56 protein-coding genes (2 of these 56 only partly in view) are annotated in these 56394 nt (G+C 63.6%); 23 read left to right on the top strand and 33 right to left on the bottom strand.

The genetic code is table 11. The annotated features are described in order from the left end of the window. The 7 genes from SLT36_RS11640 to SLT36_RS11610 form a co-directional block, all read right to left on the bottom strand. On the bottom strand, positions 1-873 hold the 5' portion of the coding sequence (locus tag SLT36_RS11640) for an aldo/keto reductase (protein WP_432287578.1). Its footprint begins 45 nt before the window's first position; only the first 873 of its 918 coding nucleotides appear in the window; the start codon lies at positions 871-873; its stop codon lies beyond the left edge, outside the window. 14 nt (positions 874-887) lie between these two features. Beyond that, positions 888-1799 carry a KPN_02809 family neutral zinc metallopeptidase gene (gene ypfJ / locus SLT36_RS11635; protein WP_263006485.1) on the bottom strand — a complete coding sequence of 304 codons (912 nt, stop codon included), beginning with the start codon at positions 1797-1799 and terminating at the stop codon, positions 888-890. A 117-nt stretch (positions 1800-1916) separates the two neighbouring features. Continuing rightward, the gene (locus SLT36_RS11630; RefSeq protein ID WP_432287576.1) at positions 1917-2105 is read right to left on the bottom strand and encodes a hypothetical protein; all 189 of its coding nucleotides are present in this window, start codon (positions 2103-2105) and stop codon (positions 1917-1919) included. Between the two features lie 110 nt (positions 2106-2215). Further along, complete coding sequence (locus SLT36_RS11625) at positions 2216-4483, bottom strand: AMP-binding protein (RefSeq protein WP_432287574.1); 2268 nt, start codon at positions 4481-4483, stop codon at positions 2216-2218. Positions 4484-4507: 24 nt separating this feature from the next. Then, positions 4508-4765 carry a hypothetical protein gene (locus SLT36_RS11620; RefSeq protein WP_432287572.1) on the bottom strand — a complete coding sequence of 86 codons (258 nt, stop codon included), beginning with the start codon at positions 4763-4765 and terminating at the stop codon, positions 4508-4510. Positions 4766-4908: 143 nt separating this feature from the next. Beyond that, positions 4909-5625, bottom strand: a complete 717-nt coding sequence (locus SLT36_RS11615) for a methyltransferase domain-containing protein (protein WP_432287570.1) — start codon at positions 5623-5625, stop codon at positions 4909-4911. Between the two features lie 79 nt (positions 5626-5704). After that, on the bottom strand, positions 5705-6877 hold the full coding sequence (locus SLT36_RS11610; RefSeq protein ID WP_432287568.1) for an MFS transporter: 1173 nt from the start codon (positions 6875-6877) through the stop codon (positions 5705-5707). A gap of 147 nt (positions 6878-7024) precedes the next feature. Between SLT36_RS11610 and SLT36_RS11605 the strand changes: the two genes are divergently transcribed. Then, positions 7025-7366, top strand: a complete 342-nt coding sequence (locus SLT36_RS11605) for an ArsR/SmtB family transcription factor (protein WP_432287566.1) — start codon at positions 7025-7027, stop codon at positions 7364-7366. Positions 7367-7368: 2 nt separating this feature from the next. Beyond that, positions 7369-8124, top strand: a complete 756-nt coding sequence (locus tag SLT36_RS11600; protein WP_432287564.1) for a metallophosphoesterase family protein — start codon at positions 7369-7371, stop codon at positions 8122-8124. Between the two features lie 47 nt (positions 8125-8171). Here the strand turns inward: SLT36_RS11600 and SLT36_RS11595 are convergent, their stop codons facing one another. Further along, a complete protein-coding gene (locus SLT36_RS11595) occupies positions 8172-10586 on the bottom strand; it encodes a DNA/RNA non-specific endonuclease (protein WP_432287563.1) in 2415 nt (804 codons plus the stop codon). A 96-nt stretch (positions 10587-10682) separates the two neighbouring features. Continuing rightward, complete coding sequence (locus SLT36_RS11590; protein WP_067959746.1) at positions 10683-11279, bottom strand: TetR/AcrR family transcriptional regulator; 597 nt, start codon at positions 11277-11279, stop codon at positions 10683-10685. 130 nt (positions 11280-11409) lie between these two features. Here SLT36_RS11590 and SLT36_RS11585 point away from each other — a divergent pair, with 130 nt between their 5' ends. From SLT36_RS11585 to SLT36_RS11565, 5 genes are all read left to right on the top strand, one after another. Next, positions 11410-12414 (top strand): NADP-dependent oxidoreductase, encoded by a 1005-nt coding sequence (locus SLT36_RS11585; protein ID WP_432287561.1) that lies wholly within the window; start codon positions 11410-11412, stop codon positions 12412-12414. 93 nt (positions 12415-12507) lie between these two features. Beyond that, the gene (locus tag SLT36_RS11580; protein WP_432287560.1) at positions 12508-13509 is read left to right on the top strand and encodes an NAD(P)-dependent oxidoreductase; all 1002 of its coding nucleotides are present in this window, start codon (positions 12508-12510) and stop codon (positions 13507-13509) included. 250 nt (positions 13510-13759) lie between these two features. Continuing rightward, complete coding sequence (carB, locus tag SLT36_RS11575; RefSeq protein WP_432287559.1) at positions 13760-17254, top strand: carbamoyl-phosphate synthase large subunit; 3495 nt, start codon at positions 13760-13762, stop codon at positions 17252-17254. Between the two features lie 360 nt (positions 17255-17614). Then, a complete protein-coding gene (locus SLT36_RS11570; RefSeq protein ID WP_432287557.1) occupies positions 17615-17989 on the top strand; it encodes a hypothetical protein in 375 nt (124 codons plus the stop codon). A gap of 227 nt (positions 17990-18216) precedes the next feature. Beyond that, the gene (locus SLT36_RS11565; RefSeq protein ID WP_432287556.1) at positions 18217-18582 is read left to right on the top strand and encodes a hypothetical protein; all 366 of its coding nucleotides are present in this window, start codon (positions 18217-18219) and stop codon (positions 18580-18582) included. Between the two features lie 70 nt (positions 18583-18652). Here the strand turns inward: SLT36_RS11565 and SLT36_RS11560 are convergent, their stop codons facing one another. Together SLT36_RS11560 and SLT36_RS11555 are read right to left on the bottom strand one after the other, a co-directional pair. After that, the gene (locus SLT36_RS11560) at positions 18653-19135 is read right to left on the bottom strand and encodes a GNAT family N-acetyltransferase (protein ID WP_432287555.1); all 483 of its coding nucleotides are present in this window, start codon (positions 19133-19135) and stop codon (positions 18653-18655) included. Positions 19136-19143: 8 nt separating this feature from the next. After that, entirely contained in the window at positions 19144-20235 is a 1092-nt protein-coding gene (locus SLT36_RS11555; protein WP_432287554.1) for a transglycosylase SLT domain-containing protein, read from the bottom strand. A 235-nt stretch (positions 20236-20470) separates the two neighbouring features. Between SLT36_RS11555 and SLT36_RS11550 the strand changes: the two genes are divergently transcribed. Further along, positions 20471-20989, top strand: coding sequence for a methylated-DNA--[protein]-cysteine S-methyltransferase (locus tag SLT36_RS11550; RefSeq protein WP_432288307.1), 519 nt, complete (start codon positions 20471-20473; stop codon positions 20987-20989). Between the two features lie 78 nt (positions 20990-21067). On the opposite strand, the gene SLT36_RS11545 is transcribed toward SLT36_RS11550, so the two are convergent. Continuing rightward, on the bottom strand, positions 21068-21394 hold the full coding sequence (locus tag SLT36_RS11545) for a hypothetical protein (protein WP_432287552.1): 327 nt from the start codon (positions 21392-21394) through the stop codon (positions 21068-21070). A 333-nt stretch (positions 21395-21727) separates the two neighbouring features. Here SLT36_RS11545 and SLT36_RS11540 point away from each other — a divergent pair, with 333 nt between their 5' ends. Then, positions 21728-21937, top strand: coding sequence for a cold-shock protein (locus SLT36_RS11540; RefSeq protein WP_067959730.1), 210 nt, complete (start codon positions 21728-21730; stop codon positions 21935-21937). A gap of 287 nt (positions 21938-22224) precedes the next feature. Here the strand turns inward: SLT36_RS11540 and SLT36_RS11535 are convergent, their stop codons facing one another. The 3 genes from SLT36_RS11535 to SLT36_RS11525 all read right to left on the bottom strand — a co-directional run bounded on the left by SLT36_RS11535 (position 22225) and on the right by SLT36_RS11525 (position 24679). Then, the gene (locus SLT36_RS11535) at positions 22225-22836 is read right to left on the bottom strand and encodes a glutathione S-transferase family protein (RefSeq protein ID WP_067959727.1); all 612 of its coding nucleotides are present in this window, start codon (positions 22834-22836) and stop codon (positions 22225-22227) included. Positions 22837-22938: 102 nt separating this feature from the next. Continuing rightward, positions 22939-23775, bottom strand: a complete 837-nt coding sequence (locus SLT36_RS11530; RefSeq protein WP_432287551.1) for an EAL domain-containing protein — start codon at positions 23773-23775, stop codon at positions 22939-22941. After that, a complete protein-coding gene (locus tag SLT36_RS11525) occupies positions 23768-24679 on the bottom strand; it encodes an EAL domain-containing protein (protein ID WP_432287549.1) in 912 nt (303 codons plus the stop codon). The genes SLT36_RS11530 and SLT36_RS11525 overlap by 8 nt, the downstream gene beginning before the upstream one ends. Positions 24680-24959: 280 nt before the next feature. On the opposite strand from SLT36_RS11525, the gene SLT36_RS11520 reads away from it, so the two are divergent. The 4 genes from SLT36_RS11520 (at position 24960) to SLT36_RS11505 (ending at position 29283) form a co-directional block, all read left to right on the top strand. Further along, entirely contained in the window at positions 24960-26162 is a 1203-nt protein-coding gene (locus SLT36_RS11520; protein ID WP_432287547.1) for a pyridoxal phosphate-dependent aminotransferase, read from the top strand. A 215-nt stretch (positions 26163-26377) separates the two neighbouring features. Next, positions 26378-26770 carry a hypothetical protein gene (locus SLT36_RS11515; RefSeq protein WP_432287546.1) on the top strand — a complete coding sequence of 131 codons (393 nt, stop codon included), beginning with the start codon at positions 26378-26380 and terminating at the stop codon, positions 26768-26770. Between the two features lie 125 nt (positions 26771-26895). Continuing rightward, positions 26896-27066 (top strand): hypothetical protein, encoded by a 171-nt coding sequence (locus SLT36_RS11510; RefSeq protein ID WP_018428911.1) that lies wholly within the window; start codon positions 26896-26898, stop codon positions 27064-27066. 330 nt (positions 27067-27396) lie between these two features. Next, positions 27397-29283 (top strand): MFS transporter, encoded by a 1887-nt coding sequence (locus tag SLT36_RS11505; protein ID WP_432287544.1) that lies wholly within the window; start codon positions 27397-27399, stop codon positions 29281-29283. A 71-nt stretch (positions 29284-29354) separates the two neighbouring features. On the opposite strand, the gene SLT36_RS11500 is transcribed toward SLT36_RS11505, so the two are convergent. Beyond that, the gene (locus tag SLT36_RS11500) at positions 29355-30248 is read right to left on the bottom strand and encodes an NAD(P)/FAD-dependent oxidoreductase (RefSeq protein WP_432287543.1); all 894 of its coding nucleotides are present in this window, start codon (positions 30246-30248) and stop codon (positions 29355-29357) included. A gap of 212 nt (positions 30249-30460) precedes the next feature. Between SLT36_RS11500 and SLT36_RS11495 the strand changes: the two genes are divergently transcribed. Beyond that, a complete protein-coding gene (locus SLT36_RS11495) occupies positions 30461-30907 on the top strand; it encodes an Rrf2 family transcriptional regulator (protein ID WP_192315163.1) in 447 nt (148 codons plus the stop codon). A gap of 149 nt (positions 30908-31056) precedes the next feature. Further along, on the top strand, positions 31057-31374 hold the full coding sequence (locus SLT36_RS11490) for a DUF3291 domain-containing protein (protein WP_432287542.1): 318 nt from the start codon (positions 31057-31059) through the stop codon (positions 31372-31374). A 158-nt stretch (positions 31375-31532) separates the two neighbouring features. Here the strand turns inward: SLT36_RS11490 and SLT36_RS11485 are convergent, their stop codons facing one another. Then, a complete protein-coding gene (locus SLT36_RS11485; protein WP_432287541.1) occupies positions 31533-33026 on the bottom strand; it encodes an MFS transporter in 1494 nt (497 codons plus the stop codon). 97 nt (positions 33027-33123) lie between these two features. On the opposite strand from SLT36_RS11485, the gene SLT36_RS11480 reads away from it, so the two are divergent. After that, a complete protein-coding gene (locus tag SLT36_RS11480; RefSeq protein WP_432287539.1) occupies positions 33124-33801 on the top strand; it encodes a winged helix-turn-helix transcriptional regulator in 678 nt (225 codons plus the stop codon). Here the strand turns inward: SLT36_RS11480 and SLT36_RS11475 are convergent. Continuing rightward, complete coding sequence (locus SLT36_RS11475; protein ID WP_432287538.1) at positions 33798-34736, bottom strand: IS481 family transposase; 939 nt, start codon at positions 34734-34736, stop codon at positions 33798-33800. The genes SLT36_RS11480 and SLT36_RS11475 overlap by 4 nt on opposite strands. 206 nt (positions 34737-34942) lie before the next feature. On the opposite strand from SLT36_RS11475, the gene SLT36_RS11470 reads away from it, so the two are divergent. Continuing rightward, a complete protein-coding gene (locus tag SLT36_RS11470) occupies positions 34943-35857 on the top strand; it encodes a pyridoxal-phosphate dependent enzyme (protein ID WP_432287537.1) in 915 nt (304 codons plus the stop codon). 34 nt (positions 35858-35891) lie between these two features. On the opposite strand, the gene arsK is transcribed toward SLT36_RS11470, so the two are convergent. Continuing rightward, positions 35892-37082: an arsenite efflux MFS transporter ArsK gene (gene arsK, locus SLT36_RS11465; RefSeq protein ID WP_432287535.1), complete on the bottom strand. Its 1191-nt coding sequence runs from the start codon at positions 37080-37082 to the stop codon at positions 35892-35894. A 255-nt stretch (positions 37083-37337) separates the two neighbouring features. After that, the gene (locus tag SLT36_RS11460; RefSeq protein ID WP_432287534.1) at positions 37338-38927 is read right to left on the bottom strand and encodes an ABC transporter substrate-binding protein; all 1590 of its coding nucleotides are present in this window, start codon (positions 38925-38927) and stop codon (positions 37338-37340) included. A gap of 298 nt (positions 38928-39225) precedes the next feature. On the opposite strand from SLT36_RS11460, the gene SLT36_RS11455 reads away from it, so the two are divergent. Together SLT36_RS11455 and msrP are read left to right on the top strand one after the other, a co-directional pair. Further along, the gene (locus SLT36_RS11455; protein ID WP_432287533.1) at positions 39226-41277 is read left to right on the top strand and encodes an elongation factor G; all 2052 of its coding nucleotides are present in this window, start codon (positions 39226-39228) and stop codon (positions 41275-41277) included. Positions 41278-41452: 175 nt separating this feature from the next. Beyond that, on the top strand, positions 41453-42412 hold the full coding sequence (gene msrP, locus SLT36_RS11450; RefSeq protein WP_067959687.1) for a protein-methionine-sulfoxide reductase catalytic subunit MsrP: 960 nt from the start codon (positions 41453-41455) through the stop codon (positions 42410-42412). A 106-nt stretch (positions 42413-42518) separates the two neighbouring features. Here msrP and SLT36_RS11445 read toward each other — a convergent pair whose 3' ends face one another. After that, the gene (locus tag SLT36_RS11445) at positions 42519-42953 is read right to left on the bottom strand and encodes a GFA family protein (protein WP_432287532.1); all 435 of its coding nucleotides are present in this window, start codon (positions 42951-42953) and stop codon (positions 42519-42521) included. Positions 42954-43750: 797 nt separating this feature from the next. Here SLT36_RS11445 and SLT36_RS11440 point away from each other — a divergent pair. Continuing rightward, entirely contained in the window at positions 43751-44248 is a 498-nt protein-coding gene (locus tag SLT36_RS11440) for a methyltransferase family protein (protein ID WP_432287531.1), read from the top strand. Between the two features lie 47 nt (positions 44249-44295). Here the strand turns inward: SLT36_RS11440 and SLT36_RS11435 are convergent, their stop codons facing one another. The 5 genes from SLT36_RS11435 to trxB all read right to left on the bottom strand — a co-directional run bounded on the left by SLT36_RS11435 (position 44296) and on the right by trxB (position 47724). Next, positions 44296-44715 carry a GFA family protein gene (locus SLT36_RS11435; protein WP_432287529.1) on the bottom strand — a complete coding sequence of 140 codons (420 nt, stop codon included), beginning with the start codon at positions 44713-44715 and terminating at the stop codon, positions 44296-44298. A 28-nt stretch (positions 44716-44743) separates the two neighbouring features. Next, complete coding sequence (locus SLT36_RS11430; protein ID WP_432287528.1) at positions 44744-45211, bottom strand: SRPBCC family protein; 468 nt, start codon at positions 45209-45211, stop codon at positions 44744-44746. 2 nt (positions 45212-45213) lie between these two features. Beyond that, positions 45214-45528: an ArsR/SmtB family transcription factor gene (locus SLT36_RS11425; RefSeq protein ID WP_432287527.1), complete on the bottom strand. Its 315-nt coding sequence runs from the start codon at positions 45526-45528 to the stop codon at positions 45214-45216. 292 nt (positions 45529-45820) lie between these two features. Beyond that, positions 45821-46717: a LysR family transcriptional regulator gene (locus SLT36_RS11420; protein ID WP_432287525.1), complete on the bottom strand. Its 897-nt coding sequence runs from the start codon at positions 46715-46717 to the stop codon at positions 45821-45823. A 32-nt stretch (positions 46718-46749) separates the two neighbouring features. Beyond that, positions 46750-47724 carry a thioredoxin-disulfide reductase gene (gene trxB / locus SLT36_RS11415; RefSeq protein ID WP_432287523.1) on the bottom strand — a complete coding sequence of 325 codons (975 nt, stop codon included), beginning with the start codon at positions 47722-47724 and terminating at the stop codon, positions 46750-46752. Between the two features lie 241 nt (positions 47725-47965). Here trxB and SLT36_RS11410 point away from each other — a divergent pair, with 241 nt between their 5' ends. After that, positions 47966-48436, top strand: coding sequence for an Lrp/AsnC family transcriptional regulator (locus SLT36_RS11410; protein WP_067959664.1), 471 nt, complete (start codon positions 47966-47968; stop codon positions 48434-48436). A 32-nt stretch (positions 48437-48468) separates the two neighbouring features. Here SLT36_RS11410 and SLT36_RS11405 read toward each other — a convergent pair whose 3' ends face one another. The 6 genes from SLT36_RS11405 to greA form a co-directional block, all read right to left on the bottom strand. Beyond that, complete coding sequence (locus SLT36_RS11405) at positions 48469-49341, bottom strand: FkbM family methyltransferase (RefSeq protein ID WP_432287522.1); 873 nt, start codon at positions 49339-49341, stop codon at positions 48469-48471. A gap of 103 nt (positions 49342-49444) precedes the next feature. Further along, on the bottom strand, positions 49445-50236 hold the full coding sequence (locus SLT36_RS11400; protein WP_432287520.1) for a glycosyltransferase family 25 protein: 792 nt from the start codon (positions 50234-50236) through the stop codon (positions 49445-49447). A gap of 44 nt (positions 50237-50280) precedes the next feature. Then, positions 50281-51054: a glycosyltransferase family 25 protein gene (locus SLT36_RS11395; protein WP_432287518.1), complete on the bottom strand. Its 774-nt coding sequence runs from the start codon at positions 51052-51054 to the stop codon at positions 50281-50283. 12 nt (positions 51055-51066) lie between these two features. Further along, complete coding sequence (locus SLT36_RS11390; protein WP_432287517.1) at positions 51067-51921, bottom strand: glycosyltransferase family 25 protein; 855 nt, start codon at positions 51919-51921, stop codon at positions 51067-51069. A 295-nt stretch (positions 51922-52216) separates the two neighbouring features. Then, positions 52217-53302: a glycosyltransferase family 4 protein gene (locus tag SLT36_RS11385; protein ID WP_432287515.1), complete on the bottom strand. Its 1086-nt coding sequence runs from the start codon at positions 53300-53302 to the stop codon at positions 52217-52219. Between the two features lie 43 nt (positions 53303-53345). Beyond that, entirely contained in the window at positions 53346-53819 is a 474-nt protein-coding gene (gene greA / locus SLT36_RS11380) for a transcription elongation factor GreA (RefSeq protein ID WP_115731214.1), read from the bottom strand. A gap of 281 nt (positions 53820-54100) precedes the next feature. On the opposite strand from greA, the gene SLT36_RS11375 reads away from it, so the two are divergent. Together SLT36_RS11375 and SLT36_RS11370 are read left to right on the top strand one after the other, a co-directional pair. Next, positions 54101-55234, top strand: coding sequence for a PQQ-dependent sugar dehydrogenase (locus tag SLT36_RS11375; RefSeq protein WP_432287514.1), 1134 nt, complete (start codon positions 54101-54103; stop codon positions 55232-55234). Between the two features lie 87 nt (positions 55235-55321). Beyond that, positions 55322-56270, top strand: a protein-coding gene (locus tag SLT36_RS11370; protein WP_432287513.1) for an IS630 family transposase whose coding sequence is annotated in 2 segments (ribosomal slippage) — positions 55322-55657 and positions 55659-56270 — 948 coding nt in all. Because the reading frame shifts where the segments join, the coding sequence is not laid out codon by codon here. A 73-nt stretch (positions 56271-56343) separates the two neighbouring features. Here the strand turns inward: SLT36_RS11370 and msrA are convergent. Beyond that, a protein-coding gene (msrA, locus tag SLT36_RS11365) for a peptide-methionine (S)-S-oxide reductase MsrA (protein ID WP_432287511.1) crosses the window boundary here: on the bottom strand, positions 56344-56394 show its final stretch. 456 nt of this gene lie beyond the right edge of the window; only the last 51 of its 507 coding nucleotides appear in the window; the start codon falls outside the window, past its right edge; its stop codon occupies positions 56344-56346.

The raw sequence follows: 56394 nt of genomic DNA, 5'->3' as shown, positions 1-56394 counted from the left end.
GTGCTGGCGGTCGAGCCTAACGTCCAGCGCCTTGACCAGCCCGGCCAGCCGCGCCGCTTTCATCGTGCCCAGCACCGGCACAAGCCGTGCCGGATGTCTGAGCAGCCAGGCGATGGCCATTGTCGAGATATTGCCGGCACCGATCTCCTCTGCGACCGCCTTCAGCGCCGCCCGCACCCTTTGCTCGCGTGCGCCCTCGCCGGTGAACAGCGAACCGCCGCCCAGCGGCGACCAGATCATCGGCGCGTAGCGCAGCCTTTGCGCATGGTCGAGTCGCCCGTCGGTCAGGGCCGAGGTCTCCAGCACCGAATGCTCGATCTGGTTGGTGACGAGCGGGAACGGCAGCCGCGAGGCGAGCAGGTCGAACTGGTCCGGCGTGAAGTTGGACACGCCGACGGCCCGCACCTTACCTGCTGCCACCAGCCGCTCGAAGGCGCGCGCCGTGTCGTCGGCGTCCATCAGCGGATCGGGCCGGTGGATCAGCAAGAGGTCGAGATAGTCGGTGCCAAGGTTCTTCAGCGAACGTTCGACCGAGGCCTCGATATGGGCGGCATCGGTGTCATAGTGCTTCAGTCGGTTCTGCGGCCGGTTGGACGAGGCCAGCATGATGCCGCATTTGGAGATCAGCTCGATGCTGTCGCGCCGGCCTTTCCAGCGCGACAGCCCGGCGCCAAACGCCTCCTCGACCGCGTAGCCGCCATAGATGTCGGCATGGTCGAAGCTGGTCAGGCCGAGATCGACTGATGTATCGATCAGCCGTGCAACCTCCTCGGCGCCAGGGTTCTGGCCGTCGAGCAGCCGCCAGGCGCCGAACACCAGCCGCGATAGCGACAGGCCTCCCGGCACCAGTTCGATGCGTGGAGGGACATTCATCCGATCGGCCATCGTCAGATCGGATTGTTGAAGGTATCGCAGTCCGACAGTTTGCCGCTCTTGAAGCCGGCGGCAAACCAGCGCTGGCGCTGCTGCGAGGTGCCGTGGTTAAAGCTCTCCGGCACGACATAACCCTGCATGCGCTTCTGCAGCGTGTCGTCGCCGATCTGCTGGGCAGCGTTCAGCGCCTCTTCGATATCGCCCTGTTCGAGCAGACCCTTCTGGTCGGTGTAGTGGCCCCAGACACCGGCGAAGCAGTCGGCCTGCAGCTCGACACGCATCGACATCTGGTTGGCGTCGGCCTCGCTCATCTGCTGCCGCATCTGGTTGAACTTGGGCAGGATGCCGGTCAGGTTCTGGACGTGGTGGCCGACCTCGTGGGCAATGACATAAGCCTGGGCGAAATCGCCGGCTGCGCCGAACTGCTTGGCCAACTGTCCGAAGAAAGCCGTGTCGAGATAGACCTTCTGGTCTCCAGGGCAATAGAATGGGCCGGATGCCGAGGAGGCGAAGCCGCAGGCCGAGCGCACCTGCCCTGAGAACAGCACAAGCTTCGGTTCCTGGTATTTCAGCCCCTCGGCCTGGAAGATGCCGTTCCAGGTGTCTTCGGTTTCGGCCAGCACGGTCGAGACGAACTGGGTCATCTCGTCATTGGCGGGCGCCCCGCCCTCACTCACCTGGCCGCCGCCCGAAACCGGCCCGCCGTCACCGCCGGCCAGGATCTGCATCGGGTCGATGCCGCAGGCGCGCAGCGCAAAGAACAGGATGACGAGAATGATGATGCCGGACAGTCCGCCGCCGCCCGTCGACATGCGCGGGCCCATCGGCAGGCGTCCGCCCCCGAGGCCTCCGCCAAGTCCGCCACCGCCGCCTTGACCGCGCGTATCCTGGACGTTGTCACTCTGGCGGCGGCCTCTCCAGCGCATAGGCGTATCCCTCGATGTTGTCGCAGCCTCGGCCGCTCACTTGAGACAATTAGCTTAACCCCCGCGGCAAGTCACAGGGTTTTTGCTTGTGCCACCCGTCGGCCGAGCAGCGCAAATTCAACTTTTCTGCTTGCTGCCGGCGCTCTTGCCGTCGGAGCTTTTGGCGCGTTCCTCGAAGCGCTTTTCGCCCTTCTTGAAATCGCTGCCGGTCTTGGCCTCGACCTTGCGTTCTTCCCTCGCCGCTGCCTTGCGCAGGCCCATGGCAGCCTCTTTTCCCTTGGCGGTGGGTGCTTGCGTGATCGCCATTTTCGCTTCCTCCCGAAGGTGCCGCTCACTGCGGCGCTCAGGCTAACGCGAACCGGCGGCACTCGTTCCCTGTTCCGTCCATCCAAGCCGCGATCGTCAGCGGAGGAGAACTATTCCGCCGGTGCTGCCTGTGCCTCGAACGCGGCGCAACGGCTGCGCCGGTTGATCAGCCAGGCGGTCAGCGCCTTCTGGGCGTGGAACGCGGCGATGCCGGTCAGGACGCCGGTCACGACGCTCAGCGTGGTCAGCAGATGCCACGGCAGCTGGAGATGCGTCAGCAGCAGCTCCGGCACCAGGCGATGGAACAGGTAGATGTGATAACCGGCAGCCGCCACCGGCAGGGCGAGGGTCGCCACCCCACGCGGGACGGTGACACGCCGGGCGTAGAGCAACATGGCGACGCAGGCCAGTTGCAGCAAGAACTTGACCCAGGAGCCGGTCCAGTTGCCGCCCCAATAGGCCATGAACGGGAAGGCCATGGTCGCGATGCCGAGCACCAGAAAGCGCTGTCCGGCAGTCTGCGCGTGGAAGACGCACCAGCCGAAGACGGCGAGATAAAACACGTCCGAGACGGTGAAGATCTGCACCGCCCCCACGGGCCAGAGCTGTGGCGCCAGGAACTTGACCGCGACGGTGGCGACGAGCGCGGTGACGCCCGTTGCGAACGGCTTGGCGGCCACCCGTCGCCGCACTGCCGCAAGCGAAAACAATGCGGCAACGATCAGCATGACCTGCGCATAGGCTTCGACGAACCAGTAGAGATAGGGCAGCATGTGTTTGGGATCGAAGATGCCGAGATTGCCTACCAGGAACACCGACGGCCACAGCACCTCGCCGCGTGCGATCGAAAAGCCGGCGACCAGCGGCGCATAGACCACGAGATTGGTCGCCACCGCGCGCAACAACCTCGACGTCTCGCCGCGCATCAGTGCCGTACCATGGAACCGCGCCAGGCCGTAGCCGACAAGCATCACAAGCGCCGCCGCCCCGCCCGGAATGGGCCACAATGTGGCGTGGTGCAAAACCACGAGCAGGATCGCCAGCGCCCGCATCAGCATGTCTGTGTCGACGACGCGACGATTTGCCTTCTGGCTGCCCAGCCGTGCCAGCGCGTCGACCGGCATCTTCTCCCAGCCCTCGGGGATGCGGCCGAGCTTGCGCTCCAGCGTCAGCGACAGCTGCACATACAGAAGCGAATCCCCGCCGAGTGCCTCGAAACTGTCCGCCGGTGCCACCCGCCGGGGATAGAAGGCCCGGCCGAACGCCTCGATGATCCCGGCATCGGCCTTCTGGTTTCGCCGGGCAAGTTGCGCCACCGCCTGGCAGTCGACCTTGCCTGAGGCCAGCCGCGGCAAGGTATCGACCGCCACCGCCTCGACGTGCAGCGCCGTCAGGCCGCTCGCGTCGATCATCAGCTTGCAAACATCCTCAGGCGCCTCGCCCGACGAAAACGCCGCGACCAGTCGCCTGTCGTCGCCGGTGACCGCCGCCACGATGCCCCGGCTGGCAAGCGCGTGCTCCACCGCCTCGTGGCTGATCCGCAAGCCCGCGATTTTCGACATGCGCTTGAGGCGGCCGACGACGCGGAAGAAGCCGTTCTCGCAACGCTCGGCCAGGTCGCCGGTGCTGAGCTCGCCGATCTCGGCGCCGCGTGCCAGGTCGTTGCGGTCGAGCGCGTAACCCATCATCACGTTCGGCCCGCGATAGACGAGTTCACCCGCCTCGCCGCAGCCGTCGATCCGGCCTCCGTCCTCATGGACAAGCGCCAGTTCGCCGCCCGGAATGGCAATGCCGATGCTACCGAGGTTATCGGCCAGCGCTGCCGGCGGCACATAGGCGATGCGCGCCGTGGCCTCGGTCTGGCCATACATCAGGAACAGCTGCTGCCCCTTGGCTTCGAGCCTGCGCCGGACGGTCTCGGCGAGCCCGGCGGGCATCCGCCCGCCCGCCACCGTCATGAAACGCAGTGACGGCAATTCCTCGGCGCTGAAGCCAGTCTTGTCCATCAGCTCGTAGGAATAGGGCACGCCGCTGATGTTGCTGACACCGGCCGAGCGCAGATCGTCAACGAAGCCTTTGTCGGCCACGCCCCTGGCTGAGACGAACACGCTGGCGCCGACTGCCAGATGCGAATTGAGCACCGAAAGGCCGTAGGAATAATGGAACGGCAGGATCAACGCCGCGCGATCGGCCGGCGCTAGGCCGAGATAACAGGCGATAGCCTCGGCGTTGCTCTCGACATTGGTCCGCGACAGCCGGACGAAGCGGCTCCTGCCGGTGCTGCCCGACGTCGCCAGCAGCACGGCAAGGTCCACATGCAGCATCTCCCCGGCGCCCTCGCCCTCGACAAGGCGCCAGCGCCCGTCGAACTGCCTCACGCACACATCAGGGCGAAAATCCTCCTAGAATGCATCGAACGCCTGCGCATCCCCGGGAGCGATGAGCGCCACCACATGCCCGCCGGCCCGCGCGGCGAGATAGGCGATTATCGCATGTTCGGAATTGGACGCTTCCAGCGCCACGAGCTTGCGCGCCGCGCCGAACTCCGCTGCCATGGCTGCAACGCGGCGCGCCAGTTCGGCATAGCTGATGGTGGGGCGGCCTGGAAACACCAGTGCCGTCCGTTCGCCATAGCTGGCCAGTCTCTGCAGGAAACCCATTCTTCGCCCGCCCCGCTGCTTCGTTTGCAGCCACATGAACGCGCGAGCCGATAGCGTTATTCCTGACAGTTTGCATCAAGAAAATTCACGACAGCTAATGTAAGCCGGCGGGGAGGAGCTGACCCGACGGCCGGCGAGGCATTTCAAGCCAGGATACGCGCCTTGAGCCAGAGGAACAGCGGCACGCGGGCCCATTTGCGCAGCAGGTCCGAATCGACCCGATCCGGGATCGGCTCGCGCAATGCCGTGATTGCCAGCCCCGCGCCCTCCAGCACCGCCACATAGTCCTCGAGCGGCTGCGACCAACCGGCAAAAAGCATCGTCAGGCCGTCACGTTCTTCTTCGCCATCGAAACGCTCGCGGCCATAATAGCTACCATCGAGCACGAATGGCGCGTCGGCCGCTTCCCCTGCGAACCGTCCGCGATCCCTGAACGGATGGACCAGCGAAATGAACAGCGTGCCGCCGCGCTTCATCACACGTCGGATTTCCCTGATCGCCGCAGGCACGTCGTCGACGTCCATCAGCACGTTGTAGGCCATGACAAGGTCGAAGCTGCCGTCGTCAAATGGCAGATCGTCGACACCGGCAACGGCATAGTCGTCGGCAGAGTTGGCTTGCCGTGCGGCTTCCACCATCTCCGCCACCACGTCAGTCACGGTCACACGGTAACCCAGCGCCTTCAGTTCGCGTGCCACGCGACCCTCGCCGCAGCCCACCTCGAGCGCGCGGCCCGAGCCCTCGCCGATGAACCGTGCCAGCCCTTCGCGATAGACCCAGAACGCATCATGCGCGGGCGAGCGTGCCCAGGCGATCCATTGATCGGCAACACGCGTCCAGTGCTCCTTGTCGCCCTTCATCTCACCCACCCCGGCCAGCCAGATGTCGCATCTAGGACAGTTCGACCGGCCGGAAAAGCCGGGCTGTGTTGGGCCAGCCTCAGCGCGCGGCGGCGAGCCGGATCGACCTGCTGCTCGCCCCAAGCACCGCCAGCGCCACCAGCGGAAAAGCGGCGGCGACGAGGCCGAGGTCGGACGGCCGGGCGAACTCCAGCACGCGGCCGCCGATGACGGTACCGAAGGCAATGCCGAAATAGAGTGCCGAGGCGTTGAGCGACAGGGTCAGATGTGCGATCTCCGGGCCGAAGCCGACGATGCGGCTTGCCTGTGCGGGCGGGAAGGCCCATCCGATTATGCCCCACGGCACCATCAGCGCGATCAGCACCGGGCCGGCGACATGGTGCGGCAGCAGCTTCAGGGTCAGTGCAATGGCGATGCAGAAGCCCGACGACATCAAGAGCGAAATCACCACCATGCGCGTCGCGCCGATGCGGTCCGCCAGATAGCCGCTCGACAGGTTGCCGATGACGGCCCCGACGCCGAAGGCCAAAAGCATGCCTGGAAGTGCTATTTCAGGCAGCCCCGCTCCTTCGAGCGCCAGCGGTGCGATGTACGAAATCACGGTGAATCCGCCGGCGAGATAGAGCAGCGTCACCAGGAGCGAGGGCAGGATGCCGGGCCGGGCAATGGCGGTGAAGCGCTCACTGAGCGTCAACTTGATACCGCGCGAGCCCCGGGGCAGCCGCACCCACAAGATCGCCGCGCAGGAGATGCCAAGCAGTGCAATGGCGACGAAGGTGCCGCGCCAGCCCCACATGGTGGCAATCAACGATCCGACCGGCGCGCCGAGTGCCACTGCAAAGGTCGTGCCGCCGACGACGACCGCAATCGCCCGTGCTCGGTGCTCGGGGCCGGCAAGTGACACGGCGGTCGCCTGGGCGGTTGCGGCATAGAGCCCGGCCGACATGCCCATCACGATCTGGGCAACAAGAAGCCCGGCAAAGGAGCTGCTCATCGCCGCGATGACATTGCCTAAGACGAACACCAGCATGGTCGCGGCCAGCACGCGGCGGCGGTCGATCTCGCCGGCCAGCGCCGACAGGACTGGCGCGCCGATCGCATAAGCGAGCGAGAACGCCATGATCAGGTAACCCGCAAACGGTATCGACACATGCGCGTCGCCGGCGATTGCCGGCAACAGGCTGGAAAACACGAAGCCGACGGTGCTCATGGCGAACGAACCGACCGCCAGCCAGATAAGGCGCTTGTCCATGACAGTGTCCTTAGTTCAAAATATGTTGAACTATTGAACTTATCCCCCCGTCATGTCAATCTGTCGCCCCGACGTCTGCTGCCATCCTCATGTCAGCAGGCTACTGAAACCTTGAACCAACCAGCCGGCGCCGTTACCTCTAGAACCATGTCCGTGCCCCATCCAAATCTCGACCAGATCAGCCTTGCCAACGTGCTGTCAGTGCTTGGCGACCAGACCCGCCTCGCCATTGTCGGTTATCTCGCCTGCAACGAGGGTCTGGCGGTGAGCTGCGGCCAGTTTTCCGAGTTCGGCTCCAAGACGAACCTGTCCTACCATCTGGCCAAGCTGCGCGAGGCCGGCATCACCCACACAGAGGTGGCAGGTACCAGCCGGCTGATCTCGTTGCGCCGCGCCGATCTCGACAGCCGCTTCCCCGGCCTGCTCGATTCGATCATCACCGCGGCCCAGGAACTCCCCGCACTCGAGCGCCTCCGCGACGAGGCCTGAGCATGCGCATTGCCGTCATCGCCGACATCCATGGCAACATCCTTGCACTGGAGGCAGTCATCGCCGACCTCGCCCGGCGCGGCGGCGCCGATGTCGTCGTCAATCTCGGCGATCTCGTCTCCGGTCCTCTCTGGCCCAGCGAAACGGCAGAGACGCTGCAGGCCCTTGGCTGGCCGACGGTGCGTGGCAACCATGACCGCCGCGTCGCCACCGACCCGCTTTCCGACATGGGCCCGTCCGACCGCTTCGCCTATGATCGCCTGACGCCAGCCCAGCGTGGCTGGATGGAGGCAATGCCGCTGACCTTGGAGATCGCCCCGTCGGTGCTCGCCTTCCACGCCCGCCCCGATCACGACGAGCGCTATCTCTCCGAGGTCATCGATGAAGGCCAGCTCATCCGCGCGCCGCTGAAAGTCATCGAAAGCCGCCTCCGGCAGGTCGACCCCAAATATCGGCTGCTGCTCGCCGGCCACAGCCACCGTGCCGATCTCGTCCAGCTCTCCGGCGGGCGTCTTCTGTTCAATCCCGGCAGCGTCGGCGCCCCAGCCTATGACGACGACACTGTGCCTGCCCATGTCTCCGAGCAGGGCTCGCCGCTGGCGCGCTATGGCCTCGTTGAACTCGACGCTGCCGGCATTGTCACCAGTGTCGATGCGCTTGCAGTGACCTATGACTATGAAGCCGCAGCCCACCGCGCCGTCGAGGGCGGCCGCCCGGAATGGGCTCATGCCTTGCGCACCGGCTTCATGCCGGACTGATCCGGCTGTTCGCCGCCACTATCGGCTCTGGCTCCCGGCTGACTGGCCTATTTCCTACGCCGGCCCGGCTTCGACGTCTTCTTGACGCCACCCGAGCGCGCCGGCTTCGTCGCCGGTTTGAGCGTGCCATCCCTTGCCAAATCCTTCGGCTCCAGTGTCAGCGCCGACCTGCCGATCGCCTCTTGCCCGGCGCGGACGTCGGCAGCGCGCAGCGTGTCGCCGAAATCAAGCCCGGTAAGGCTCTCGACATGAGCGACGGTCGTCAGGAACTCCGACACCCGCGCCAGTTCCTCGGCATCGCCAAACGCCTCCGCCATGCCTTCGGGCATCACTTCGATCAGCGGCCCCTGGTCGGCGAGCAGCGCTATCGCGCGCAGGTCGTTGCCGTCGTTCCACGCCGCGATTTTCCAGAATTTCAGCGGCACCTTGCTTTCGAAACGATAGGGCGGGTCGCTGTCGGCGAACACCGGCCCGGCAAACACTGTCACCCTTTGGCGCATTGTCACCGCGTTGCGCAGCACATAGGTCTCGACCGCCCGCCAGCGAAGCTTGCCCTTCGAGCCCGGCCGGTTGAGCGCACTGCCCTGGTTGAAGAAGCCGAGCTGCGGTGCCGCATTGGTGTAGAAGAACGTGTCCCGCTCGGCTGCCACCGCCTCCGCATCGGTGCCCCAGGCCGGGTCGCCGCGCAGCGTGATGTGGCCCTTCTGGAAAATCCGCGCCTTGCGTTCGTTCGATGTGGCAATCGGAAAGCCAGCCACTTTCTGTGCGTCATAGAAGGGCTTGTTCATTTGCTCTTCGAGAGCCACGCGGCGGTCCGGTCTGAAATCGTCGCTGGCTTCCGCCCCGCCGATCGACTCGATGCCGAGCTCGCTCAGGCTCGGATCCTCGGTGACCGTCTTGTCGTCGCGGTTGACCGCCTTGATGCGCGAGCCGTCGATGTTGCAGGCGGTGTAGTAGGCAAGCCGCCGCTCGGCGTTCATGACGACGGAAAAATGGTGGTAAGGCAGTTCGAACGGGTCGTCGCCCGGCTTGGCCAGAAGATTCTTGGCCGGCCGCCCAGGCGCGCCGCCGTGCCTGGGCAGCGGCAGCACGAAGCCCGGCACGAAGCCCGGTTCATAGCCGCCACGGTCATCGAAATTCTCGGTCTTCCAGCTCGCCGCCTCGGCCCCGGGGCCGCCCGTCCTGACCTCCCCGGATTTCGGCGCGGCACCAGTCGATGCCTGTGCCATCAACGGCGCCCGCACGCTGATCTCGATCGGGAATGTCCATATCACCGAGCCGTCGTCGCCCAGGCGGGCCTTGGCCTCGCCATCGCCGCCCGATGTCAGCGCCTTTGCCTTGCCGGCCTTTGCCACCACCCGGTCCGGCTCACCGACCCCCTCCGGCTCACCGACCCCCTCCGGCACAGGCTGCAGCTTCAGTCGCCCCGCCTCTTCCCAGATGTCGAGCAATTGCGTCACCGCAGCCCGGCTGCGCGCGTCCATGCCGGCGAGCCGCGTCTCCAGATCGTTGACGATGGCGCTGATACGGATGCCTTCGTTGATCTCCTTGGCCAGCGGCTTGCCGTCGGTGCCCATCACCTCGTGCCATGGCCCGCCCCAGTGATGCAGGGCGATCGGCTCCCATTCGTTGTTGAACACCGGCGAGCCCGACGAGCCCTGTTCGGTGTCGGCGACATAGTGCAGCACATGCAGCGTCTCGTCCCGTGCCACCAGGTGGTTCTCGCGCAGCACCAGCTCCTTGTGCCGGCCGTCGGGATGCTGGACGACATTGGCGATCTCGCCCAGCATGTGCTTGTCGCCGGCACTGGACAGCACCAGGAAGCCGAATTCGTCGAGCGCGCGCGGGCCGCGCCGGCGCTGGCCGATGCCGATCAGCGTGTAGTCGAGCCCGTCTATGTCGTCGGTGACAAAGCACAGATCCGGGTCGAGGAAGAACGACGTCGGCTGCCTGAGTTCGTTGAACTTGTCGCGCTCATAGTCGAACTGCACCTGGAACCGTGCGGCGTCGGCGGCCGTCTGGATGACGTGGTGATTGGTCAGGAAAAGGTTCGGCCCAACAAGGAAGCCCGAGCCCTGCGGCATCTCGTTGAGAAAGGCGACCCTGCCGACGGCGTCGGCGGCACGGCGGCCGCGCTCGAGGAAGGCAACACCGACAAAATCCAGCGTCGACCCCTGGATCGCCTCCGGCCCCATCGGCTTTGCCGCTGCCATCGCAGGCTTTCGTCCTGCTTTGGCGGGCTCCGCCACGCCTTCGATCGCCGTCGAGATCATCTCGGCCTGCTCGCGGGTCAGGTCGGCCTTGACCTGCAACCGCTCGACACGGCGACGGCGCTCCGGCTCAGCCGCCAGCGGATTGCCCTCGGCGATGCGCGCCAGCGACGTGTCTATTTCAGGTCTGGTTTTCTTCAACCTTTCACGAACGACACGTTCAACTTCACCGAAGGTCTGGATATCAACCATGCCCGCCCCCTTGTTGAAGACCCCAAGTATAACTTGAGAGCCGATGCGGAGGTAGCGACGTTTTGTTGACAGCCTTTACGAGCAATATGCCTGAAATCAGCGGCGAAACCGCTCCAGCGTCGCCGTGAACAGCTCGGTCAACGCTGCAACGGCATCGTCATATGAGATACGCCCTGCCGCCGTATCACGCGACACGGCCTCGGCCGCCCCGAGAAGTCCCGACAAGACAGGTTCGCCGATATCGGCGGGCAGATCGACGAAGCGCGAAACCGCATCGCGATACTCCTTGAGATAGCCGTTGCGCAGCGTCTGGCGAAACTCGTCCATCTCCTCCGTGCCCGAGAGTGCCGAAAACACTGCTCCGGCCTCGGGGCCGGCGCGGCTGGCGCAACGCACATAGGCCTCGCCCAGAATGCCTGCCACATCACGCAACGTCTTGCCACAGCTGGCAAGGGCCTCGCGCTGCGTCGCCAGTTGCAGCTCGTTGTAGGAAGAGAACAGCGCCATCAGCAGCCCCGCCCTTGTGCCGAAATGCTCATAGGCGATCGGCTTGCTTACCCCTGCCCGTTCGGCGACCCGGGCGAGCGTCAGCGCGTCGGTGCCTTCCTCGCGCACAATTTCCTGGGCTGCTTCCAGCAACTGCGCGCGGCGTTCGGCCTTCGGCAGTTTTTTCATCGAACTTGCAGTCGTCATCGCCTTCGCATCCGGTCAGGAATTTTTCGGCCCGTGGCTTGAACATCGCCACACGTTACATATGTTACCATTAGTAACTTACAAAGAGTAAGCTACACATGGTAGATGACTACACATATAGGGGAATTCAATGTCCATTGCAGCCCGTGAAATCCACCTGAAGAGTCGCCCGGCCGGCCTGCCGGGCGCCGACAACTTCCAACTTGTCGAACGCAGCTTGCCGGCTCCTGCCGCAGGCCAATTGCTGGTCAAGACGCTGTTCATGTCGGTCGACCCCTACATGCGTGGCCGCATGACCGACAGGCCGAGCTACATCGCCCCCTTCGAGATCGGCCAGCCGCTTGAAGGCTCCGCCGTCGGTATCGTCGAGCACTCCGCCCATCCCGAGTTCAAGGCCGGCGACATGGTCAGCCACTTCTCCGGCTGGCGCGATCACGTGCTTGTCGATGCCGCCACGGCGAACAAGATCGACGCGTCAAAGGCGCCGGCCGAAGCCTGGCTCGGCCCGTTGGGCATCCCTGGTCACACCGCCTATGTCGGCCTGCTCCGCATAGCCGGGCTCAAGGCCGGTGAAACCGTCTTCATCTCGGCCGCCGCCGGCGCCGTCGGTTCGATGGCGGTGCAGATCGCCAAGCTCAAGGGCGCCCGTGTCGTCGCTTCCGTAGGCTCGGAGGAAAAGGCTCGCTGGGTCAAGGAACTCGGCGCCGACGCCATCATCAACTACCGCACGGCAGGCGACCTGACCGAGGCACTGAAAAAAGCAGCACCCGAAGGCATCGACGTCTATTTCGACAATGTCGGCGGCGACCACCTCAGGGCAGCGCTCGAAGCAGCCAAGCCCCGCGCCCGCTTCGCCATCTGCGGCATGATCTCCGGCTACAATGACGAAAAGCCCGTTCCCGGTCCCGACAATCTCGCCGCAATGGTCATCAAGAGCATCAGCATGCGCGGCTTTCTCGTGCTGGATCACTTCGACATCCTGCCAGAATTCATTGCCGACATGGCCGGCTGGCTGGCCGATGGCCGCGTGACCTATCGCGACACCGTCGTTACGGGCCTTGAAAACGCGCCTCAGGCCTTCATCGGGCTCTTCTCCGGCGACAACCTCGGCAAGATGCTGGTCAAACTCGACTGACATCCGGCGGCGGGTTCGCTCGCCGCCTTCACCTCATTCCCATCCAGACGTTAGAGCGCCGCCTTCGCGCGGCCACGGAGGAGTATTGCCCAAATGACCACGCACAAGCCCGTCCTGATCATCGGCGGTTCCGGTTTCGTCGGGGCGCTCGCCGCCCGCACCCTGCGCAAGCTGCACCCCAAACTGCCCATCGCCATCGGCGGCCGCAATCTTGAGAAAGCCGAAGCCGTCGCCAAGGAGATCGGCAATGCCGAGGCTGTCGTCATCGACCTTAACCGCAAGGACCTCGGCGTAGCGGCGAACAAAGGCTTCAGCGCCATTGCCATGTTCGTCTATGACGACACGCTCAACGCCCTCCACTACGCCCAGACCAACGCCGTGCCCTATCTCAGCGTTTCGACCGGCATCCAGGAGATCGGACCGGAGATAGCGCTCTATGCCCACAAGGCGAACGCGCCATTCCTGATGGGCAGCAGCTGGCTCGGCGGTGCCGCGAGCCTCGCCGTCGTGCATTTCGCCAGGCAGTTCGAGACCGTGGATTCGATCGAAATCACCGCCCTTCTCGACGAACACGACATGGGCGGCCCCGCCGCCGAAGCCGACTTCACCCGCCTCACAATGATGTCCAGCACCCTGGGCCTCGCAAGCGGCAAATGGCATTGGAAACCCTCGGGCGAACAAGGCCGCAGCGTGACGAGTGTCGACGGCAGGCAGGTCCCAGGTCTGTCCTATGCACCATTCGACGTCTTCAGCCTGCCGGTCACCACCGGCGCCGAGACGGTGCTGTTCGATTTTGCGCTCGGCGAAACCGCAAGCCGCCATCGCGGCGAGCATTTCTCCACCGAGATCACCATCGCCATCTCGGGCAAGAGGAAAGACGGCACCGAGGGCCGTAGCCGCTACGAATTCGTCCATCCCGAGGGACAGGCGCCGGTCACAGCACTCGCCGTCGCACTTGCGGTCGAGCGGCTGGTAGGCCTCGACGGCAAGGCAGCGCCCGCGCCGGGCCTCTACTTCGCCGAAATGCTCGTGGAAGCGGACTATGCGATCAAGCGTTTCAAGGAATTCGGCGCCAGCATCAAGCAGGCAGCATAGGCCAAAACCCGCTCCAGATGGGCAGTCGCGGACCTCTGCGGCTGCCCTTCCATTATCCGGACACGCACTGTGGGCAACCGACGTGCATCAAAGCCGCATCCCGGCACAGGAAAAGCATTTTTTGGGGTTCCCCCCTCCCCAACCTTCCCCTATAAGGCCCGCCTAGCCTCTAGTTGACTCTCTCTTGCGCACCGGCCGGGATTCTCCCGTCCCGGTTCTTCGCGCAGGCATATTTTACGGACCGTACACAATGGCAAAACGCACCGACATCAAGTCCATCCTGATCATCGGCGCCGGTCCCATTGTCATCGGCCAGGCCTGCGAGTTCGACTATTCCGGCACCCAGGCCTGCAAGGCGCTGAAGGAAGAGGGTTACCGGGTCATCCTGGTCAACTCCAACCCGGCGACGATCATGACCGATCCGGAACTGGCGGATGCCACCTACATCGAGCCGATCACGCCTGAGGTCGTCGCCAAGATCATCGCCAAGGAGCGCCCCGACGCATTGCTGCCGACCATGGGCGGCCAGACCGCGCTCAACACCGCGCTTTCGCTGCGCCGCATGGGCGTGCTCGAGCGCTACAATGTCGAGATGATCGGTGCCGACGCGCACGCCATCGACAAGGCCGAGGACCGCTCGCTGTTCCGCGAGGCCATGGCCAAGATCGGCCTGGAAACCCCGCGCTCGATGCTGGCCAACGCCTCCGACGTCAAGGACGCCGACCGCAAGAAGCACGAGGCCGAGCGCGCCGCGCTGAAGGCCGAGAACCCTGAAAATCTCGACGCAGCCCTCGACGCGCTCGAAACCCAGTGGAACCTCGGCGAAGGCGACCGCAAGCAGCGCTACATCAATCACGGCATGGCGATCGGCGCCCAGGCGCTCGACCATGTCGGCCTGCCCGCCATCATCCGCCCATCCTTCACCATGGGCGGCACCGGCGGCGGCATTGCCTTCAACCGCCAGGAATTCTTCGACATCGTCCAGAGCGGTCTCGACGCCTCCCCCACCACCGAAGTCCTGATCGAGGAATCCGTGCTCGGCTGGAAGGAATACGAGATGGAGGTCGTGCGCGACCGCGCCGACAACTGCATCATCATCTGCTCGATCGAGAACATCGACCCGATGGGCGTGCACACCGGCGACTCGATCACGGTGGCCCCGGCGCTGACCTTGACCGACAAGGAATACCAGATCATGCGCAACGCCTCGATCGCGGTGCTGCGCGAGATCGGCGTCGAGACGGGCGGCTCCAACGTCCAGTTCGCCGTCAACCCGGCCGACGGCCGCCTCGTCGTCATCGAGATGAACCCGCGCGTCTCGCGCTCCTCGGCGCTCGCCTCGAAGGCCACCGGCTTCCCGATTGCCAAGATTGCGGCCAAGCTCGCCGTCGGCTACACGCTCGACGAGCTGGAGAACGACATCACCGGCGGCGCCACGCCTGCGTCGTTCGAGCCGTCGATCGACTACGTCGTCACCAAGATCCCGCGCTTCGCCTTCGAGAAGTTCCCCGGCGCATCGCCCGTGCTCACCACCGCCATGAAGTCGGTCGGCGAGGTCATGGCCATCGGCCGCACCTTCCAGGAATCGCTGCAGAAGGCTCTGCGCGGCCTTGAGACGGGCCTCACCGGCCTCGACGAGATCGAGATTCCCGGCATCGGCGCCGACGGCGACAGCGGCGACGACCGCAACGCCATCCGCGCCGCCTTGGGCACGCCGACGCCCGACCGCCTGCGCATGGTTGCCCAGGCGATCCGCATGGGCACCTCGCTCGAAGACGTGCACGCCATGTGCAAGATCGACCCGTGGTTCCTTGACCAGATCGCCGGCATCATTGCGATGGAAGCCCGCGTCCGCGAGCACGGCCTGCCGCAAGATGCCGAAAACCTACGCATGCTGAAGTCGATGGGTTTTTCGGACGCCCGCCTCGCCTCGCTCACCAAGACCGAGGCCGAAGCCGTTCAAAAGCAACGCCAAAAGCTCGGCGTCCACCCGGTGTACAAGCGCATCGACACCTGCGCCGCCGAATTCGCCTCGCCGACGGCCTACATGTACTCGTCCTATGAGCTGCCCTTCGCTGGCGCTGTGGCCGACGAGGCTCAGGTCTCGGATCGCAAGAAGGTGGTCATATTGGGCGGCGGCCCCAACCGTATCGGCCAGGGCATCGAGTTCGACTATTGCTGCGTGCATGCCGCCTATGCGCTGCGCGAGGCAGGCTACGAGTCGATCATGGTCAACTGCAACCCCGAGACCGTGTCGACCGACTACGACACCTCCGATCGGCTTTACTTCGAGCCGCTGACGGCCGAAGACGTGCTCGAGATCCTGCGCGCCGAACAGGCCGCCGGCACACTGCATGGCGTCATCGTCCAGTTCGGCGGCCAGACGCCGCTCAAGCTCGCGGATGCGCTCGAAAAGGCTGGCATCCCGATCCTCGGCACCTCGCCCGACGCCATCGACCTCGCCGAGGACCGTGACCGCTTCCAGAAGCTCTTGCACAAGCTCGACCTCAAGCAGCCCAAGAACGGCATCGCCTACTCGGTCGAGCAGGCCCGCACCGTTGCCGGCGAGCTTGGCTTCCCGCTGGTCGTGCGCCCATCCTACGTGCTCGGCGGCCGCGCCATGCAGATCATCCACAATGAGGGCATGCTGCAGTCCTATTTGCTCGACACCGTGCCGGGCCTGGTGCCCGAGGACATCAAGCAGAAGTACCCCAACGACAAGACCGGCCAGATCAATACCCTGCTCGGCAAGAACCCGCTTTTGTTCGACACCTACCTGTCGGGCGCCATCGAGGTCGACGTCGACTGCCTCTGCGACGGCAAGACGACCTATGTCTCGGGCATCATGGAGCATATCGAGGAAGCCGGCATCCACTCGGGCGACAGCGCCTGCTCGCTGCCGGTCCACTCGCTGCCGTCCGACCTCGTCGACGAGCTCGAGCGCCAGACTTCGGCCATGGCGCGCGCCCTCAATGTCGGCGGCCTGATGAACGTGCAATATGCCATCAAGGATGGCGTAATCTACGTGCTGGAAGTGAACCCGCGTGCCTCGCGCACGGTGCCCTTCGTGGCCAAAACCGTCGGCAAGCCCATCGCCAAGATCGCCGCCCGCATCATGTCGGGCGAGAGCCTCGACGAGGCCTTCGCCCACTATGGCGAAAAGCCCGATGCCCGCAATCCCGGCCATATCGCGGTCAAGGAAGCGGTGTTCCCGTTTGCCCGCTTCCCCGGCGTCGACATCCTGCTCGGGCCTGAGATGAAGTCGACCGGCGAGGTCATGGGCCTCGACCGCGATTACGCGCTCGCCTTCGCCAAGGCTCAGCTCGGTGCCGGCGTCGACCTGCCGCGCTCGGGCACGCTGTTCGTCTCGGTCCGCGACGAGGACAAGGCCGGCATCCTCGGCGCCGTCCAGCGCCTGTCCGGCCTCGGCTTCAGGGTGCTGGCAACCTCGGGCACCGCGCGCTTCCTCAATGAAAACGGCGTGCCGGCCGAGAAGATCAACAAGGTGCTCGAAGGCCGCCCGCACATCGAGGACGCCATCCGCAACCGCCAGATCCAGATCGTCTTCAACACCACAGACGGCCAGAAGGCGGTCTCGGACTCCAAGTCGATCCGCCGCGCCACCCTGATGCAGAAGGTGCCCTACTATACCACCCTGTCGGGTGCTGCCGCTGTCGCCGAAGCCATCGCCGCACTGAAGGCCGGCTCGCTCGAGGTGCGTCCGCTGCAGGACTACTTCAAGTAAGGGGCACCTGCCTTTACACCTTGTTGAGGCGGATGAGCGCGCAGCGGGACTGCTTCAGGCCAGGACGCGACGCCAAAACTGCTGATCTCCCGCCTTGTGGGGGAGATCGCCGGCAGGCCAGGGGGCGAAGGATCGCGACGCTTCAAGCAGGTCGCTACGCTTCTGCGCTCCGCTCTGTACTCCTTTGCAAAGCTGAGCAGCTCCCAAGCTTCGTCGCACGGCAGGAAGCCGCTGCCCAAATTTGCAAGAAAATGCTAATATAAAGACATCGTGTTTCGACCTCATAATTTCTTTCACTCCACCTTTTAACCCGCATAGATTGCAGGTAACTCTTCACCATCAGGTGGGGAGTATTTGCGAATGAAGCTGAAAAACATGCGGCTGGCACTGGCATCGGTGCTGGCAGGACTTCTGGTTGCGGCCGTGCCCGGCGCGGCGATGGCCAAGGACAAGGGATCGCTGGCCGGCAACGAAGGCAAGAAGCGTTACCCTCTGCAGTTCCAGCAGACCGAGGGGTCGTGCCAGGGCGGCTACAAGAAGTATGTCGCAGCGGCGGGTCACTCGGCCTATGCCCAGACGCATCTGGGCGCCGTTGAAGCCTTTTACTGCGGCGCGTCCCTCAACGCGCCGTCCCAGGCAGCAGCCGAAAAACAGGCGCTGGAACGCTGCAATTCGGTCGGCAAGAAGTACAAGATGAAAACCACCGGCAACTGCGCCATCTACGCTTCGAAGTGAGAGGCCGGGCTTACCCTCCCCCTTGTGGGGAGGGTGGATCCGCGACGCGGATCGGGGTGGGGTGGTCGAAGAAGCGCACGCCGCCCACAGACTGGCACCGCGCCAGACCTCGCCTGCTGTCTGAACGGCCGTTCGGCGAAACCATCCTCGGAAGCCCGTCGCCCCACCTCCCCCTCGTCATCCCACCCCCATCCGGCTACCCTGCCCCGCCAGCCAGGAATCGCCGCATGCCATACGCCTACGACCCGTTCGACGAGATCCGCCGCGAGGCATCTGGCGTCAGCCTGATCCCGCCACAGGTGGTCGCCGACAACGCCGCCAGGGGACTCGTATTGAGAAGGCAGTTCGGCCGCGGCGGCACAGAGATCGGCGTCGGCCGCGCCGAGGAGCTTGTCGCCCGTACCGAGCTTACGCCGCAAACCATCAAGCGCATGGTCAGCTACTTCGCCCGCCACGAGGTCGACAAGCGCGGCAAGAATTTTGGCAACGAGCAGAACCCGTCAGCCGGCTACATCGCCTGGCTGCTCTGGGGAGGGGATGAAGGGCGCGCTTGGGCTCTGGAGATGAAACGCGCTATCGCTGATCAGGCGTAATGCTGTTCGATTATCTGAATAGCCCAAAATCGAAAACATCCATGATGGCTGCTATTCTCGGCTGCAGAATTTAGCCACCCCAATCCACCTCGGTCATGCCGAGCCTGACATAGAGCCGAACAGCAGCGGCATTGTCGATCAGGTTGGTCTTGAGGTCGATGTGGCTCGCGCCCCGCGCCGCGAAGACGACAAAGACATGCCAAAGCAATGCTTCGGCGATGCCCCTGCCGCGACAGTCCGGTGCGACGGCAAGATCCTTCAGGAAGCCGCTGGTCCAACTCAAGGCCGCGCCGGCCAACCGGCCCTCACCGTCGAAGACCAGAAAGCAGAGCTCCGGATCGAATTCGGAATCGGCTGCAAGCCGAGACCACCACTGGTCGAACGGCCCGTTCATGCCGTCGTTGAAGACGAGTTCCAGAAGATCGTGGAGAACAGGCGCATCCGAGGCCCGAAACGTCCGCATCGCAAAGCCGACGGGCCAGCGCGGCGGTTGCAGTTCGCCGGGCAGCACCCTGCGCAGGCGGACGTCGTTTTCCCCCTGCGGCGATGGCATCGGCCAGCCTAGCCGCGGTGACGGGCGCGGTCGCGGCCGAGCCCGGTCTCGTCGAGCAGGCCTTTGCGCTTGGCGTGGTAATAATAGCCGCTCTGGTAGAGCTTGTCGGCCTTGTCCTCGTCGCCATCGGCGACCATGAAAGCGCCGCGCAGATATTTGACCGCGTATTTCAGATTGGTCTCGGCATCGAACAGGCCGCGCGCCGGGCCGTCATAGCCCATGCCGCGCGCGGTGGCGTGCTTGATCTGCATCAGCCCCCAATGGCCGTTGTTGAAGGCCATCGGGTTGAAGGTGCTCTCGCGGTTGACCACGCGCCGCACCAGCCGCTCGGGCACCTCATAGAGCGCCGCGTATTTCGAGATCAGCTCGTCGATCTTGCCGCGAGAGGCAAGTGCCGGGCTGTCGGGCGCGGCATAGGACGAGGTGGCGAAGCTTTCGGGCGCGACATTGCCCAGCGACGCGACCTGGTAGCTGCGCGGCACCGGCGCGCTGGCCGGCAGGGCATAGTCGGCGATCGTTGGCGCGGACGGAAACTCTCCGACAAGCTTGGGCGCGTCGGCTGCGGCAACGATTTCGCCGCCGGCCATCGGCACCGACATCGGGTCGACCGGGCCCTTGGCCAAGGCGGGAGCCTTGGGCGCGGTGGCGGCAACGGCAACAGCTTTTGCGGCATCAGCAGCAGGCGTGATCGGCGCAGCGGCAACTGCCTTTTCACCACCAGCAGCGCCAGTCGCCGTTTCGGCACCAGCAGCAGGCACCGGCGGCGCGGCGGCAACGGTCACGGCAGCGGCCTCGCTTGTGGCCGGCGTCGCGGCGTCAGTGGCAACCGCGACATCCGAAGCGGGCGCTGCGGCAGCGAGCACGGCAGTGGCCGGCGAAGCTTCGGTGGAGGCATATGATGCGGTCGGCAGCACTGCCACGGTTTCCGGCAGCGCGAGATCGGCGACCTCCGTCGAAGCGGGCGCAATGTCGGCGTTCAAGGCCACGTCGGCGCCCGTCGAAAGATCGGTGTTGAGAGCCGCTGTGTTGGTCTGGCAGCCCGACAGCAATGCCGTCGCCAATGCCGCCGAGATCAGCAGGTGAGTCTTTATCGCCGGCAAATGCACACTCTGTTAATGATTTCGTCCCGCCCGACCCTCTCTACAACAACGTATGAGCCCCGGCAATCCACAGTTGGATACGGTTTTCGGGTGGCATGCGAACACAGATCATGGCAGATTGTTCCTGATTTGTACCGAATTCACGCCTGCCGCCAGGACGAAAGGAACGGCCGTGGACACCAGCATCTTCCATCCCCTGCCCAGCCACGCCGTCTTCGAAACGGCCCTCGGTTTCATGGCGCTGGCATGGAGCGACACCGGGCTTGTCAGGCTTTGCCTGCCGGAAAAAACCAGCGACGCGGCCGAGCGCCGGCTGTTGCGGCTGGCCGGACATGGCGCGGCCACAGGCGACCGCACACCGCCACAATGGATCATTGCTCTTGTTGCCGACATCAGACGTTATGCCGACGGCGACGACATCGACTTCTCCAATGTGCCGGTTGACCTCGCCGGCGTCGACGATTTCCGCCGCGACATCTATGCCGCCGCCAGAAACCTCCACTATGGCGAGACCACCACCTATGGCGGGCTGGCGGAAAAGGCCGGCCGCAAGGGCCTGTTCCGCGAAACCGGCTCGGCGCTGGGGACGAATCCTATTCCCCTCGTCATCCCCTGCCACCGCATCCTTGCCGCCGGCGGCAAGATCGGCGGATTCTCGGCGACCGGCGGCTCGAACATGAAGGAAAGGATGCTGGTGCTCGAAGGCGTGCGCATCGGCCCGCCACCATCCACCCAGGCATCATTCGGGTTCTGACAGGCGACCAAAGCACGGCGTCAACCTTGCGGCTACGAGCTCAACGCTCTGCACTAGCAAAGACGGGTCGCGAGCGGGTCAGTGGCGCAGCGGGAACAACCGGCGCTTGAAGAAGTCGCGCTCGATTCGCTTGCAATTGTAGACCGGGCAGGAGCGCGCGTCGGCGGTCGGCACATATGCCCGCTGCGCCTCCTCGCCGGCCGAGCAGAAATGGTCATTGGCGACGTAGCGGTCATAACGCGGCACGCCCGACGTCGGCGACGTCCAGCGCAGGATCACCGCGCCCTGGTTGCGCACGACGCTCTGCGTCTGGGCGCAGCTCATTTTCGTCGATACGTAGCGCGACACGGCCTGCGCTTCGGCTGCCATCAGTGTCAGGCACGCGGCAAGCAAAATGGCTTTCATGAGAACCTCCCGGACTTCGCGCAACGGCTGGCGCCGGCCGAACGTTACAGCGCCTCATCTTGCATCGCTCGCAATGCCATGGGCGCCAGGCAATATAACACCCTGCGCCCGCCATGGTTGCATGGCAATTGAGGCAGGTTTCAAGCGCCACTATTTGCAAGGGCTTGCGCTTGCGGCCATTTGCCCTTATATCCGGCACGTTGATATTTCGGCCGACAGATCCGTGCCCCGCGACACTCTCGCGTTTGCAGACGTCTCTCCCCAAAATCTCGATACCACGACTGGGCATGCTCGCTTGGTCAAGAAAAACTGCAAACGACAAGGATATTCAATATGGCTACTGGCACCGTTAAGTGGTTCAACGCAACCAAGGGCTTCGGCTTCATTCAGCCCGACGCAGGTGGCGCGGACGTTTTCGTCCACATCTCGGCTGTCGAGCGTTCGGGCATGGGCTCGCTGGCCGACGGCCAGAAGGTCAGCTTCGAAATCGAGCAGGACCGTCGCACGGGCCGTTCGTCGGCTGGCCAGCTCAAGGCAGTCTGATTTAAGGCGCGCGGGAGCGAAAGCTCCAATCGCGATGCAAGTCACGGATGTACTGGCGGCTGCGCGACAAGCGCGCCGGAATCTCTGACCCGAAGGACGATGCGGCAGATTGCCGTGAGCCCGGGTCAGGTGATCCAGGATCAGCTGCTGACAGCGGAAGGCGGGGTCACACCCCGCCTTTTTCTTTTTGCGCAGACAGGGTCGCGGCTCGAAACTCGCCTCGACGTCATAGAAAGAGGCCCGAAGAATCGCATCTTCGGGCCTTCTTGCGTTTCAGGATCAGGCGTTCAGGGCAGCCAGGTCAGCGGCACATGGCCCTCGTCCGCTGCCACGCGGGCAAGCCAGGCCTTCACCGCAGGGAACGCATCCAGGTCATAACCGCCGATGGTCGCGTCATGGGTGTAGGCATAGAGTGCAATATCGGCGACGCTCATCGCATCTCCGGCCAGGAACGGCGTCTTCTCGAGCTGAACCTGCATCACCCCAAGCGCCTTGTTGCCGCCGTCGAGCAAAGCCTGCATGCGCTCCGGCGTCGCCTGGGCGGCGCGCTCGGGGTAGAGGAACATCGTCCGCCTGACAGCAACGAAGGGTTCGTGGCTGTACTGTTCGAAAAATAGCCATTGAAAGACCAGCGCCCGCTGGTAGGCGTCTGCTGGCAAAAGTCGTGTCCCTTCGGCCATGTGGAGCAGGATCGCATTGGACTCGGCAAGGAAGCGGCCATCGTCGAGCTCGAGCAGCGGCACCTTGCCATTGGCGTTCTTGGCGAGGTAAGCGGGCGTACGTGTGGAGCCGTCGCGCGAGCTGGTCTCGACATGGCGGAACGGCCGGCCGAGCTTGGCCATCAAAAGCCGCGGCTTGTAGCTGTTGCCGCTGTCGCTCATTCCATAGATCGTGATCATCGCGTTCACCCCGTTTGGTCAGCGATTATCGTCCCTAAGGTGAGTCGATCCAGCGAATTGTTCTGCTGCGAGGCATCAGCTTTGATGATCTTTCGTACCGCATCAGCCGAACAGCGGCACCACCACGCATTCGCCGCGACGATATTGCGACGTTTCGCGCGCCCCTTCGGCAAACACACTGCCGACCAGCTTTGCAGGCTCGAGCAGATCGCCCTGGAACAGGTCGACACCGGCGCCAAGCGCAATTTCCAGGCGGCTCTCATTGTCGATGCCCTCAACGAGCACGTCGACACCAAGCGTCTTGAGTTCCGACACCACCGGACGCAGCAGCCGCCCGGTCGCGGCGTCGGCGCAGAAGCGTTCGAACGAGGCGCGATCGAGCCTGACGATGTCGGGCAGCACGCGCTTGACGGCGTCGACGTCATGCTGCGCCGAGCCTGGCTGCCCCAGAGCGACACGCATTCCAAGCGCCCGCAGTTCGCAGGCCAGCTTTTCGTCGCCGCCGATCTCGCAGATCAGTTGCGACGCCTCGAAACCTTCGCCCTTGAGGCGCCGGACCATGAAACCCAGGTCGTCGAGATCGGGGGCATCTCCATTGATGTCCTGCCTGAACAGCAGCGCGATCCCCTTGACGCCCATATTGTGGGCGTTGGCGAGCGGCAACACCGCCCAGACACGTCCGACGATAGCGCGTTCCTCATCGGCTATCTCGGCGAGGAATTCGCCAACCGCGACCGGCCGTCCCTCGCGATAAGGCACCACCTGGGCGTCGGCGGCGACTGGCGTCAGGCGGCCGTCTTCATGCCGGAAGATCGGCTGGATCGCGCAACGCAGGCGAAACTCACCGTGAACGCCGGATTCCAGGCCAATTTCGTCGGCGGCGATCCTTGCCACCAAGTCCCGAGGCAACGCGCCAAACCCGAAAACCAAGTCACTCATGTAATGTCCTCTTGCCGAAGCTTCGGCCTGGTCGCGGCGCGCGCACTGCAACCGCATCGGCAAAACCGGCGGGCAGACGCTCCGCCCGATGGCCTCCCGCGACTTCGGGCGCCACCGGTTCGAACTGGGAGAAGTTCGCGGGCACGATTTCCGGCAGGGCCAGAACGAAGCCTTGCACCATCGAAGCGCCGGAACGCTCGGCCAGCTGCAGCTGCCAGCTTTCCTCGAGCCCTTCGAAGACCGTACGGATGCCCTTGTCCTCGAAATTGGCCACCATCTCCTTGAGCAGCGCGAAACCGGCGCCCGATTCCATCAGTCGGCTGATCCAGTGGGCATCGAACTTGACGATGTCAGGCTTGATGTCGCGGATGCGCTTGATGTCGGATTCGTCCGAACCGAAATCGTCCACTGCGATGCGGAGACCGCTCGCCTTCAGCGCCCTGACGAATTCGAACAGCGCCTCTTCCGAGGCCGGCTTCTTCTCGGTGACCTCGCAGACGATGCGGCGCGGATCGATGCCGGTTTCGTTGAGCACCTGGCGCATGTCGCGCAGCGCATGCTCCGAGATCGATCGGTCGAGAAAGACCGAGGGATCAAAATTGATGAAGATCGACGCTTCCTTGGGCAGGAACACCGCCGCGTTCAACAAATGCAGCGTGCGGGTAAGCGTTTCGACATGCAGCCGCTCGATGCCTTCCACCGCGGCGAAGAAGATGCCTGGCGGTACGGCTTCTGTACCGCGAAACGGCCTGATCAGCCCTTCGAAGGCGGTGACCAGCAAGCGGCCCGACTGAAAGGTGTAAATCGGCTGAAACGCGCTGCGCAGGGCATGCACGCCCCAGACGCCGGACGCAGATCCGTCGTCGTGCCGGATGATTTGGGCGAGCCCGATGCTCTTCGACACGGTCCGTCCTATTTCCGGAAAGCTGCGAAATTGCCCCGCCAAAATCTCATCGAAGATTTGATCGGCGGTTAACGCAATGTCTCAAACTTGAACGACCGCCGCCCAGCCGACTGTTTGTGCACAGCTTCCGCCGCTCTCTGGACCAGCACATCCGTGGCCCCGCAAACGTCAATCCGCTTGCGATTCCTTGCGTCATGCGACATTACAGCGCCGCGCATTCCGTTGAATGCGAAGAGGCGGTCGAGCGACCGCTCCCTTTCCGAACCGGAGACCTGAAGTCATGGCCTTTCTTGCCGATGCCCTTTCCCGCGTTAAGCCTTCCGCGACCATCGCGGTCACGCAGAAAGCGCGCGAGCTGAAAAATGCCGGCCGTGACGTGATCGGCCTCGGCGCAGGCGAGCCGGACTTCGACACGCCGGACAATATCAAGAATGCAGCGATCGAAGCGATCCGCCGCGGCGAGACCAAGTATCCGCCGGTCTCCGGCATCGCACCGCTGCGCGAGGCCATTGCCGCCAAGTTCAAGCGCGAAAACAATCTCGACTACAAGCCGGAGCAGACGATCGTCGGCACAGGCGGCAAGCAGATCCTGTTCAACGCCTTCATGGCGACGCTGAACCCCGGCGACGAAGTCATCATCCCCCGTCCCTACTGGGTCAGCTATCCCGAGATGGTCGCGATCTGCGGCGGCACCTCGGTGTTCGCCGAAACGTCGATCGACAACGGCTTCAAGCTGACGGCAGCGGAACTTGAGCGCAGGATCACGCCGAAGACCAAGTGGCTTTTGATGAACTCACCGTCGAACCCGTCAGGTGCCGCCTACACCGAATCCGAGCTGCGCGCCATCGCCGACGTCCTGCTCAAGCATCCGCATGTCTGGACGCTGACCGACGACATGTACGAGCACCTGACCTATGGCGACTTCGTCTTCAAGACCATCGCCGAGGTCGAGCCCGCACTCTATGACCGCACGCTGACGATGAACGGCGTGTCGAAAGCTTATGCCATGACCGGCTGGCGTATCGGCTATGCTGCCGGTCCCGTCGCGCTGATCAAGGCGATGGACATGATCCAGGGCCAGCAAACCTCGGGTGCCTGCACCATCGCCCAGTGGGCGTCGGTCGAAGCGCTCAATGGCCCGCAGGACTTCATCGCCAAGAACAAGGCGATCTTCCAGGCCCGCCGCGACCTCGTCGTGTCGATGCTCAACCAGGCGCGCGGCATCTCTTGCCCTTCGCCGGAAGGCGCCTTCTATGTCTACCCGTCCTGCGCCGGCCTGATCGGCAAGAAGACGCAAGGCGGCAAGGTCATCGACGGCGACGAGACCTTCTGCTCCGAGTTGCTCGAAGCCGAAGGCGTGGCGGTGGTGTTCGGTTCGGCCTTCGGCCTCGGCCCGAACTTCCGCATCTCCTACGCCACGTCGGAACAGCTGCTCGAGGAAGCCTGCACGCGCATCCAGCGCTTCACCGCATCACTCGTCTGACCACCCAAGGCGGGAAGGGAACCCGGCTTCGGCCGGGTTTCCTTTGCCGGTTGCATAAAGCAACTTTTAATTGTATGCAGATACCAACAGAAACCTTCTAAATCTCATACGCTATCATACATTTGCATATTGCCGTGCCGGTACAATCTGTTACTCTAAAGTAACTATATCCGCCCTTGCCGGCGGATGCGTGCAGAGGCAGTCAGAGGCAGCAATTGTATCAGCGCAGACAGCAGCAGCAGGGGCGAAGGAGCGGAAGTCTGCTCTCACGCCTGTTGTTGTTGTTGCTACCGCTCTTTGCTGCGCTCAGCGTCTCGGTTGCATCGACCCATGCGCACGCGGCGGGCTATCATCCTGAAGCAAATCTGTCGGTCGGCGAAGGCACCTATCGGGTCAACGATGATCCCGGGGCACTTCCCGCCTGCAGTGATACGTGCCTTGCCCTTGCCGAACTGAACGGGGACGGCAGCGACGACAGCGCCCTGCTGCGCGTCACCAGCGCCCTTCCGGCTGTCGACCTGACCAGCGGTTCGCTGGCCATCGACCCGCTTTTCAGCTTCCTGCGCTACCGAACCAGCGAGCCGCGCGCGCCGCCAGTTCGCGCCTGAACGGCGCAACGCGCCCCACCTGCGCCGCATGATCGGTCGGCAGCGGCTACAGCATCAAGCTCGCCGCCACGGCTGGTCACATCTGCCCCCTCCGGGACATTCCCGAAACAGTCTCAGGAATCATCATGTCTAAGACCCATCCACTCGGATTCCGCATCGAACGCGACCTCAAGGAAGCGCTCGTCAAGGCAGCCAAGGACGACCACCGCTCGGTGTCGTCGATGGTCGAGATCATCATTGCAAGGTGGCTGCGCGATCGCGGCTACCTCGTCGAGAAGGAAGAACGGGCCGCCTGAGTCCGCTTCCCCGCGACCCTGCCCGGCGCGCAACTTGGCGCCGGGCAGCATCAGCCAGATATCGCGTACCTCTCAGGCTTTCTTTGCTGGCAAACCGGCAAGTTCCGCTTTCAGCCTGTTCTCGACGTGGCCCCGCATCGTCGTTTGCAACGCAGCAAAAAAGCCCGTGATGACTTCGCGCTTGCTTCTACGACCAAAGTCATAATCCCAAAGCAGCGATGGATAATGCCCATCTTGCGACGTTATCAATTCGGCGTCGTTAGGTCAGGCGGATTCGCGCGGAGATTGCTCTCCAGGCCCTTGCCGCCGGCACTCTGGGAGGAGACATCTATGGCAATTTCGGCAACAGCCGGCGCCCGTGGGCGCGGCATGACGCGAGAGGAGAAGAAGGTCATCTTCGCTTCGTCGCTCGGTACCGTCTTCGAGTGGTACGATTTCTATCTTTACGGTTCACTCGCGGCCTTCATCGGCGCGACTTTCTTTGCCTCGTATCCCGAGGCCACCCGCAACATCTTCGCGCTGCTCGCCTTCGCGGCAGGCTTTCTGGTTCGCCCGTTCGGCGCGCTGGTCTTCGGCCGCATCGGCGATCTCGTCGGCCGCAAATACACCTTCCTCGTCACCATCCTGATCATGGGCCTGTCGACCTTTTTTGTCGGTCTGCTGCCCGGCTCGGCCACCATCGGCATCGCCGCTCCGATCATCCTGATTGCGCTGCGCATGCTGCAGGGCCTGGCACTCGGCGGTGAATATGGCGGTGCTGCGACCTATGTCGCCGAGCACGCGCCCGACGACCGTCGCGGCTACTACACTTCGTGGATCCAGACTACGGCGACGCTCGGCCTGTTCCTGTCGCTGGTCGTCATCCTGGTCGTCCAGACCTCGCTCGGCAAGGAAGACTTCGCCGCCTGGGGATGGCGCATTCCGTTCCTGCTTTCGTTCATCCTGCTTGGCATCTCGGTGTGGATCCGTCTGTCGCTGTCGGAATCGCCGACCTTCCAGCGCATGAAGGAAGAGGGCAAGGGTTCCAAGGCGCCGCTGTCGGAAGCCTTCGGCCAGTGGAAGAACGCCAAGATCGCGCTGCTGGCACTGTTCGGCCTCACCGCCGGCCAAGCCGTGGTGTGGTACTCGGGCCAGTTCTACGCGCTGTTCTTCCTGACAAACGTGCTCAAGGTCGACGCACAGGCGGTCAACATCATGATCGCCGTCTCGCTGCTGCTCGGCACCGGTTTCTTCGTCTTCTTCGGCTGGCTGTCGGACAAGATCGGCCGCAAGCCGATCATCATGGCCGGCTTGGCGCTCGCCATCGTCACCTACTTCCCGCTGTTCAAGGCGCTGACTTGGGCCGCAAACCCGGCACTGGCCACTGCCCAGCAGAACGTTCGTGCCACCGTCACTGCCGCTCCTGGCGACTGCAAGTTCCAGTTCAACCCGGTGGGCACCGCCAAATTCACCACCTCCTGCGATATCGCGACGTCGTTCCTGACCCGCAATTCGGTTCCTTATGACGTCGTCACCACGGCGGCTGCCGGCACCCCTGCCACGGTCAAGATCGGCGAAGCAACCGTCACCTCCTATGACGCCATCGCCGCAGGCGATGCCGCCAAGGCGAACGACGCTGCCTTCGTCAAGGCCGTCAATATCGCTCTCCACGACGGCGGCTATCCGCTGGTCCGTGGTGCCGCAAAGGTTGCCGACCAGAAGCTGGACGCCTTTGTCGCTGCCAACCCCGAGCTGAAGCTCGACGCAGCCGCGATCCGCGGCGGCGAAAAGGCAACCATGCCAACCGAACAGGCGATCAAGGACAAGCTTGTGACCGCCGAGGAAGCAGCCGGTGCACCTGAAGTCGGCTTCTTCAACATCCCCGGCGGCGGCTCGTTCTCGATGGTTGCCGATCCGGCTGCCGTCAACAAGCCGATGGTCGTCGCGATCCTGTTCATCCTCGTCGTCTACGTGACGATGGTGTACGGCCCGATTGCCGCAATCCTGGTCGAGATGTTCCCGACCCGCATCCGCTACACCGGCATGTCGCTGCCCTACCACATCGGCAACGGCTGGTTCGGCGGCCTGCTGCCTGCAACCGCCTTCGCCATGAGTGCCGCGGCCGGCGATATCTACTACGGCCTGTGGTACCCGATCGCGATTGCCGCAATGACGCTGATCATCGGTGTGATCTTCGTCAAGGACACGCTGGGCACCAACCTCAACGCCAAGGACTGATCCGCGGCACCAGTAAGAAAAACCCGGCAGGTGCAAACCTGCCGGGCTTTTTCTTTTCCTGGTCCGACCCTTCAGTCAGCCTCGAACATCAGCGAGCGGTGCGTGGCAGCCCCTGCCATTGCGCCATCGCCCACTGCCAGCGCCACCGAGCCTGCCGCCCGCGCAATGTCGCCACATGCGAACACGCCCTTCGCCGTCGTCTGCTTCATAGCGTCGGTCCTGACGAAACTGCCCATCGGCCCAGCCTCCAGTTCGCAGCCCAGCTGTTCGACCCAGGGGATCTGAAGCGATGTCCTGGGCATGGTAAACAGCCCGTCCAGTTCAAACATCCGACCATCGTCGAGCACGAGGTCGGCGCCCTCGCCCCTGACCTCGCGGACGAGTGCCGCCTCGACCGTCGCGCCGCGCGCAGCAAGCTGCCGAAGCTGCTCGGCGTCGGGCGTGAACACGCCATTGGTGAACAGCGTCGTCGTGCCCCAGTCGGGCAGCATCAGGGCGTGATGCATGGAGTGCTCCGAAACGGCGAGCACGCCGATCCGGCCCTGGTTCAGCTCATAGCCATGGCAATATGGACAATGAAAGACGGATCTGCCCCAGCGTTGGCGCAGGCCGGGGATTTCGGGCAGGCTGTCGGAGACCCCGGCCGCCAGCACCAATCGCCTGGTGCTCGCCGCATCACCATTGCCGAGATCGACGGTGAAGCCGCCCTCGATCCGCCGCGCGCCCTCTGCCCTGCCCTCGACCCACGTCACGGTAGGGTAACGCTCGAGCTGCTCGCGTGCCTCGGCGGCGATCGCCCCCGCCCCGCGACCATCCTGGCCGAGGAAGCCATGGGAATGCATGGCAAAGCGGTTGCGCCGCTCGCCCGCGTCAATGACCAGAACCTTGCGCCTGGCGCGGGCAAGCTGCAGGCCCGCCGACATGCCCGCATAACTGCCGCCGACGATGATGACGTCGTAGTCCATGGCCAAAAATCCTTTGAAGCGACCCTGTGGTCGCGCTGCGCTTCCCCAGCGGGTCGAAGAGCCTTTCGCACTTTCACGACACTTCATATGTTACATGACTGTGGTCGTCAAGCTTCACGCAACTCCTGTTGTTGCGTGACCGACTATCTGTTAGGCCTGACCAGACGCCGGCAGCGAGCTGAACCACGCCAAAAAGCCGAAAGAACAGCACGATGAGATCCGACACCCGCCTCTCCCGCATGCTGCATGTGCTGATCCACATGCAGCACCACGAGGGAACCGCGACCTCGGACGCAATCGCCATCATGCTCGGCACCAACCCAGTGGTCGTACGCCGGACCATGGCCGGCCTGCGCGATCAGGGTTATGTCCGCTCGGAGAAGGGCCATGGCGGCGGTTGGCTGCTGGCGCGACCGCTGGAGGAGATCACGCTGCTCGACATCCACAAGGCGCTAGGCACCCCACAGCTCTTCGCCATCGGCCTCGCCGGCGACAACCCGAGCTGCACCATCGAGCAGGCGGTCAACACCTCACTCGCCGAAGCGATGGACGCGGCCGAGGCGATCCTTTTGGCCAAATTCGGCAAGGTCACGCTGGCGGAGCTGGCCGAGGGCGCGGCGAAGGTCGCAAACGGCAGGCTGACGATGGAGCACCTTTAGGGTCTTTCTTCGCGATCTCGCTGCAGGCCACGATCATCCGCAAGCTGACGGTTAACGAGCTTTCACCAAACCGACGATGAAATTCTCTCTCCAGCAACAACGGGTTCTCATCACGCCGATAGAATCCGGGGTCTTGGGAGGAGCCATCAATGGCAATAGCGCAGATGAATTGGGGGCGACTGAAGTACCCGGCCGACGATCCGCGATTGAATGAATTTATGGACGGCCTTGGAGACGTCTACCGCTTGGCAGAAGCTCACCCTGGGTTCCTGTGGCGGATAGCTGATGACGCAATAGCTGCGGAAACGAAGGCCTGCGGCTTCGACAATCGCATGTCCGCAACTGTCTCGCTCTGGAGGAGCCTGGACGATCTCCACGATTACACCTTCAACTCACTGCATGGCATCTACCTCAAGCGAACCTCCGAATGGTTCGAGAAGATAGATGAGCCTCAGCTGGTCATCTGATACGTTGAGAATGGCAACGTCAGACCAACCTTTGCTGAAGCTTGGGAGCGGCTGATCTCGCTTCAAGGATCCGGATCGTCAGATCGAGGATATGGCTGGCGAAAGTAGCGCTGCCGAACCGACTGTCGTTGGGCAGCAACCCTTGGGCATCCGGCCCCTCAGCCGACTTGCGTGTCGGTCTGCAGCCCGCCGCGGCCACGCAGCAGCACGGTCAGCACGGCGCCGCAGATGGCGATCGCGCTGCACAGCAATGCGGCGACCTTGAGCGCTTGTCCCAGGGCATCGCGCGCCGCCTCGATCTGCACACCGGCATTGTCCGGCCCAAGTGCTGCGTTCATTGGCAACGCCGCAAGCTGCGGATGGTCCACAAGCGCCAGTTGGTAGAGCATCGTCAGCAGGCTGCCGAGTACGGCGATGCCAAATGCACCGCCCAGTTCGGTGCTGGCCTCGGACAGGCCGGCGGCGGCACCGGCATGTGATGCCGCCACCGAGCCGACAATGACGTCGGTCGTCATGGTGAAGACTGGCGCCAGCCCAAGCGAGAACAGGCAGTAGGCCGCAATCATCAGCGTGAGATCGCCGCTGGCGGCCGCGACTCCCGCCAGCGCGAAGCCACCGGCTGCAACGAGGAAACCGAGCGCCATCAACGCAACCGTGCCGAGGCGTGATGCAATCGCCGGTGCCGCAATCGCACCGGCGATGAACGCCACGCCCGACGGCGCCGAGGCCAGTCCGGCCTGCAATTCCGTCAGGCCGAGGCCGAGCTGGAAATACAGCGCCATCAGCAGGAACATGCCGAAGGCAACGAAGAAACCGAGAATGTTGATGGTCAGCGCTGCCGAAAAGCGTGGCGAGGCAAACATATCGAGGTCGAGGAACGGAACCGCGAGCCGCCGCTGCCGGCGCAGGAACAATGTCGTGGCAACAATGCTCACTGCCAGCGCGAGACCGGCCTCGCCGCTCCAGCCGTCCATCGCCACCTTCTTGATGGCATAGACCAGGCCAAGCACCGCCACCAGCAAGCTGAGCGCGCTTGCGACGTCGGGGCGTGGCGCCGCGCCGTCGCGCGCTTCCGGCAGCATCCTCGGGCCAAGAACCAGAAGCAGGGCCATGATGGGCAGGTTGATCAGGAACACGGATCCCCACCAGAAATATTCGAGCAGCACGCCGCCAACCAGTGGACCGACGGCACCACCGGCGGAGAAGCTGGCGATCCAGACGCCGATCGCCTTGCTGCGATCCTCGGGGTGCGGAAACAGGTTGCGCACCATCGACAGCGTCGACGGCGCAAGCGTCGCTGCGGCAATGCCCATCAGCGCGCGCGCCGCGATCATCATCGGCGCCGAGCTCGCGAAGGCAGCGATCAGAGACGCCACGCCGAAGGCGAATGCGCCCCACAGCAGCAGGCGCCGGCGGCCGATGCGGTCGCCGACGACGCCCATCGGGATCAGCGCGGCGGCCAGGATGAAGCCATAGATGTCCACCATCCACAACAGCTGAGCTGGCGTCGGGTCGAGATCGGCCGCCAACTCCGGCAGTGCGAGGTTCAGCACCGTCAGGTCCATCGAGTACAGCAGGCACGGCAAGGCGAGGATCGCCATCGCCAACCATTCACGGCGCCCCGCCCGGGGCAAATCGCCATGCTCTTCCATCTTCGCCTCTCCTGGAGCGCTTGATCGACAGGTACGCGCGTGACAATGTGGATATGTGTGAACTAACTACTCCTAAAAAGCAACTACATGGTTTTGAATGAGAACTGAAAAGAGCAGAAGCTACGACGATGGCTGTGCGACGGCGCATGCGCTTGACCTGATCGGTGAGCGCTGGGCGCTGCTTGTCGTCCGCGAGTTGCTCTTCGGGCCCAAGCGCTTCACCGACCTGCGCACCGACCTGCGCACCATCAGCCCCAACGTGCTGACCCAGCGCCTGGAGGCGCTGGAGGCAACAGGCATCGTGCGCCGGCGCAAGCTGCCGCCGCCTGCCGCATCCTGGATCTATGAACTGACCGAGTGGGGCAGCGAGCTCGAGGACACCATCGTCACTCTGGGCAAATGGGGCGCCCGTTCGCCGTTTCTGGAACAGGGCCTGCCGATCAGCCGGGCCGGGTTGCTGCTGGCCATGCGGGCGATGTACAGGCCACAAGACGACGGCGGCTTCTGCGTTTGCCTCGACATGCCGGACGGCACGGCTGTCGTCTCCGGCACAGCTGAAGGCTTCGACATCCAGTTCGGCGACGAGGCCTCGAAGTCAGCCCGAGCCATGTTCTCCGGCACCTCAAGCGTTCTCGACAGCATTCTGTTCGGCGGCGTCTCCGTCGCAGCGGCGGTGAAGGCGGGCGATGCCAGGATCACCGGCGACATGTCGGCCATGGCCAAGCTGCTGCGGGCATTCCCGATGCCGTCGGCAGCGCCCGGCCTGGCGCCCTAGCTGTCGTTTCCAAGAAGGTTGTTCAGTCTTTGGAACGGGCTGATGCCGCCAAGGGCGGAATGTGGGCGTTCCAGGTTGTAGTTGGCTGCCCAGTGGTGGATGGCCTTGGCGCGTTCGTTCGATGAGGCGTATGGCCTTGCATAGGCCCATTCGCGCAGCGAAGTCTGGATGAAGCGCTCGGCCTTGCCGTTGGTGCGCGGGGTATAGGGCCTGGTGCGGATGTGGCGGGCACCAGCACCTTGGAGCGCCTGGGCGAACAGTTTGGAGCGATAAGCCGAGCCGTTGTCGGTCATCACCCGCTCAACCCTGGCGCCCAGCCTGGCATACCAGGCCAGTGCCCGGTTGAGGAAACCGGTGGCATCTTCCCGGCCCAGGCTTGGCAGCAGTTCGACATAGGCGAGGCGCGAGGCATCGTCGATGGCGACATGCAGGTGTTCGTAGCCGATGCCTCGGGCGCGATGATGGCCCTGGTGCTGGCCCGTGATCCGGTGGCCAACGCCGTCGATGCGGCCCAGGGTCTTGATGTCGATGTGGACCAGTTCGCCCGGCCGCTGCCGTTCGTAGCGCAGCACCGGCGGCCGGGGATCAAGCCAGGCCAGCCGGTTCAGTCCCAGCCGGCGCAGCACCAGGCCCACCGTCGAGCGCGCCAGGCCCAAGGACCGGGCAATCGCCGGCCCCGTCATACGCTGGCGGCGCAACTGCTCGATCCGAGACACCTGCATGGCTGCCAGCCGATGCCGGCAGCGGTGCGGCGCTGAACTGCGATCGTGCAGAACCCGGTCGCCGGCCCGGTAGCGGCCGAGCCAGCGATAGGCCGTCCGTTCCGAAACCCCGGCCGAACCGGCAGCACGCCGCACGCTCCAGCCCTGTTCAATGCGTTGAACCAAAAGCACTCGACCTGAAGGCGTCAAAAGCGCATTCTTATGAACGTTCATTCGGGGAGCTCCACTGAAGGTTGGTTGGCTTCGCAACCCCAGCTTCTCAGTCCATCCTCGAATGAACAACCTTCATAGCTTCGACACCTAGCGGCGTGCCGGCGCGCTGAGGGCACTGGCTTGGTCGTTCCCCGCACCTGCTTGCTGGCGCAGGTCCTGGACTTGGCTCATAAGCACCAGACATCTTTCGCCGAGGTCGCCACTCCATGCCCCTGCACATCAACACGCCGCTGCTCGAATCCCGGCCACTGAGCCTCGCCGCCGGGCGCTCGATCTGGCTGAAGATGGATGCGCTGCAGCCACCGGGCTCGTTCAAGATTCGCGGCATAGGTGCTGCCTGCGAACATCATGCCAAGGCGGGCAAGCGCCGCTTCGTCTCGTCCTCCGGCGGCAATGCCGGCATCGCGGTCGCTTACGCCGGCCGCCGGCTTGGCATGCCGGTGTCGGTCTTTGTCCCGGAAACGGCAACGGAATTGGCCAAGGCGCTGATCCGCCAGGAGGGCGCGGAGGTCATCGTCCATGGCGCGTCATGGCAAGAGGCCAACGAACGCGCCATGTCGGCGCTCGATGCTGACACGGCCTTCATCCACCCCTTCGACGACCCGCTGCTCTGGACCGGCCACGCGACGATGATCGACGAGGTCGTCGCGGAAGGTTTGTCCTTCGACGCGGTTGCCCTGTCGGTCGGCGGCGGCGGGTTGATGTCGGGCATCGTCGAGGGCATGGCCCGCAACAGCCTCGCGCATATCCCGATCATCGCGGTCGAAACAGAGGGCGCTGCCTCGCTTGCTGTCGCCATGGAGGCCGGCCAGCGGGTGCAGTTGCCGGCCATTACCAGCATCGCCACCTCACTCGGCGCCCGCATTGTCAGCGAGCGCGCCTTCGAAGTGACGCAGACCCAGTCCGTCGACAGCGTCGTGGTCAGCGACCATACCGCCGTCGAGGCCTGCCTGCGCTTCCTCGACGATCACCGGGTACTGGTCGAACCGGCCTGCGGCGCAACGCTTGCCCTCGCCTACAGCCATATGGATGCGCTCTCGCGCTACAACCGCGTACTGATGATCGCCTGCGGCGGCGCCACCGCGTCGTTGGCCCAGTTGCAGGCGTGGCACACTGCCTGATCCTTCGACATCGGCCTTGGTGCGCGACGACCTATCAGGGCGAGCGCGCGGCCAGGCGGCCGATGGCGACGAAGATCGCCAGCGCGACAACGCCGAGCAGGGTGGTAAAGGACAGCGCCCAGGAAATGCCGATGGTGGCCATGGCGAAGGCCAGTGCGAAGGGTGCGACGGCAGAGACGATCAGCCGGGCCGACATGGCGCGGCCCTGCAGCCGGCCATAGCCGTCGCTGCCGAACAGCGCCAGCGGCAGCGCGCCGGTGACGATACTGAACAGACCATTGCCCATGCCGAAGATGACGGCGAAGGTCATTGCACCCGCTATCGACGGAGCGGTTGCCAGCAACACACCCACGCCAGCGGTCATCAGCACCGCCGAGATGATCGCGAGTGTCAGCGGCGCGAGGTTGATGCCGGCCACCATGTTGATGAAGCGGCTGAGCACCTGGGCGGGTCCGAACAGCGTGCCGACGACGGCAGCCGTGGCGCCGAGCCCAAGGCCTGAGAGCAGCGGCACCATGTGGACCAGAATTGCCGCGCTCACCAGGTTCTGTACCGAGAGCGCAATCACCATCAGGGCGAAACCGAGTGGACGCACGGCAGCGGCAAGCGAACCCTCGACATGTTGGTGCGGCTCGGTGGCAATCTGGCCTTGCCCCGTCCGGCGAAACGACAGCCAGGCATGCAGCGGCAGGCAAACGACCAGGTTGAGGACGGCGAAGACGAGATAGACAGCCTGCCAAGACATCTGCGCGTGCAGTGCCGTGGTGATTGGCCAGAAGGCGGTCGAGGCGAAGCCGGCGATGAGCGTCAGATAGGTGATGTTGCGCTGGGCGTCGCGCGGCGATATCTGGACGAGCAGCGCAAAGGCCGCGCCATACTGGACGAGGTTCGAGGCGACCTGGATCGCCACCAGCGCGATGACGAAGCTGATCGCTTCAGGAGCTGCCGCACAGGCGACGAGTGCTGCGGCCGCGACAGCCGAACCGGCCGTCATGATGCGGCCGGCGCCATAGCGGTCAATCCAGTTGCCAAGCCAGGGCGCGGTCAGTCCGCCGACGAGCAGTGCCGCCGACAGCGCGCCGAACAGCCACTCGACCGGCCACGACAAGTCCTTGGCCATGTCGTGGGCAAGAATGGAAAAGCTGTAGTAGAGCGTGCCATATCCGACGATCTGGGTGATGCCGAGCGCGATGACGGCGGCAATCGGCGAACGCACGGCGGTCATCGGGAAATCGGCTCGTTCTCGGTCTTTGCTGCCGCCTCCTTCCGATGTCCGCCGCATCAGGTCAAGCGGCGTGAGGCCCTGGCACAACTCATGCGCCCTGGCAAAAGCCAAGCCTTGCCGGTGATCGAAGCAACGTTCGAAGCCTGCGCCCACCCAACCGCAAGCAGGTTGGGCGCTTCGTCCAGAGAACCTGCGCAGTCCAAACAGCAGACAACGCCTGCTTCAGCGTTACCGGAGCAGGCGAAGCGCCCTCGCCTATGCATTCACCCAGCATTTGGTCAGCGCATGGCCGCCCATCAGCTCGCCATTGGGATCGTCGACCCAGCCGCCGACCTTGGTGCCGGTCGCGTCGATGTAGTTGTTGAACATCGGCACGATGACGCCGCCCTCGTCGCGCAGGATCACGGCTGCCTGACGGTAGAGGTCCTTGCGCCTAGCCTGGTCGAGCTCGCCGCGCGCCGACAGGATCAGCTTGTCGAAATCGTCGCGGAAGAAGCGGGTGTCATTCCACTCGGCCTTGGACAGATAGGCGATGGAATAGACCTGGTCCTGCGTCGGCCTGCCGGTCCAGTAGGACATCGAGAAGGGCTGCTTGTTCCACACTTCCGACCAGTAGCCGTCGCCCGGCTCGCGCTTGACCTCGAGCGTTATGCCGGCCTTGGCCGCACTCTGCTGGTAGAGCTGGGCGGCATCGACAGCACCTGGGAAGGCGACGTCGGAAGTCCGCAGCAGCACCGGGCCGCTATGACCCGACTTCTTGTAGTGGAACGCCGCCTTGTCAGGATCGTAGGCGCGCTGCTCGATGTCGTCGGAGAACATCGCATAGGCCTTGGTCACCGGCATGTCGTTGCCGATCGAGCCGTAGCCGCTCAGCACCTTCTTGACCATCTCCTCGCGGTCGACGGCATATTTCAGCGCCAGCCTCAGATCGTTGTTGTCGAAGGGTGCGGTGTTGCAATGAGCGATGAAGACGTAGTGGCCCTTGCCCGGCACGTTGCGGATCTCTACGCCCGGCACGCGCTTGATCAGGTCGACGATCTTCGGTTCGACCCGGTTGATCAGATCGACCTGGCCGCCCTGAAGTGCGGCAGTGCGCGCTGTCGCGTCGTTGATCACAACGATCTCGATCTGGTCGGCATGGCCGCGCTTGTCGGAACCCCAGTAGTTCTTGCTCAACTCGCCGACATGGCGCACGCCCGGCTCGTTGACCATCACCTTGTAGGGGCCGGTGCCGATGCCTTCGGTCGGATTGTCCTTGCCGCCATTTGGCTGAATCATGAGGTGATAGTCGCTGACCACGTAAGGCAGGTCGGCATTGGCCTCCTTGAGCTGGATGACGACATAGTCGCCGTCAACCTTCATGCTTTCGAACTGGCTGACGAAGGCGAGTGCCGCCGATTTCGAATTGGCGTCGGCATGGCGCTCCAGCGTCGCCATCACGTCATCAGGCGTAAGCTCCTTGCCATTGTGGAAGGTCACGCCCTTGCGGATCTTGAAATGCCAGGTCTTGGCGTCGTCGGAGGCTTCATAGCTTTCGGCCAGGCGCGGCTCGATCTCGCCCGCCGGCGACACTTCCAGCATCTGCTCGCCCCAGCTGCGGCCAAGCGTGTAGGGCACCTGGCTGGCCCATGTCGCCGGGTCGAGGCTGTCGGTGGCGGCACCGCCGACCATGCCGGCCTTGAGCACGCCGCCCTTGACCGGCGCTTGCGCATGTGCGGCACCGGCCAGCAGCGTATTGGCCGAAAGGGCCGTGACTCCAAGGGCTGCGGCACGGCCGAGAAAGTCGCGGCGCGACATCCGTCCACTGACGACGAGACGGCTGAGATGGTCGAGTTCACGAGACATTGGACTGCGTTCCTCCAGATGGGCGCGACTTGATGTCGTCATGGTTCCCCAACGTAATATTGAGTGGCGGGCCGTCTCACGCTGCCCGCCGGACGCGACATCTGATGGCGCTTTTGGAATAGCTGGCTTTTCTCCTGCCGCCGCATCAACCCTTGCCTTGCAAGGCTCTTGCCCTGCTTTCAAAGCCGTGTGACGATGTCGCCAACGGGGAGGAAGATCTCAGACGAATTTGCCCGCGACGGCCGAACAGGCCGGCCGCCGCATTCAGGGAAAAATGCCTGAGTGGAGGTCAGCTCTCATGGGTAGTCGCGCCGGAGGAAGACGCACGGGACCGAAGTGCATCGCCATCGTCGGTCCCTTCGCCAGCGGTAAAACCACACTTCTCGAAGCCCTTCTCGCCCGCACGGGCGCCATTTCCAAGCAGCACCCGGTCGCCTCCGGCAACACGGTCTCCGACCACTCGGCCGAGGCCAAGGCGCATGCCATGAGCGTCGAGGCGGTCTTCGCCACCACCCAGTTCATGGGCGAGGCCATCACCTTCGTCGACTGCCCCGGCTCGGTCGAGTTCGCCTTCGAGGCCGAGCCCATCCTTGCCGCCTGCGACCTCGCCGTCGTGGTCGCCGAGCCCGACGAGAAGAAGATCCCGGCCCTGCAGTTGATCATGCGCAAGCTCGACGATCTCGGCGTGCCGCGTATCCTGTTCCTCAACAAGATCGACAAGGCAGCCGCCGGCGTCCGCGACACGCTGAAGCTGCTGCAGCCGGTCAGCCGCACGCCGCTGCTCCTGCGGCAGATCCCGCTGCGCAAGGACGGCGTCGTCGTCGGTTCGATCGACCTCGCGCTGGAGCGCGCCTACATCTACCGCGAATATGCCGAGAGCGAGATCGCCGACATCCCAGGCGACGACAAGGCGCGCGAACTCGAAGCCCGCTTCGCCATGCTGGAAACCCTCGCCGACCATGACGACCAGTTGATGGAGCAGTTGCTCGAGGAGATCGAGCCGCCCAAAGACGAAATCTTCGACGACCTTGCCGCAGACCTGCGCGACGGCGCGGTCACGCCGGTGCTGATCGGCTCGGCCGAAAAGGGCAATGGCGCGCTGCGCCTGCTCAAGGCGATCCGCCACGACGCCCCCGACATCGATGCGACACGCAAGCGCCTCGGCATATCCGACGGCAGCGCCGCTGTAGTGCAGGTGATGAAGACCATCCACACCTCCCACGCCGGCAAGCTGTCGGTGTCGCGCATCCTGTCCGGCCAGGTCGCCGATGGTACGGAGCTCTGGCTCAACGCCACCGACACCTCGAAGGTCTCGGGCATTTACCGCTTGCTCGGCAAGGACCAGTCCAAGCAGTCGGGCGCCAGCGCCGGCGACACTGTCGCGCTCGGCAAGCTCGAACATGCCGCGACCGGCCAGACGCTGACCACGGCCAAGGGCGGCATCAAGCCGCTGTTCATTCTCGAACCGCCCAAGCCGGTCTATGCCTTTGCCCTGCGTCCCAAGGAACGCAAGGACGAGGTCAAGATGTCGGCGGCGATCCAGCGCCTGGCCGAGGAAGATCCCTCGCTCACCCTGCACCACAACCAGGACTCGGCGGAAACTGTTCTGTCCGGCCATGGCGAGATGCATCTGAGGGTGCTGCGCGAGCGGCTCGAAGGCCGCAATCAGATCGCCGTGGAAGGCCACGCGCCGGCGGTGCCCTATCGCGAGACCATTCGCAAATCGGTCCAGCAGCGCGGCCGCCACAAGAAGCAATCGGGCGGTCACGGCCAGTTCGGTGATGTCGTCATCGAGATCAAGCCGCTGCCGCGCGGCTCGGGTTTCGAGTTCACCGACACCATCACAGGCGGCGTCGTGCCCAAGCAATACATCCAGTCGGTCGAAGCCGGCGCACGCGACTTCCTCAAGACCGGCCCGCTCGGCTTCCCTGTCGTCGACATCGCCATCAACCTGTCCGACGGTTCGTATCACTCGGTCGATTCCTCCGACATGGCGTTCCAGATGGCGGCGAAGATCGCGATGAAGGAGGGTATGCCGAGTTGCTCGCCGGTGCTGCTCGAACCGGTCATGAAGGTCGAGATCTTCACCCCCTCCGATGCCACGGCGCGCATCATCGCATTGGTGCCGCAGCGCCGCGGCCAGATCCTCGGCTACGACGCCCGTACCGATTGGCCCGGATGGGATGTCGTCGAGGCGACGATGCCGCAATCGGAGATCGGCGACCTGATCATCGAGCTGCGCTCAGCCACCGCCGGTGCCGCCACCTACCGCGCCGAGTTCGACCACATGGCCGAACTCACCGGCCGCCTCGCCGACGAAGCGATGCAGTCGGGCGGCAAGGCCGCGTGAGATCAGCAGCGGGGCGGTCCACGCGGGTCGTCCGGCAGCTCTCCTCACGCTCTCTTGATCTCCCATCCGGGACGGCGCTGTAACGCGGCGACGTTTCCACGCGTATGTGAACGTGACAGCGTTGATTTCGCCGTCCGCAGGGGCGACCTTGCGACCGGCCTATTGGAGAGCAAGCATGGCATTCATTCACCGCCGTCCGTCCTGGGCAATTCCGGAAGCGCTGGCGACACCCGAGCACATCTTCCTCAACCGCCGCAGCATTCTGGCCGGCATGGGACTTGGGCTCGCGGCAGCAGCCCTGCCCCGCAAGGCGCGCGCCGAGGAGGCCGATCCGACCGCCGATCTCTATCCGGCCAAGCCGAATGCCACCTACAAGCTCGACCGTGCGCTGACGCCCGAAGCGATCAACGCCAACTACAACAACTTCTACGAATACGGCACCTACAAGGAGATCGCGGCCAACGCCCAGCAGCTCAAGACGCGGCCGTGGGACATCCAGATCGGCGGCCTCGTCGACAAGCCGATGACGCTTGCCATCGACGACCTGATCCGCAAATTCCCGCTCGAGACGCGGCTCTACCGCCACCGCTGCGTCGAGGCCTGGTCGATGACCATCCCGTGGAGCGGCTTCCCGCTGAAGGCGCTTGTCGCCATGGCGAGCCCCAAGACGGATGCAAAATTCATCCGCTTCGAGACCTTCCTCGATCCGTCCATGGCGCCCGGCCAGAACGACTTCGTCTATCCCTGGCCCTATGTCGAAGGCGTCACCATCGAGGAAGCGGCGCTCGACCTGCCTTTCCTCGTCACAGGCGCCTATGACAAGCCGCTGGCCAAGCAGTTTGGCGCGCCGATACGGCTCGTCCTGCCGTGGAAATACGGCTTCAAGTCGATCAAGTCGATCCGCAAGATCGACTTCGTCGCCGAACAGCCGGTGGGCCTGTGGGAAGCGATCCAGCCGAGCGAATACGGTTTCTGGGCGAACGTGAATCCCGAGGTCCCGCACCCGCGCTGGAGCCAGGCCAAGGAGCGCGTGCTGGGCACCGGCGAACAGGTGCCGACACAGCTGTTCAACGGCTATGCCGCCGAAATAGGTCAGCTCTACGCAGGCAAGGATCCCGCCAAGCTTTACATGTGATCCCACCTGCATGCCCTCGAAAAATCGAAGCGATTGTCGAGAGGGATCATGCAGTGTCAAAAAGAACTTGGGAGGTGTCCGCGCGTCAGTTTGTGCGCGCGGTGCCCTACTCCGCTTTCGCCTCGACATGCCACCATTTTGGCCGACCACCCTTGAACGAGTGGCTCTTCGGCATGAGCTCAATCGCGCCGGGCTTGTCGAAGACGCCGAGCAGCAGTGCGACCACGGGCGCGTCGTCGATGGCGCCGAATGAGCTGCCGCAGGCCGGGCAGAAGGCGCGACTGGAATAGTCGGACGAGCGATAGACCGATGGCGCGCCACCCGGTCCGGTCCACGTCACGCGGTCGCTTGGAAATTCGACCCAGGAAGCGGTCAGCGAACCTGTGTGGCGCTGGCACATGCGGCACGAGCATGTATGCGGCTTGCCGGCCGTTCCGGTCGCCTCGAAGCGGACTGCGCCGCACAGGCAGCCGCCGCCAAAGACCTTGGCCTTGGCCACACCCGCCTTGCTCGCGCCCTTGGCCGCATCTGTCATGCTCATGAATGTCCCCCCAAAAGATCCATCTGGCCGCGCCTGGCAAAATATGGATTCGCAGCAATGTCGCCCAGCCTTGACCGGCCGCCGACAAAATAAAAGCGGCGCCCGAGGATATCCTCGGACACCGCTTTTTTGCGGACCGTTCCGCGGGAGGCGGAACGGCAGGTCCGCCGCTACGTGGCCAACGTCTTGGGTCGTCGGCAATCTGCTGGACGCGGCGCGTTGCCTGAACCTGGCGCGCACGGGTGATGCCCCCATCTCCCGACGCACCATCACCGCGTCCATGTAAAAACTAGGCGCGTCCCGGGGTACGGGTAATGTTACCGGGGGTTACATGTCACTGTTACGCGGGAGGTTTGGCCTGTTTCAGGCAACAAAAAAGCCGGATCCAAGAAGATCCGGCTGAGTTTGTTTGGAAGTGCCGATTAAGGCTAACCTCCAGAGGGGAACACTCGAGGGCGCTAATGGGAGGAGGAACGCGCCCTGGAGATGATCAATATATGTGCTCTCCTTGCCCAACAAACAAGCATCTATTTTGCAATGCACGCATGCAAAAACATACAGGCTGTGGTCTAACGACGTTAGAAGCCCGATAGGACCAGTTTTCGCCCCGAAAATCGCAGCCTGAGCATGCTGCAATGCACAACAAACAGCTGTGGCGACGCCAAGGATGACCTGAAACGCCCCGCGCCGGGAGATGCTGGCAAATCGGGCACGGCACGCTCATTGTTGCGGCGAAAGCCAAGCCAATAGGCAACATGCGGAATTTTCGAGCTGAGAGATCAAGAGGAGTGCAGGCCTTGCGCAAACCGTCCGCCATCCTCGGCAGCGCCATCTTCTTCATCGCGGCACCGGGTGTCGTCGCCGGCCTCGTGCCCTGGCTCGCGAGCGGGCGCTACGGCCTGCCGATGGCGTCGTGGCCACTCGCCATCCTGGGCGCCGCGCTGGTCGCTGTCGGCCTCGGCGTGCTGCTGCACGCCTTCGCCCGTTTCGCGCTGGAAGGGCTCGGCACCCCTGCCCCGGTCGCACCGACGGACAGGCTGGTGGTCGGCGGCGTCTACCGCCACGTGCGCAACCCGATGTATGTCGCCGTGCTGTCGATCATCCTCGGGCAGGCGCTGATCTTTGCATCCTGGCAGCTTGCCGCCTATGCCGTCATCATGGGCGCTGTGATGGCGACCTTCGTCCGGATCTATGAGGAGCCGGTTCTGCTGCGGCAATACGGTGCCGACTACGAAGCTTACCGCCAAAACGTTCCCGGCTGGCTGCCCCGGCTCACGCCCTGGCGTGGAGCTTAGGCCGGAACAAGATCGGCCAGCCGGAAACGATGTCGGCAGGCGAAGGTTCAGCCGCTCGGCATGCCCGCGAAGGCCACGAGATCGGGATCGATCCTGTCCCAGGCGTGGCCTCGGGCACTGTAGGTCAGCACCTGAGGCTGGAACTGGCCCGGATCATCCAGGCTGCCGGCATGGATCGCGATCGCTTCGGGCGCTGCGGCGAAGGTCACGAACACAGGCGTTCCGCACTCAGGGCAGAAGCCATGGATCTTGTCCTTGCCGCTGTCGGCCACGACCCGCCAATGCTTTGCTTCGCCCGTCATCGCCATCTCGGCGCGCCTGGCAAAGGTCAGGTACGAGCCATGCCCGGTGCCGCTACGCTTCTGGCAATCCAGGCACTGGCAGTGGTTCTGGAAGATCGGCTCGTTTGTCGTCTCGTAGCGGACAGCACCACAGGCGCAGCCGCCGGCACAAAGCTTGGTCGTCATTGGGGTTCTCCGGGATGCGGGCAGCCGATCATGCCGTTTTTGGCTTGGCGAAAACGTCGAGGGAGCGTCCCGTTTCGAGGAAGGATTTCAGGCTGGACAGAACGATCGGCCAGCCCTTGCTGATGCCTTTCGCCATGCCGCTGCCGGCTTCGAGTTCGTCATGGGTAACGGTCAGCCGAACCATGGTGTCGTATTCATCGATGTCGAACGTCACCCGACTGTAGCTTGCAGGATTTGCAGCCTCGGACGGGTCTGCCCAGGTTATGACGAGGCGGCTGGGTGGCACGGTCTCGACGACCTTGCCGACAACCTTGACGGCCCGCTCGCCATGGGCCTGGACATGCTCCCACGTCGAACCCGGATTCCAGTCGGAAATGTTTTCGTGGCCCCAGTAGCGCCTTGCGACATCCGGCTTGGTGATTGCCTCGAACACCTTGTCCGGTGTCGAGACGATGTAGGTCACGTAGACGAAGCTCGTCTTTTCCTGGCTGGTCATTGTCATTCTCCTTCGAGTTCTTTCTTCAGGTCATGCAGCAGGCTTAGCCGCTGGACCTCGAACTTGCGCACCCACCGCTCGTAAACCTCGTGGATCGGAACGGGGTTGATGAAATGCAGCTTCTCGCGGCCGCGCCGGACCGATGTGACCAGGTTGGCCGCCTCCAGTATCCCGAGATGCTGGGTGGCCGATTGCCGAGCCATATCGAGGTTTGCACACAACTCACCGAGCGACTGTCCGTTCTTTTCGAAGAGAAGATCGAGCAGCTTCCTGCGGGTCGGGTCGCTCAAGGCCTTGAATACGTCGTCGGCGTCCATCGTCCTCACTCACTTACCGCCGTAAATATGCAGGCAAATACCTGCATGTCAAGTCATGCAGGTATTTGCCTGCATATTTATGCGAACACCATCGTCCGCTCGGGTTGTCGAGCGGTACAGCCTGCCCGGTCCACGCGCAGGCGCCAGGTAGCCGGGAACAGGCCGATCAACGCAGCCGCATTGTCGCTTGGAACGGAAACCGATTGTCGGGGCGCGCCTGCGTCCACGCGTGGGAAAGCCTGCCCTCGCCGAAGCGAGGGCTTTTCGCAGCGGGCGTGATCGGAGTGGGAGCCTAGTAGGCCCAACTCCTGGCCTTGGCGATGACGAAGTCGCGGAAGACGTGCAGCTTGGCCTGCTCGCGCATGGCGTCGGGATAGGCGAAATAGGTGTCGAAGGACGGCACCTCGGTTTCGGGCAGGAGTTGCACCAGTCCGGCATCCTTGCCGATGACATAGTCGGGCAGCATGGCGATGCCGGCACCCGTCTGCACCGCCTTCTTGATCGACAGGATGTCATTGATCTGCAGCGTCGGCACACGCTGGCCGCCCTCGAAGTCGCCGACGGTTTCCAGCCAGTTGAGCTCGCTCAGGTGCGTCGGCACCGGCACGCCGAAGGTGACGATACGGTGGTTCTTGAGGTCGGCGATCGAGGCCGGCTTGCCGTATTTGTTGACGTAGGCCGGCGACGCATAGAGGTGGAAATGCACCGTGAACAGCCGGCGCTGTATCAGGTCCGGCTGCTGCGGCTGACGCAGGCGGATCGCGCAATCGGCCTGGCGCATGGTCAGGTCCAGCTCCTCATTGGCGAGGATCAGCTGGATCTGGATATCGGGATAGAGCTCGAGGAACTCCTGGATGCGCTCGGTCAGCCAGCCGGCGCCGAGGCCGACGGTCGTCGTCACCTTGAGCACACCAGACGGCCGGTCCTTGGTCTCGGTCAGCCGCGTCTTGATCGTCTCGAGCTTCATCAAGACGTCATGCGCCGTGCGGAACAGCATCTCGCCCTGCTCGGTCAGCACCAGGCCACGCGCGTGCCGGTGAAAAAGGGGCACGCCGATGTCGTGTTCGAGCGCGCTCACCTGGCGCGAAATCGCCGACTGCGACAGCCTCAGCGTCTCCGCCGCGTGCGTGAAAGAGCCAGCCTCCGCCGCTGCGTGGAACACGCGCAACTTATCCCAATCCAACGCCATTTTTCCCCTCGTTTATAAGGCGTTTGGTCGGCCTATTCGGCCGCTTCGCGATGCACTTCAACTCCCGCCAGATACTTCTCGGCTTCAAGCGCTGCCATGCAGCCAAGACCTGCCGCCGTCACCGCCTGGCGATAGATGTCGTCGGTCACGTCGCCGGCGGCGAACACGCCCGCAACGTTAGTCCGCGTCGAATTCGGCTCGGTCCAGAGATAGCCGTTCGACTTCTGCTTGAGCTTGCCGACGAACAGCTCGACCGCCGGTGCATGGCCGATCGCCACGAACACGCCGTCCGTAGTCATTTCGGTGATGGCGCCGGTATGCACATTCTTCAGCCTCACGCCGTTGACCGACGGCGGCAGCGGCTTCTGCGCCGGCGCACCGACAATCTCGTCGACTGCCGAGTCCCAGATCACCTTGATGTTGGCCTTGGCAAACAGCCGTTCCTGCAGGATGCGCTCGGCGCGGAAATGATCGCGGCGATGAACGACGGTCACCGTCTTGGCCAGATTGGAGAGATAGAGCGCCTCTTCGACCGCCGAATTGCCGCCGCCGACGACCACCACGTCCTTGCCGCGATAGAAGAAGCCGTCGCAAGTGGCGCAAGCCGAAACGCCAAACCCCTGGAACACCTGCTCGGAGGGCAGGCCCAGCCACTTGGCCTGAGCACCGGTGGCGATGATCAGCGCGTCGGCGGTGTAGATGGTTCCGGAATCGCCCTTGGCGCGGAACGGCCTGACGTCGAGATCGACCTCGGTGATGATGTCGTTGATCATCTCGGTGCCGACATGCTCGGCCTGCAGGCGCATCTGCTCCATCAGCCACGGGCCCTGGATCGGCTCGGCGAAGCCGGGATAGTTTTCGACCTCGGTGGTGATCATCAGCTGGCCGCCCTGCTGGATGCCCGCGACGAGCACCGGTTTCAGCATGGCACGCGCCGCATAGATCGCCGCCGTGTATCCGGCAGGTCCGGAACCGATGATGAGAACTGGCGCATGTTTGGCGGTCATCGAAGGGCCTTCGTGGTCGATGGAAAATGCAGCAGCCGTCAAAACGGGCTGCGGATCGTCCCTAATCTAGGTGTTCACCCATACCCCGCGCAAGGCGGCAAGATGTTACTCCCCCGAAAGCTGTGCACCGAACGAAGCAATTGTTCCGTCTGCGGCGTTTCACCGGCCATGGGCTTCCCAAGGGCTACGAGTAGTTTTATTACGTCATTGCGCAAGATTCTTGCGCAAACGCGGAGCACATATGCCGATCAAGGCCGACCTCGACGCCATCGACTGGAAGATTCTGCGTGAGCTTCAGGACGACGGCCGCATGACCAATGTCGAATTGTCGCGCCGCGTCGGTATCTCGGCGCCGCCCTGCCTGCGCCGCGTCAAGCGGCTGGAGGACGAAGGCATCATCCAGCGCTACCGCGCCCTGCTCAACGCGCCCGCGCTCGGCATGGACGTCGTCGCCTTCTGTCTCGTCGGCCTCAACCGCCAGTCGGAAGTCGACCTCAAGGCCTTCGCCGACCGCACCCGCAACTGGCCGATCGTCCGCAGCGCCTGGATGGTCTCGGGCGAATCCGACTTCATGCTGCACTGCCTCGCTCCCGACCTCGGCACCTTCCAGGGCTTCGTCATCGAGGAACTGACTTCCTCCCCCAACGTCGACACGGTGCGCACGGCGCTGACCATCAGGCAGGTCAAGGACGACGGTCTGGTGGCCATCTAGGCCCCTGCAACCCTCGCCCTGCCCGCCAAGCGTTATGGCAGCAGCAGGATGTTTGTTTGGGCGATGCTGATCGGAAGGTCGATGACCTTCATCTCCGCTTGGTTATGTCCATCGAAGATCATGCACTTTTCGTAGTAGCGCGACAGAAGCGATATGAACTCCCGCGCAACGCCCGGTGCGTAGACGCTGGGCGAATACTCTAGCATTACCGGCACGCGCCGCTCGAAAAGCTCGTGCATCGATTGGCTGGCGAAGGGCTCGGCTCCTTCAATGTCCATCCACACGAAGTCGATCTCAGCTGCAAGAACACCAGCCTCTGCAAGCACCTGCGCCACGGGCTTGATCGCAACGGCCACTGCGCCTTCAGAGTTTTCCAACGGAAAGAGGCTGCTTCCGCCAAAGTTGCCGGCTGCGCGATGCAAACTGCCTGTCTCGAAATCATTTCCGACCGCACAAGGAATGATAGTGACGAGTTGCTCAAGACCATTTTCCGCAACATTGCGCCGAAGTAGCGATAAGTTTCTCGGATCCGGCTCGACGGCGATAACCCTTGCAACTTTGCCAGACCGGCAGAAGTACACGGTCTGAGTACCGATGTTCGCGCCTATCTCCAGCACGGTCGCCCCACCGCTCGGCAAATAGCCTCGACGAGATAGGAAGGCGACCAATGCGTCGGAGAGATCCCGATCAAAATCCCCCGAGAGAAAAATACTTTTCCCGATGTACTCATGTGGCGAAAAAGACATGAAGTGGTCATCGAATTTCATAGTGACCGAGGTGACGTTCGTCAAAAGCACCTCGGATGAAATGCGTCGGCCATGCTTGCCGGAAACCAGTTTCCGGATGAACGCAACCTTCCAATTTCTCAGGGCGTTTTCTATTCCCTTTAAGGCGGTGATCTTCACAGTCCCTCAATCCAAAACGTCTGTTTCAGTCCCGTATTTTCCAACGTCCAAATACAGTGTCTGCAAAAAATGGCCTGTAGCCGGCCACAGGGGTAAACAAAACTCAGGAGAAAGGAACCCTGACCCTCTCAAGGCCGCGCAAGCGTGAGTTCAAGAACATCCACGCCTGCCGTAAGGGTCTCATGATTTCTCTTAGCGGTTTGCTCAGCCGCTCTTTTTGGCTCTTGAGTTCGGGCCGCTCATCTTCAAGAGTACTTTGGAAACCGACAACCTGGCTGCCTGCTCCAACCAGCATATCCTGAATGCAGATTGCGGGCGTCAACTGGTAGATCGTAAGATCAGCCCAAGCCGTACAAGCCGGATTGAACATGAATTGATCGACCGGATCGACAAAATCCTCACTCAAAGCAATGAGCTTCCGCGCGGCCGACTTCGACAAGATGTAGCCGCTTGCACCAGTATGTGTTGACCGAAGCCTCTTGAGAGAACGTCCCAGGGCAAGCTTGTTGCCCGTTCGGTCGAGGAGGGCATGCACCCTGGTGGTCTCCAGCTTCACCACGTCGGCATCGCCAGGAATCCAGGCAACGTTGCTCAGCAATTCGGCGAGGCCGGATCCGAAATGGACGTCGTCCTCGAAGACCACCCCATGGTTCTGCTCGGCGTTGGCGATCGCCTCCCAGCACGCCCGGTGGCTGAGAAAGCAGCCTGTTTCCCCAGGTCCGAGCTGGTAGATCAGCCCTGCCCGCTCGGGTCGGTGCAGTTTGCCCTCGGCAATCAGCTTCGCCCCGTCGACAGCCGGCATCCTTGTGAAGTCGAGGCCGAGATCGCCGAAGATCGTGGCCATACGCTGCAGGCGATCGGGCGAGCGATCCAGATTGATCAGGTAGATGTTCATTGGATGGTCGTTCAAATCCTGCCTCAACAAGTGGCCGGCGCCGGTCAGCGGAACCGCACCTTGCCCCATCGCTGCCCCCGAAGACCTGCGCCGACGGACGCGGCAAGGCGCCCAAGCGGTCTGGCAATCTCCCGCATCAGCTTTTCCGTGCCGCGCGCTTTTTCCTGTACCGGCCGTTCGTGTTTCAGCCCGCTGGCCAAGGCATCGGCGGCACCATCCTTGCCGACGACCACCTCCTGGACACAGATCGCCGGGTCGACCTGATAGATCGTCAGCGCATTCCAGGCGACGGAGACCGGATTGAACATGAACTGGTCGACCGGATCAGCGAAATCCGCGCTCAGTTCGAGCAGCTTGCGCGCGCCCTTGCGCGACACGATGTAGGCGCCCGTCCCCGGATGCGTATCGAGCAAGCGCCGTACCGAGCGGTCGCCGGCACGGGCAGCACTGTCGCGGTCGACCAGCGTCCGTACCAAGGTGGTTTCAAGCTTCACCACGTCGGCATCGACTGGAACCCAGCTGGTGTCGACAAGCAGTTCTCGTGCACCGGCCCCGAAGTGGACGTCATCCTCGAAGATTGCGGTGTACTCGCCGTCTGCCTTCGTCGCAGCGTCCCAGCACTTGATATGGCTGAGAAAGCAGCCGATTTCGCCACTGCCCAGGTCGTAATACATGCCCTTGCGAGCCTGCCGGTCAACCAGGTCCCGGCCGTCGACGGCCGGCACCCTGTGGAAGTCGAGCCCCAGCTCGCCAAACAGCGACGCCATGCGCTCGAGGCGCTGCGGTGCGCGGTCCAGATTGATGACAAAAATCTTCATTCCCGCGTACGCTTACCCTGCGCGCTGCGTGTCAGATCGCACCGTCAATTCGATGGACACCTTCTTGAACACCGACTGCCTGGCAGTCGCCAGCAGCGCCATGCGGAAGGGACTCGCCAGCTGTCGCCCGACCCGCCAGAATTCATGCGTGAGCTTCGCGATCCCGCGCCGCCTTGCGGAACGAGGATCGCTGCGGTGAAACTGGCGCCGGTCCTGGGCAATCTGGCTCGTCAGCGAGCCGCCGACGGTGGCGTTCGGCGCCCACATGTCTTGAATGCAGACCGCCGGCATCAGCTGCAGCACCACGAGTTCATCAAGGATGCCCCGCTCCGGAGAATAGAGAATGACGTCGGCTGGTTCGCAGTGGCTCTCGGTATGGCCGAGCAGGCGACCTGCGGCAGTCCTCGACACGAAATAGCCTGCCGACCCCAGTTGCGCCGATTTCAGCCTGCGCAGTTCGTGTCCGGCAGGCTCGCCCCAGGTCTTGTGGGACAATTCGGCCCGGGCCAGATCCGTTTCGGCCCTGACCAGATCCACCCCCGCCGGGATCCAGCGATCAGACTTCAGAAAGCTCGCGGCATCGGCGGAGAAATGGATGTCGTCTTCAGCGACGAAAGCCCAGTCGTCATCGCCTTCGGCCACCAGCGCCCACGCCTTGCGGTGGCTGAGCAGGCAGGCCACCTCGGCGGGCGACATCGAATTGACGCCGGAGGACAGGCACCGCAGCCGCTCGAACTCCTGTTCGGGCAGCTGCTTGGCGTCGACCGCCGGCACACGGACTGTTGCAACGTCCATGCCGGCGACCTGCGCCATGAACCAATCGAGCCGGCCTGGCGACCGGTCGAGATTGATGAAATAGATTTTCAAAGCACGATCTCTACCATAGTCGTGCCCCCGCCCCGCAGTTGCCATAAGGCAAGCGAGGGCGGGCAGCAAGCCGGGGGCGCATTGCGGTGCAATATAGAGCAACCTTGATCAAGAATTCAGCATTATTTCAGGCGCCCAAGTGTTTTTCCGCATTAATCGCCTTGTTGCAGCTTCCGGTGGAGAACCGGAAAGCAAAACTGACTTAATACGAGAAATTCAAAGCATTTAAGCGGGCGTTACATTAGAATCGGCGGAGAAACTCGGGCCAATGCGGCAAGCCGGTTCCAGGCCCCTGTCAGCCCTTCGCCCACACCCGGTCATAGACCTCGCGCAACCCGGCCGCCTCGTTTTCGAGCCGGAAGCGTCTGGAGACGTCTTCATGCCCGGCAGCGCCATGAGCCTCGGCAAGAGCCGGATCGGCGAGATATGGCCTGATCGCCTCGCGCAAGGCATTGCCGTCATTGGCGGCAACAAAATCGCCGGTCACGCCTCGCGTCACGATCTCCGAATAGGAGCCGGCGTCGCTGGCAACGACAGCCGTGCGCGATGCCATCGCCTCGAGCGGCGTCAGCCCGAAGCCTTCATTGCGCGACGGCGCGACATAGAGTGTGACGCGCCGGTACCACACGGCAACGTCGGGCACCTCGCCGAGCAGCAGGATCCGTTCCGACAAGCCGGCTGCCGCGATCCGCTGCCTTAGCTCGTCGCCGAAACCCTTGTGCTCCGCCGTGATGCGCCCGGTGATGACAGCCGTCCACTCGGGATAGTGTGGCAGCAACGCGATCATCGCATCGACGAACAGGTCGGTGCCCTTCGAATGCCTGACCCTGCCGAAGCAGCCGATGGCATATTTGCCGGGCAACCCCGCGGCTGCAAAGGCGTCGTCGGGCCCGCGCTGCGGGTGGAACTTTTCGAGGTCGACCCCGTGCATCACCACCTTGTGCGGCACCTCGAGGAAACGCCCTGACATCAGGCTGGTCGCGATCACGCCATCCATCTGGCGGATCAGCCATTTGGTGAACGGCCTGTGGTCGCGCTGTGCCGCTGAAGTGAACACCAGCCTGATCTGCGCCCGAAAGAAGTGGCGCAGGACAAGCCCTGCCACCATCTCTGTGTTGCGCCTGGCGTGCCAGATGCGCGGCCGCCCGGTCTCAGGCCGCCTGAGCAGCCAAGGCAGTTGCCACCAGCGCATATTGGGCAGGCTGTCGGGCAGACCAGGCCCGAACACGGCAATGCCGAGGTTGCGCGCCTGCACCGGCACCAGTTGCACGATGGTGCTGGTGACACCGGAAAGCCGCTGCTTGAGATTGGGCGCGATCACTTCGGTGCGCGCCATGTCGACCGCGCCGGCGTTTTCGGCGCGGTTGCCTGCCTTGTTCATCGTGTCTGATCCGGCATCACCACAGCCAATGCCGCCTGTTGCCTCAGATGAACTGGACCTGGACGATCTCATAGCCGCGTGCGCCGCCCGGGGCGTTGACCTCGATGGCGTCGCCCACTTCCTTGCCGATCAACGCGCGCGCGATTGGCGAGGAGATCGAGATGCGGCCCGACTTCACGTCGGCCTCCTGGTCGCCGACGATCTGGTAGGTCTTTTCCTCTTCGGTATCCTCGTCGAGCAGCACGACGGTGGCGCCGAACTTGATCTTGTCGCCATTGAGCTTGCTGACGTCGATCACCTCGGCACGCGCGATCAGGTCCTCGAGTTCGTTGATGCGGCCTTCGTTGAGGCTCTGCGCTTCCTTGGCCGAGTGATACTCGGCGTTTTCCGAAAGGTCGCCGTGCGAACGTGCCTCGGCAATGGCTTCGATGATGCGCGGACGCTCTTCCTGCTGGCGCCAGCGCAGTTCTTCCTTCAGCGCAGCGAAACCACCCGCAGTCATCGGAACCTTGTTCATAATCGACCTCTCCTGGCCTTTGCCGCGCGGCCTTATGCTGCCGCGAGGCACAAAAAAAGAAAACGGTCCGGCAGCCTCGGCTAACGGAACCGTCTCACCTCTATCTCTGCTGAATATAGCAATCCTGTCGCAGAATTCACGTCAAAAAATGCGTTGGCCACCACTGACGTTGCAGCAGCGCAACCTGACGCTGCGCCCCCTCACCCGCTTGTGATTGAAGCTGTCGCGCTTTGATGCTCTGTAGCGGTTGCCGGAGCAGCCAACGCACCTATGTCGGATAGATGAGCATCAACACACCGCATTTCGTATTCCTCTTCGCATTGGCCGCCTCGCCGGCCTTCGCCCAGACCCAGAGCTTCAACACCGAAGCCGTCACCGTGCGCGCCGACGTCATTGCCGGAGGGCTCGATCATCCCTGGGGCCTCGATTTTCTGCCCGGCAACGAGGCAATCGTCACCGAGCGCTCGGGCCAGATCCGCATCCTGTCTCAGAACGGCTTGTCCGAACCCGTGTCGGGTGTGCCCGAGGTTGCCGCAAGCGGCCAGGGCGGCCTGCTCGACATTGCCGTCGCCCGCAATTTCGCAACGTCTGGCACGATCTTCTTCAGCTTCTCCGAGCCGGGACGCGGCGGCGCCGGCACGGCGCTTGCCCGGGCCAAGCTGGTCCGGGACGGAGCCAAGGCGCGGCTCGAAGATGTCAAGGTCATCTTCTCGATGAACCGCAAGAGCGGCTCCAGTCACCATTTCGGCTCGCGCATCGTCGTCAATGACGACGACACATTGTTCGTCACGACCGGTGACCGCGGCCAGGGCGATCGCGCCCAGGACATGCAGGACCATGCCGGCGCGGTCATCCGCATCAACGCCGACGGCTCCATCCCCAAGGATAATCCCTCGCCCGACGGCAAGGCCATGGCATCCGAAATCTGGTCGAAGGGCCACCGCAACCTCCAAGGCGCGACTTTCGATCCCGTACTGGGTGGGCTGATCACGGTCGAGCATGGCGCGCAGGGCGGCGACGAGCTGAACCGCCCGCAAGCTGGCAAGAACTACGGCTGGCCCGTCATCACCTACGGCCGCGACTATTCCGGCGCCAAGATCGGCGTCGGCACGTCGGCCAAGGGCTATGAGCAGCCGCTCTATTACTGGGATCCGTCGATCGCCCCTTCCGGCCTCGCCAGCTATCAGGGCGAGATGTTCCCGGAATGGAAGGGAGACCTGCTGGTCGGCTCGCTGAAGTTCGAACTTATCAGCCGTCTCGACCGCGACGCCAAGGGCAACATCCTCGACGAGGAACGCATCCTTGACGGCGCCTTCGGTCGCATCCGCGATGTCAATGTCGCCCCGGATGGCTCGATCTGGCTGCTGACCGACGAAGGCGACGGCATGATCGTCAGGTTGTCGCGAGGCGACTAGAGCGTTTCATTTTTTGAGAGAATCGTAGGATTCCCAAAGATTGGCGTTTGTGATTCAAGATGCTGGCTGGATGGAGGCCAGCATCTGATGACGCGAGCCCTTTCGAACGATCTTCGTGAGCGTGTTGTCGAAGCGGTTTGCGCCGGCGAGAACTGCCGTGCGGTGGCGTCGCGCTTCGGCGTTGCCGTTTCCTCGGTTGTGAAGTGGTCGCAGCGTTACCGTGCCACCGGGTCGGTTGCGCCGGGCAAGATGGGCGGACACCGCAAGCGGATTTTGGAGCCGCATCGTGCCTTCATCGTGGAGCGGATCAACCAGACCTCTGAACTGACGCTGCATCGGCTGAAGGACGAGTTGGCCGCACGCGGGGTGATGGTCTCGCACAATGCGGTCTGGATGTTCTTGAGGCGCGAGGGCCTGAGCTTCAAAAAAAACACTGCTCGCTCTTGAGCAGGGCCGAGCCGATATTGCTCGCAGGCGTCGGCGATGGCGGTCTTGGCAGGCCAGCCTGGATCCGCGGTGCCTGGTCTTCATCGATGAGACCTGGATCAAGACCAATATGGCTCCACTTCGGGGCTGGGGGCCAAGGGGCAAGCGCCTGCGCGGCTTGGCCCCGCACGGCCATTGGCGAACCCTGACCTTCCTGGGGGCATTGCGTTGGGACCGGCTTGCGGCACCTTGTGTCTTTGACGGACCAATCAACGGCCAGTGCTTCCGCGCCTATGTCGAGCAGCAACTCGTTGGCGTGCTGAAACCCGGCGATATTGTCATCATGGACAATCTGGGAAGTCACAAATCGGTCGCCATCAGGCAGATGATCAAGGCCGCTGGCGCCAGGCTTTGGTACCTGCCGCCCTACTCACCCGACCTCAATCCGATCGAGCAGGCCTTCGCCAAGATCAAACACTGGATGCGCCAAGCCCAGAAGCGCACCGTCGAAGAAACGTGGCGGCACGTCGGTCAACTCGTTGCGACCATCAAACCCGGCGAATGCGAGAACTATTTCGCAAACGCCGGATACGCTTCCGTCAAAACGTGAAAGGCTCTAGTCCAACGAAAAAGGGGACCGGGCGCTGCCCGGTCCCTTCGTGATCAGTGCCGGCGAACCTGCTTCAGGCAGCGTTTCGGCGCGGAAGTTTCCAGCCCGGGCGAACGAAGTGGCA

Source organism: Aminobacter sp. BA135, assembly GCF_050859125.1.
Classification (GTDB): Bacteria; Pseudomonadota; Alphaproteobacteria; order Rhizobiales; family Rhizobiaceae; genus Aminobacter; species Aminobacter ciceronei.
Note: the sequence above shows the minus strand (reverse complement) of the source record. Positions and strands in the feature narration are given on the sequence as shown.

Coding starts and splice junctions, on each gene's coding strand:
- SLT36_RS11565 (WP_432287556.1), top strand. CDS start 18,217: ATGCCATACGCCTACGACCCGTTCGACGAGATCCGCCGCGAGGCATCT.
- SLT36_RS11420 (WP_432287525.1), bottom strand. CDS start 46,717: ATGGCGTTGGATTGGGATAAGTTGCGCGTGTTCCACGCAGCGGCGGAG.
- SLT36_RS11445 (WP_432287532.1), bottom strand. CDS start 42,953: ATGAGCATGACAGATGCGGCCAAGGGCGCGAGCAAGGCGGGTGTGGCC.
- trxB (WP_432287523.1), bottom strand. CDS start 47,724: ATGACCGCCAAACATGCGCCAGTTCTCATCATCGGTTCCGGACCTGCC.
- SLT36_RS11560 (WP_432287555.1), bottom strand. CDS start 19,135: ATGCCATCGCCGCAGGGGGAAAACGACGTCCGCCTGCGCAGGGTGCTG.
- SLT36_RS11435 (WP_432287529.1), bottom strand. CDS start 44,715: ATGACGACCAAGCTTTGTGCCGGCGGCTGCGCCTGTGGTGCTGTCCGC.
- SLT36_RS11630 (WP_432287576.1), bottom strand. CDS start 2,105: ATGGCGATCACGCAAGCACCCACCGCCAAGGGAAAAGAGGCTGCCATG.
- SLT36_RS11590 (WP_067959746.1), bottom strand. CDS start 11,279: ATGACGACTGCAAGTTCGATGAAAAAACTGCCGAAGGCCGAACGCCGC.
- SLT36_RS11530 (WP_432287551.1), bottom strand. CDS start 23,775: ATGAGTGACTTGGTTTTCGGGTTTGGCGCGTTGCCTCGGGACTTGGTG.
- SLT36_RS11460 (WP_432287534.1), bottom strand. CDS start 38,927: ATGTCTCGTGAACTCGACCATCTCAGCCGTCTCGTCGTCAGTGGACGG.
- SLT36_RS11595 (WP_432287563.1), bottom strand. CDS start 10,586: ATGGTTGATATCCAGACCTTCGGTGAAGTTGAACGTGTCGTTCGTGAA.
- SLT36_RS11580 (WP_432287560.1), top strand. CDS start 12,508: ATGACCACGCACAAGCCCGTCCTGATCATCGGCGGTTCCGGTTTCGTC.
- SLT36_RS11550 (WP_432288307.1), top strand. CDS start 20,471: ATGGCGCTGGCATGGAGCGACACCGGGCTTGTCAGGCTTTGCCTGCCG.
- SLT36_RS11510 (WP_018428911.1), top strand. CDS start 26,896: ATGTCTAAGACCCATCCACTCGGATTCCGCATCGAACGCGACCTCAAG.
- SLT36_RS11535 (WP_067959727.1), bottom strand. CDS start 22,836: ATGATCACGATCTATGGAATGAGCGACAGCGGCAACAGCTACAAGCCG.
- SLT36_RS11490 (WP_432287542.1), top strand. CDS start 31,057: ATGGCAATAGCGCAGATGAATTGGGGGCGACTGAAGTACCCGGCCGAC.
- SLT36_RS11495 (WP_192315163.1), top strand. CDS start 30,461: ATGAGATCCGACACCCGCCTCTCCCGCATGCTGCATGTGCTGATCCAC.
- SLT36_RS11385 (WP_432287515.1), bottom strand. CDS start 53,302: ATGAACAAGGCAGGCAACCGCGCCGAAAACGCCGGCGCGGTCGACATG.
- SLT36_RS11475 (WP_432287538.1), bottom strand. CDS start 34,736: ATGAACGTTCATAAGAATGCGCTTTTGACGCCTTCAGGTCGAGTGCTT.
- SLT36_RS11485 (WP_432287541.1), bottom strand. CDS start 33,026: ATGGAAGAGCATGGCGATTTGCCCCGGGCGGGGCGCCGTGAATGGTTG.
- carB (WP_432287559.1), top strand. CDS start 13,760: ATGGCAAAACGCACCGACATCAAGTCCATCCTGATCATCGGCGCCGGT.
- SLT36_RS11545 (WP_432287552.1), bottom strand. CDS start 21,394: ATGAAAGCCATTTTGCTTGCCGCGTGCCTGACACTGATGGCAGCCGAA.
- SLT36_RS11520 (WP_432287547.1), top strand. CDS start 24,960: ATGGCCTTTCTTGCCGATGCCCTTTCCCGCGTTAAGCCTTCCGCGACC.
- SLT36_RS11610 (WP_432287568.1), bottom strand. CDS start 6,877: ATGGACAAGCGCCTTATCTGGCTGGCGGTCGGTTCGTTCGCCATGAGC.
- arsK (WP_432287535.1), bottom strand. CDS start 37,082: ATGACCGCCGTGCGTTCGCCGATTGCCGCCGTCATCGCGCTCGGCATC.
- SLT36_RS11455 (WP_432287533.1), top strand. CDS start 39,226: ATGGGTAGTCGCGCCGGAGGAAGACGCACGGGACCGAAGTGCATCGCC.
- SLT36_RS11615 (WP_432287570.1), bottom strand. CDS start 5,625: ATGAAGGGCGACAAGGAGCACTGGACGCGTGTTGCCGATCAATGGATC.
- SLT36_RS11400 (WP_432287520.1), bottom strand. CDS start 50,236: ATGAACATCTACCTGATCAATCTGGATCGCTCGCCCGATCGCCTGCAG.
- SLT36_RS11430 (WP_432287528.1), bottom strand. CDS start 45,211: ATGACCAGCCAGGAAAAGACGAGCTTCGTCTACGTGACCTACATCGTC.
- SLT36_RS11600 (WP_432287564.1), top strand. CDS start 7,369: ATGCGCATTGCCGTCATCGCCGACATCCATGGCAACATCCTTGCACTG.
- SLT36_RS11505 (WP_432287544.1), top strand. CDS start 27,397: ATGGCAATTTCGGCAACAGCCGGCGCCCGTGGGCGCGGCATGACGCGA.
- SLT36_RS11605 (WP_432287566.1), top strand. CDS start 7,025: ATGTCCGTGCCCCATCCAAATCTCGACCAGATCAGCCTTGCCAACGTG.
- greA (WP_115731214.1), bottom strand. CDS start 53,819: ATGAACAAGGTTCCGATGACTGCGGGTGGTTTCGCTGCGCTGAAGGAA.
- SLT36_RS11410 (WP_067959664.1), top strand. CDS start 47,966: ATGCCGATCAAGGCCGACCTCGACGCCATCGACTGGAAGATTCTGCGT.
- SLT36_RS11570 (WP_432287557.1), top strand. CDS start 17,615: ATGAAGCTGAAAAACATGCGGCTGGCACTGGCATCGGTGCTGGCAGGA.
- SLT36_RS11395 (WP_432287518.1), bottom strand. CDS start 51,054: ATGAAGATTTTTGTCATCAATCTGGACCGCGCACCGCAGCGCCTCGAG.
- SLT36_RS11470 (WP_432287537.1), top strand. CDS start 34,943: ATGCCCCTGCACATCAACACGCCGCTGCTCGAATCCCGGCCACTGAGC.
- SLT36_RS11585 (WP_432287561.1), top strand. CDS start 11,410: ATGTCCATTGCAGCCCGTGAAATCCACCTGAAGAGTCGCCCGGCCGGC.
- SLT36_RS11620 (WP_432287572.1), bottom strand. CDS start 4,765: ATGGGTTTCCTGCAGAGACTGGCCAGCTATGGCGAACGGACGGCACTG.
- SLT36_RS11500 (WP_432287543.1), bottom strand. CDS start 30,248: ATGGACTACGACGTCATCATCGTCGGCGGCAGTTATGCGGGCATGTCG.
- SLT36_RS11480 (WP_432287539.1), top strand. CDS start 33,124: ATGAGAACTGAAAAGAGCAGAAGCTACGACGATGGCTGTGCGACGGCG.
- SLT36_RS11425 (WP_432287527.1), bottom strand. CDS start 45,528: ATGGACGCCGACGACGTATTCAAGGCCTTGAGCGACCCGACCCGCAGG.
- SLT36_RS11540 (WP_067959730.1), top strand. CDS start 21,728: ATGGCTACTGGCACCGTTAAGTGGTTCAACGCAACCAAGGGCTTCGGC.
- SLT36_RS11375 (WP_432287514.1), top strand. CDS start 54,101: ATGAGCATCAACACACCGCATTTCGTATTCCTCTTCGCATTGGCCGCC.
- msrP (WP_067959687.1), top strand. CDS start 41,453: ATGGCATTCATTCACCGCCGTCCGTCCTGGGCAATTCCGGAAGCGCTG.
- ypfJ (WP_263006485.1), bottom strand. CDS start 1,799: ATGCGCTGGAGAGGCCGCCGCCAGAGTGACAACGTCCAGGATACGCGC.